Below are 57,671 nucleotides of genomic sequence, written 5' to 3' on the forward strand. Positions count from 1 at the left end.
TGCTGGTATTACGAGTCGAATCCCTTGTGATGAAGTTATTGATGCGATGTTTAAAATTGGCCAACAAATGCCTAGATCTTTACGAGAAACTGCTGAAGGAGGGTTGGCGGCAACTCCAACCGGTAGAAGTTTAGAGGCTAAAATTTTTGGGGTACCGCGTGTAAAACGTGATTAACTCTTTGGAACTGCCTACTACTGTATTAAAAGGAGTAGGTGAAGAAACTGCTGAAAACTTAAAGGCTATGGGTATTAACGATATTGGTGATTTATTACAATATCTCCCCTTTCGATATGAGGACGTCAGACTTCGGGATTTAGCGGATGTTTCTCATGATGAAAAAATCACTGTGGAAGGAAAGGTCCACAGTGAGCCGTCTGTCATGTATTATGGGAAGAAAAAAAATAGAATCACTATCCATCTGTTAGTTGATCGATATTTGATTAAAGTGACTTTTTTTAATAGAGCTTATTTAAAAGGACAATTATCTCCACAAGATGTGGTTACCGTTACAGGGAAATGGGATAAGCACAGGCAAACAATTACCGGGCAGGATATAAAAATAGGTCCTCAATCACAAACAGTAGATTACGAACCGGTATATCCTGTGAAATCACCAATTACTGTTAAGGCTCTTCGTAGATACATTGTTCAAGCTTATAGTGAATATGGTGGAGAAATAGAAGAAACTTTACCTTCTCAAATTCTGAAACAATATAAATTACCCGCAAAAAAAGAAGCTCTTCGAATCATGCATATTCCTCATTCGCCGGATGAGGTGAAGAATGCTAGGCGTAGGTTTGTTTATGAGGAATTTCTTTATTTTCAATTGAAGATGCAAGCCTTTCGCAAACTTGAAAGGGAGCAATCTAAAGGAGTATCACTACATTATAAATTGCGTGAAATAAAGGATTTTATTTCATCTCTGCCATTCCAACTAACAAATGCCCAGAAAAGGGTTGTGAATGAAATATGCTCAGATTTGAAATCCCCCATAAGAATGAATCGACTTCTTCAAGGAGATGTAGGATCTGGAAAAACAGCGGTGGCGGCCATTTCTCTATATGCATGTGTAACCGCAGGATATCAAGGTGCACTAATGGTGCCGACAGAAATTCTTGCTGAACAACATTTTCAATCACTATCAGGATTATTATCACGAACCAATGTTAATATTGAACTACTTACAAGCTCAGTAAAGGGGAAGAAACGACAGGAGCTATTAGAAAGACTTAAACTAGGTGAGATTCATATATTAATTGGAACGCATGCATTGATCCAAGATGATGTGAATTTCCATAAACTAGGTCTTGTCATCACGGATGAGCAGCATCGTTTTGGTGTCGAACAAAGAAGGATTCTCCGTGAGAAAGGGGAAAGTCCAGATGTCCTTTTTATGACAGCTACTCCGATTCCGAGGACACTTGCTATTACAGTGTTTGGAGAAATGGATGTGTCTATTATTGATGAAATGCCATCAGGACGAAAAGCCATTGAAACGCATTGGGCGAAACACAACATGGTAGATAGAATTTTGGATTTTGTTGAAAAGGAATTAAGTAAAGGCAGACAAGCTTATATTATCTGTCCCTTGATTGAAGAATCAGATAAACTTGACGTTCAAAATGCGATTGATGTTTATGATCTGCTATCCAATTATTTTCATGGGAAATTCAAAGTAGGTCTTATGCACGGTAGACTTCCAGCGACTGAAAAAGAAGAAATTATGAGAGATTTTAGTGAAAATAATATACAACTACTCGTTTCCACAACAGTTGTGGAGGTTGGTGTAAATGTTCCGAATGCAACTGTAATGATCGTATATGATGCTGAAAGGTTTGGTCTATCACAACTCCATCAGCTAAGAGGTAGAGTAGGTCGCGGTAGTGAACAATCGTATTGTATATTACTGGCCGATCCAAAAACAGATGTCGGAAAAGAACGGATGCGCATTATGACTGAGACAAATGATGGATTTGTTCTTAGTGAAAGGGACTTGGAGCTTCGAGGGCCAGGTGACTTTTTCGGTAAAAAACAAAGTGGTCTACCGGAATTTAAAGTTGCAGATATGGTACATGATTATCGTGCGCTTGAGACAGCAAGAAATGATGCAATAAAATTAATTGAACAAAAAGAGTTTTGGACGGAAAAAGAATTCGAACATATGCGCAAATATCTTCAAGATTCCGGTGCATTTTCTGGAGAAAAACTAGACTGAAATATTCATAAGGAGTGGCGTTATTGTTGCGCTAAACTCCTTATTTTTATATACTACTGTTAATACCTAGTCTTAATATCGTGAATGGTGATGAAAAATATGAGAGTATCAAAAAAAGATCGCCAAAGAATGTTGAGCCAAACAATTAATGAAAATCCTTTTATTACAGACGATGAATTAGCAGAAAAATTTTCAGTCAGCGTTCAAACAATTCGGCTGGACCGTATGGAATTGGCGATACCTGAATTAAGAGAAAGAATTAAAAATGTAGCAGAAAAGCATGTTGCGGATGAGGTTAAGGCATTGCCTATAGATGAAGTTATTGGAGAAATCATCGATATTCAGCTTGACCAAACCGCCATATCCATCTTTGATGTACAGCAAGAACATGTCTTCAAACGAAATTCAATCGCTAGGGGGCATCATTTATTTGCACAAGCTAATTCTTTAGCTGTAGCTGTCATTGATGATGAACTTGCCCTTACAGTAAAAGTAAATATTCATTTTACTAGACCTGTAAAAGCAGGTGAAAGAGTAGTCGCAAAAGCAAAGGTACGTAAGCAAGGATGGCCATCTGATAGGACGATAGTGGACGTGATGAGTTACGTTGGAAATGAATTAGTTTTTAAAGGGGAATTTGAAATGTTTCGATCAAGTCTTAAAGAAGGTGGGCCAAAATGAAAATAGCAATAGATGCAATGGGAGGCGACCGTGCCCCTGAGGAAATCATTCAGGGTGTCAATAGGGCTTCCCAAGATTTTTCTGATACCGAATTCTTGTTATATGGTGATGAAGCACAAATAAAAAAATATTTAACCGCTCATAAGAATGTTCAAATTATCCACACAGCAGAAAAAATTGAAGCTACCGATGAACCTGTTAAAGCAATTCGTCGAAAAAAAGATGCTTCTATGGTAATGATGGCACAAGCCGTTAAAAATGGTGAAGCTGACGCATGCATTTCGGCGGGCAATACGGGGGCGCTAATGGCGGCAGGCTTATTTGTCGTGGGAAGGATTAAAGGGATTGATAGACCTGCTCTAGCCCCTACATTACCTACCCTAGATGGAAAAGGCTTTGTTATGCTTGACTTAGGTGCTAATGCTGATGCAAAACCTGAACATTTACTACAATATGCGATTATGGGAAATATATATGCAGAAAAAGTAAGAGGGATTAAAGCACCAAGAGTTGCTTTATTAAATATTGGATCGGAAGAAAACAAAGGTAATGATTTGACTAAAAAAGCATTTGAATTACTAAAATCTGCCAATTTGAATTTTATTGGAAATATTGAATCCCGCGACTTATTGGAAGGACATGCAGATGTTGTTGTAACAGATGGTTTTACAGGGAATGTAGTTTTGAAGTCAATCGAAGGGACGGCATCGTCTGTTTTTTCCATGCTTAAAAATGTAATGACTGGAAGCTTAAAAAATAAACTTGCTGCAAGCCTTCTAATGTCCGATTTAAAAGGCTTGAAAAAAATGATGGACTATACAGAATACGGCGGAGCATGTTTATTTGGCTTAGAGGCACCTGTTATTAAAGCACACGGTTCGTCTAATGCAAATGCAATCTATCATGCTATTCGTCAAACCCGTGAAATGGTAAGACATAAAATATCTGAAACGATTAAGGAAGCTGTAGACGAAGGGAGATCATAAGTATGGGGAAAATAGCATTTGTTTTTCCAGGGCAAGGCTCGCAAACTGTAGGAATGGGGCAAGCCGCTGTTAATGAAAATAAAAAATCAAAAGAAATATTCGAGATAGCTGATAATCGATTAGGAAGGGAGCTTTCTTCGATTATTTTTAACGGGCCACAAGATTTACTCACGAAGACGGTGAATGCACAGCCAGCTCTTTTAACAACAAGTATTGCATTATTGGAATATTTAAAAGAAGAAGGCATTACTCCGGACTATACAGCAGGACATAGCCTTGGGGAATACTCAGCTTTGGTAGCGAGTGGTGCAATTAATTTTTCGGATGCCGTTTATGCCGTTTCAAAACGTGGTGAATTTATGGAAGAAGCGGTTCCAAATGGTGAGGGGACGATGGCGGCAGTATTGGGATTAGATCGAGGCATTCTAAAGGAAATCACAGATACGGTTACAAAAGAAGGACATTCAGTTCAGTTGGCAAATTTAAATTGCCCTGGTCAAATTGTCATTTCCGGATCAGTGTCCGGAGTGGAAAAAGCCGGCGAACTTGCGAAGGAAAATGGAGCAAAAAGAGTTTTACCTTTAAATGTTAGCGGTCCTTTCCATTCAGAGTTAATGAAACCAGCTGCAGAGAAATTTACATCCATTCTAAATGAAATAAATATTATAGATGCTCAAGTTCCTGTAATTACAAATGTTACGGCTAATTCTATTAATAACAAAGAAGATATAAAGGAAAAGTTAATCGAGCAGCTTTATTCCCCAGTATTATGGGAAGATTCAGTCGAGAAAATGATTGAGCTAGGAGTCGATACTTTTATTGAAATTGGTCCGGGGAAAGTTTTATCTGGACTCATTAAAAAAGTAAATAAAAATGTACGTGTTTTTTCAGTACAAGATCCTGATAGTTGTGAAGCTACATTAAATGCGTTGAGAGGTGAAGGCGAATGAAGTTAGAAGGTAAAACAGCAATTGTAACAGGTGCTTCAAGAGGAATTGGTAGAGCAATTGCAATAGCGTTCGCGAAAGAAGGCGCTGATGTCGTTGTCAATTATGCTGGTAGCGAGGAAAAAGCGAAGGAAACGGTAAATGAAATTATTGAAATGGGTAGAAAAGCCTTCGCATTTCAATGTAATATTTCGAATGGTGAATCTGTCCAAGAAATGGTTAAAGAAACGATCCAACAATTTGGGAAATTAGACATTCTTGTAAACAATGCTGGCATTACCCGTGATAACTTACTGATGCGAATGAAGGAAGATGAATGGGATGATGTTATTAATACAAACTTAAAGGGAGTATTCCTTTGTACGAAAGCTGTTACAAGACAAATGATGAAGCAAAGATCTGGAAGAATTATTAACGTATCATCGATTGTCGGAGTAAGCGGAAACCCTGGACAAGCTAATTATGTAGCTGCAAAAGCAGGTGTTATCGGATTAACAAAAACAAGCGCTATGGAATTAGCTCCGAGAGGCATAACTGTAAATGCAATAGCCCCAGGTTTCATTACGACTGATATGACGGACCAACTTCCGGACGATGTAAAAGAAACGATGCTTAAACAAATTCCACTTGGGCAATTTGGTGAAGCGGAAGATATTGCAAATCTTGCGATCTATCTTGCATCAGATGACTCAAAATATATGACAGGTCAAACGCTTCATGTTAACGGTGGAATGTTTATGTAATAAAGATTCACTTTACAAGAAAATTTCTTTTAGGCTTGTTTATCTTTAATGGGATATCCTATATAATGTTTTGAGGGGAGGTGAATCAAATGGCAGATACACTTGAACGCGTAACAAAGATTATTGTTGACCGTTTAGGCGTCGAAGAATCTAAAGTAACGCTTGAAGCTTCTTTTAAAGATGACTTAGGAGCGGATTCCCTAGATGTTGTAGAACTTGTCATGGAATTTGAAGATGAATTTGATATGGAAATTTCCGATGATGATGCAGAAAAGATCGCAACAGTAGGCGACGCTGTCAATTACATAGAAAGTAATAAATAGTCGCTTGAGTAAGTGATGTCCCGCCTGAAAGCAGACGGGACATTTCTACTTTAAATAAGGCTTTTTTCTTAAATTTTGTTGTTTTCAATTTTCAAATGAGTTTTTAATGATTAGAGAAAAGATGTCCGGAACATGATACTAATGGTATTAAATTGTTATTAAAAAACAATCTTCCATAATCAAAACAACAATTTTTGCGAAAAAAGCTTTAAATAAAGGCTTTGTTAAAAAGCATTGTTGATTTTCATATTATGTTTATTGGAGTGTAAATCGACATACAAGGTTAACAGAGTCTAAATAAAAGATGTAGCAAGGTGGATAGCAGATGCGGAAATCATATCGTGAAAAAAATACAATGAATAAAATAATTCGTAGCTTTAAAGAGTTTCAAGAAAAACTTGATCTCCATTTCAATGATGAAAATCTATTAATGCAAGCATTTACACATTCGTCTTATGTGAATGAGCATCGTAAAAAACCATATGAAGATAATGAAAGACTAGAATTTTTAGGCGATGCCGTATTGGAACTATCGGTTTCACAATTTTTGTTTAGAAAATATCCAATGATGAGTGAAGGGGAATTAACTAAGCTGAGAGCGGCAATCGTTTGTGAACCCGCCTTGGTAGGTTTCGCGAATGAACTCAATTTTGGTGAATTCGTTTTACTTGGAAAAGGCGAAGAAATGACGGGGGGACGATCGCGTCCTGCTCTGCTCGCCGATGCATTTGAAGCGTTTATTGGAGCATTATTTCTTGACCAAGGATTGGAAACAGTTATTTCATTTTTAGAAAAGGTTATTTTTCCAAAAGTTGATTTAGGTGCTTTTTCTCATGTGATGGATTTTAAGAGCCAATTACAAGAATATGTCCAAAGAGATGGTTCAGGTGCTTTGGAGTATACGATCCTTCAAGAAGATGGACCTGCCCATAATCGGATATTTGTATCACAAGTATCCTTAAATAATGAAGTGCTTGGAGAGGGAGCCGGCCGTTCCAAAAAGGAAGCTGAACAGCATGCCGCCCAAATGGCTTTAGGGAAGCTGGAAGAGTTTGGATCGAGTGATGTATTTTAATGAAGAATTTGTAAAAGATCATTGCTACGTTTATCATCTTGTGGATTGTAGCGGAATTCAACAGTTCTGTTTGCACTATTATCATTCATAAGAATGTATATTTCCAAAGGTTATAAATGTCTATTTAAAGCTTTAATGTCTAGCTCCAGCGCGTATCGACTAATACATCCGTTTGATAAATCAACATCGATTTGTCCTATCGGACGTATCGTGTTGCCTTATCACGAGGCTGAGACTGAAAAGGAAATTCGACAGACCCACATCCTGTGGGTCTGTACTGTACGTCGATAATCAAGGCGCTTGCGCTTTTTTTTTACAGGGAGTGATATTTTTGTACCTTAAACAACTAGACATAATTGGATTTAAATCCTTTGCAGAAAAAGTGACGATTGAATTTGTTCCAGGAGTAACGGCGGTAGTAGGACCTAACGGAAGTGGAAAAAGTAATATAACAGATTCCATTCGCTGGGTACTAGGTGAGCAATCGGCAAAATCATTACGCGGGGGAAAGATGGAGGATATTATTTTTGCGGGTAGCGATTCCAGAAAACCTCTTAATTTTGCTGAAGTGGCGTTGACTTTAAATAATGAGGATGAGGCATTACCGATAGATTATAATGAGGTTTGTGTAGCTCGACGGGTTTTCAGGACAGGCGAGAGTGAGTATCTATTAAATGGGCAAAGCTGCAGACTAAAAGATATCATCGATCTATTTATGGATTCAGGCCTTGGAAAAGAAGCGTTTTCAATCATAAGCCAAGGGAAGGTTGAAGAAATCTTAAATAGTAAACCCGAAGAAAGAAGGACTATTTTCGAGGAAGCGGCTGGCGTTTTAAAATATAAGACGAGGAAAAAGAAAGCAGAAGGTAAACTACAAGAAACTAGCGATAACCTAAATCGTGTCAACGACATTCTTCATGAACTTGAAAGTCAAATTGAGCCTTTAAAAATACAGGCATCAATCGCTAAAGATTATCTTGAAAAGAAAAAAGAGCTTGAAAATCATGAGGTGGCATTAACAGTACATGAAATTGGAGTTTTGCATGAAAACTGGGAGACCTCAAAACAAGAATTACATAAATTGACAGCAAGAGAAGCGGAACTATCCAAAAAAATTCAAATGAATGAAGAGAAGTTGGAAAACGAAAGAAATAAGCTTGCTTTATATGATGATACAATTGCAAACTTTCAGTCTGAGTTGCTGACAGCGACTAAAGATTTAGAGAAGCTCGAAGGACGACGTGAAGTATTAAAAGAACGAAAACGAAACGCGACTCATAACACTGAGCAGCTGAAAAAAAATATTGATGATGCAAATATAAAAGTGTCTCAAATTACGGAAAAACGTAATGCAACTAAAAATGAAGTAAGCCTAAAAGAAGCAGAAGTTCAGAAATTACAAAAAGAACTTGAAGAGAACAGAAAACAGCTGAGCCAATTAGATGATACGATTGAAGATACGATTGAATCACTAAAAAGCGATTATATTGAAGTACTTAATGAACAGGCTTCTGCCAAAAATGAAATGCAATATTTAGACCAGCAGCTAAATCAACAGATTGCGCGAAGTAATCGTTTAGATGGGGAAAATAAGAAGTTCATTGAGGAAAGAAGTAATATCGCAGAACAACAAAAAGCAAAGATGGAAGAAATGCAATTACTTGAAAAAGAAATTGCAACTCAATTAATTCAATATAATGAAACAAAGAAAAATATTGATTCATTGTCTGAGCATTTAGAAAAACAAACATCCATGCTGAATCAAGCAAATCAGTTTATTCAAAAGGCTCAATCGCGTAAAGAAGCACTTGAAGAAATGGAAGATGATTATACGGGATTTTTTCAAGGTGTTAAAGAAGTATTAAAAGCGAGGGACAATATTCTGCAAGGGATAGAAGGCGCAGTTCTTGAATTAATTCAAGTTCCGAAAGAATATGCTAAAGCAATTGAAATTGCACTCGGCGGCTCAATGCAAAACATCGTCGTTAAAACCGAAAAGGATGCAAGAGAAGCTATACAATTTCTAAAAAGGAAACAATATGGAAGAGCTACTTTTTTACCTTTAAATACGATAAAGGAAAAGAGTATTCAGCCTAGCCAAGAAATGATGATTGCTTCACACCCATCCTTTATCGGCATAGCCTCCAACCTTGTAAAATTTAAGAGTGATTATGCGCCAGCTGTTAATAGTCTTCTTGGAAATATTATTATTGCTAGAGATTTAGCTGGTGCGAATCAGTTAGCAAAAATACTCCAGCATCGTTATAGAATTGTTAGCTTGGATGGGGATGTTGTCAATCCTGGTGGCTCAATGACGGGTGGGGCGTCTAAACAATCGACAGGTTCCTTGCTAGGAAGAAAAAGCGAGTTAGAAGATATAAAAGTAAAGCTGGAAGATATGAAAGAAAAAACTGCTATTCTCCAAGATTCGTGGGAGAAAGCGCGAAATAATTTAACTATTGAAGAAAAGATGCTTGAATCCATTCGTTCAAAAGGTGAAGAGCTTCGCATAAAACAAAATGAAGTAGAATCGACCCTTGCTCAAATAAATATAAATAAAAAGAATATAGATGATCGCCTAGCTGTTTATGATCTTGAAACATCCGAACTAAAAGCGGAGAAAAACAAAATCGATGACAGAATTAAGGCGCTTTCTGAAATAATTTCAACTTGTGAGGGAAAAATCCAGTCTTTAAATGAGCGGATTGAACAATTAACAGTACAACGAAATGATGAAAGAATATCAAAAGATTCATTAGCAAAAGAGATTACAGAATTATCCTCGTTGCTTGCTGTTGCTAGGGAACAATTATCATCTACACGAAATACTTTCCATTCTCTTAACAATGAATTAACGGAATTGACAACACATAAAAATGCTTTAATCGAAGATCTTCAATGGCTTGAAAGTGAAATGACAGGACACTCATCCAATGAAGACGAGCTTGTGGAAGAAGCGCTAAAGAAAAAAGTGGAAAAAGAGGAAATTGAACATAAATTATCCATCCAACGAGAGGAAAGACTTCATCTACAAATTTCAATAGAACAAAGGGAAGCGGAACTTAAAGAGTTGAAAAGAGTTTATAACGGGATTACGGTTATGCTAAAAAATGAAGAAGTAAAAAGCAACCGTTTAGATGTTGAACTTGATAATCTTCTAAATAAATTAAGAGAAGAATATACGTTATCGTATGAAGGTGCAAAGGAAAAATACACTTTAACGTTGCCAGTTGAAGAAACGAGAACGAAAGTAAAACTGATAAAAATTGAAATTGCCGAGTTAGGTTCTGTGAATATGGGCGCTATCGAAGAATATGAAAGAGTTTATGAACGTTATCATTTCCTGAAAGAGCAACAGACGGACTTGTCTGATGCTAAAGATCATTTATTCCAGGTCATGGATGAAATGGATAGTGAAATGGAAAAAAAATTCAGCATGACATTCTTTGATATTCAAAGTGAATTCGAAGGTGTATTTAAAGCATTATTCGGTGGTGGGAGAGCGGAATTAACGCTCACAAATCCTGATGATATGTTAAATACCGGTGTTGATATCGTCGCACAGCCTCCAGGAAAAAAATTACAAAATCTTAGCCTCCTCTCTGGAGGGGAACGTTCCCTGACAGCAATCGCACTATTATTTTCAATATTAAAAATTCGTCCTGTCCCATTTTGCGTGCTCGATGAGGTAGAGGCTGCATTGGACGAAGCGAATGTTCAGAGATTTAGTCATTACCTTACAGAATTTAGTAAGGAAACGCAGTTTATTGTAATCACACATAGGCAAGGAACAATGCAGGGAGCAGATGTTTTATATGGAGTGACGATGCAAGAATCTGGTGTATCGAAAATTGTTTCCGTCAAATTGGAAAAAACGAACGAAATGGTGCAAATATAACGAATCGAGGTCGTGTTAAGTGAGTTTTTTTAAGAAATTGAAAGAGAAATTTACTTCTTCTACTGATCAAGTCTCTACAAAATTTAAAGAGGGGCTAGCGAAAACAAGAAATCAGTTCTCTGGAAAAATAAATGATCTTGTTTCACGTTATCGCAAGGTCGATGAAGATTTTTTTGAGGAGCTTGAAGAAATTTTAATTCAAGCAGACGTTGGATTTGAAACTGTAATGGAAATAGTGGAACAACTAAAAATTGAGGTTAAGAAAAGAAATATTAAAGATCCTGTGGAAGTTCAATCGGTCATCTCAGAAAAATTAGTCGAAATATATGAATCTGGAAACGAATATTCAAATCAATTGAATATTCAAGATGAAGGGTTAACTGTTATTTTAGTTGTTGGAGTAAATGGTGTTGGAAAAACAACGACGATTGGAAAGCTCGCACATAAGCTTATAGAAGATGGAAAAAAAGTAATGCTTGCTGCAGGTGATACTTTTCGTGCTGGTGCAATTGACCAATTGGAGGTATGGGGTGAACGTGTAGGAGCAGATGTCATCAAGCAAGCTGAAGGCTCTGACCCTGCAGCAGTTATGTATGATGCTTTACAAGCTGCAAAATCTCGTAATGTTGATGTGCTTATTTGTGACACAGCTGGAAGATTACAAAATAAAGTAAACTTAATGAAAGAATTAGAAAAGGTAAAACGCGTTATTGAGCGAGAAGTTCCAGAAGCTCCTCATGAAGTGTTATTAGTTTTGGATGCAACAACTGGCCAAAACGCTTTAATACAAGCTAAAACCTTTCAAGAAGCTGTTCGTGTTAGTGGGATTGTGTTATCCAAGCTAGACGGTACGGCAAAGGGCGGAATAGTAATTGCCATCCGCAACGAACTAAACATTCCTGTAAAGTTTGTTGGACTTGGGGAGAAAATGGATGACCTTCAAGAATTTGACGCAGAAAAATATGTGTACGGACTTTTTTCTGATGCAATAGAATCATCCGAGAATCTTGATTAATAATGAGTTCGCGTTTTATATCTCAAGGATGTTGACTTTTTTATAATAGAAATGTATGATTTGGGTGTAAAGGATTTTAACTTAACAAGGGGGATTTGTATGACAATGCTAGAGAAAACAACACGCATTAATTATTTGTTTGATTTTTATCAAGCGCTGTTGACTCCTAAGCAACGTAGTTATATGTCCCTATATTATCTCGATGACCTTTCACTTGGTGAAATTGCGGATGAATATGAGGTAAGCCGCCAAGCGGTATACGATAATATTAAACGCACGGAAGCCATGCTTGAGGAATATGAAGAAAAATTGCAGTTGTTCCAAAAATTTCTGGAGCGCAGCAATATTATCGAGCAAATGGAAAAAAGTTTGTCTCTTGGAAAGTTGGACACTTCCAAGATAGAACATTCATTAGTACTGCTTAAGGAATTGGATTAGGGGGCGGCAAAATGGCATTTGAAGGATTAGCCGACCGGTTGCAAGCGACAATGCAAAAAATCCGGGGTAAAGGAAAAATAACGGAAGCTGACGTGAAGGCAATGATGCGTGAAGTTCGCCTTGCATTGCTAGAAGCGGATGTTAATTTCAAGGTCGTTAAGCAATTTATTTCAAAAGTAAGTGAAAGAGCAGTCGGTCAGGAGGTAATGAAAAGCCTCACTCCCGGCCAACAAGTCATCAAAGTTGTAAAGGAAGAACTTACAGAACTGATGGGCGGCGAACAAAGCAAAATTGCGGTTGCTAGTAGACCGCCGACTGTCATCATGATGTCTGGACTGCAAGGGGCAGGTAAAACAACGACAACTGGAAAGCTGGCCAATTTATTGAGGAAGAAATACAATAGAAAGCCATTACTCGTTGCCGCTGATATTTATCGACCTGCTGCAATTAAACAATTGGAGACACTTGGAAAACAATTAGATCTCCCTGTTTTTTCTTTGGGTGACAAAGTAAGCCCTGTGGAAATTGCTCAAAAGGCTATAGAGAAAGCTAAAGAAGATCATCATGATTATGTTCTTATTGATACTGCAGGAAGACTGCATATTGATGAAGAACTAATGAATGAACTGAAAGAAATTAAAGAAGTCGCAAAGCCTGATGAAATTTTCCTCGTAGTTGATGCTATGACAGGGCAAGACGCAGTAAATGTTGCACAAAGTTTTAACGAGTTACTTGACATTACCGGAGTTGTTCTCACGAAGCTTGACGGAGATACACGTGGTGGTGCGGCATTATCCATTCGTTCTGTTGCCGAAAAACCGATTAAGTTTGTAGGTATGGGCGAAAAAATGGATGCTTTGGAGCCTTTCCATCCAGAGCGGATGGCCTCAAGGATACTTGGAATGGGTGACGTGCTTACCTTAATTGAAAAGGCTCAAGCTTCAGTAGATGAAGAAAAAGCGAAAGAATTGGAGCAAAAGTTCCGTACTGCTTCATTTACGTTGGATGATTTCCTCGATCAATTAGGTCAGGTTAGAAATATGGGACCTCTCGACGAGTTATTAAAAATGATGCCTGGGGCCAATAAAATTAAAGGTATGAATAATCTTCAAGTAGATGAGAAACAAATTAGTCATGTCGAAGCAATCATTCGTTCTATGACGACAACAGAAAAAGAACAGCCAGAAATTATTAATGCAGGTAGACGTCGACGTATTGCAAAAGGAAGCGGCACAACTGTTCAAGAAGTTAATCGTCTTCTAAAGCAATTTGACGAAATGAAAAAAATGATGAAACAAATGACTGGCATGCAGCAAAAAGGGAAGAAGCGCGGAGGCTTTAAATTACCTTTTATGTAAATTATTTTAATGTGTTAAGAAAAAATACTTTACAAACAAATAAAACATCTGATATTATACTATCTTGTGTGAAACTATTCGGAGGTGCTATTAAAATGGCAGTAAAAATTCGTTTAAAACGTATGGGAGCAAAAAAATCTCCTTTCTATCGTATTGTTGTAGCTGACGCTCGTTCTCCACGTGATGGACGTATCATTGAAGAAATTGGAACATATAATCCAGTCTCTCAACCAGCTCAAGTTGCAATTAATGAAGAAACAGCTCTTAAATGGCTTCAAGATGGTGCAAAACCATCTGACACTGTTCGCAACTTATTTTCTAAGCAAGGCATCATGGAAAAATTCCATAACGTAAAGAATAGTAAGTAATTGTGATAGTCATGAATAATCTAATTTTGTCGATTGTAAAGCCGATTGTTGATTATCCCGATGAGGTTCGGGTACGTGAAGTAGTAGAAGATCAACGTATTACGTATCACCTTTCCGTGCATGAACATGACATTGGAAAAGTGATTGGGAGACATGGTAGAGTTGCAAAAGCAATTAGAACAGTAGTCTATGCCGCAGCAGGATTAAAACAACATAAGAAGGTTTACATGGAAATCGACGAATAGGGAGGCATAATACCTCCCTTTTTTGTTTATTATTACGTAGCTTTGTTAAAAGTTTATTATTGGTAGCGGTGGCGGGAGATTCCTGCAGGAAAAACGGGTTACTAAGGATCCACAGGGGCAAACACTCGAGGTCATAAAACAACATCGCTAGGGAAGTTAAAGAACAACTCCTGAGCTAGAGAACGTTTACTTGTCGCTCCTGAACAAATTCTACCGCTTTTCTAACCTCGTCATGATTCCTCTATCTCAGTCAATGCATAAATAATTCATACGTTACTAGAAAGTCGTTTCCATTATTACTGTGGCCATGGAAAATACGTATCCGGAGCGAAAATCAACCGATAAGTTTAACATAGCAATTTACATATACAAGTCTAGCGGAGGATGATATTATGAGAATTCTCCAAACCGTTTCTGTTAAACAGGTTTTAACAGAAATGAGTAAGTATAAACTACTAAAAAAATATAAAAATAATAAACAACAGCTGAAAAAGGAATGCGACCAGCTTCTTTTTGAGATGAAAAAATTAGAGAGAACACGTAAGTTTACTCAAACTGGATTGAAAACCCAGTTTGACAAAGAAATTGCAATGCGCAAGGAAAAAGTTAAGCTGATAGACTTTCAAATCGAACAGCTTGATTTGCTACCAATTGGAAGTGAACTTCACGATCAAGATATACAAGCGATTATTGATATTAAAGTTGGAGATAATTGGGAAGAAATAACAAAAGGGAAAACGATTGTTATAACAGATGGGATCATCACGGAAATACGGGAGAGGTGAAAGTATGAATTGGTTTAATGTGGGAAAAATTGTAAACACTCACGGTATTAAAGGGGAAGTAAGGGTAATTTCGAAAACGGATTTTCCAGAAGAAAGATACGCCCCAGGGAGCCTACTTTATCTTTTTTTACCAAAGAAAAAAGAGCCTATCGAATTAATTGTAAACACCCATCGTAAACATAAAAATTTTGATTTACTTACATTTGAAAACTATTCAAATATAAATGATGTCGAACTTTGGAGAGAAGGCATTTTAAAGGTTACTGAGGAACAACTAAATGATTTGCCTGAGGGTGAATACTATTTTTACGAAATTATTGGATGTACTGTCATTACAGAAGACGAAGAAGAAATTGGCATAGTGAAAGAAATTCTCTCACCAGGAGCAAACGATGTATGGGTTGTTAAAAGAAAAGATGGCAAGGAATTTCTGATTCCTTACATAGAAGATGTGGTTATAGATATTTCGGTAGAGGATAAGAGAATTATTATTAATCCAATTGAAGGGTTACTAGAGTAATGAAAATAGATGTATTAACTTTATTTCCAGAAATGTTTTCAGGGGTCTTCGGTTCATCCATTTTGAAAAAAGCAGTAGAAAAAGAGGCGGCCTCTTATAATGTTGTAAATTTTCGAGAGTTTTCAAATGATAAGCATAAAACTGTCGATGACTATCCATATGGCGGGGGAGCCGGAATGGTTTTAAAGCCTCAGCCAATCTTCGATGCAGTTGATCATTTAAAAAAGGATAGTAAAGCGAATCCTCGCATCATTTTGCTTTGTCCTCAAGGGGAAACATATACTCAGAAAAAAGCGGAAGAATTGGCAAAAGAGGATCATTTAATTTTTATTTGTGGTCATTATGAAGGATACGATGAACGGATAAGAGAAAATCTAGTCTCAGATGAAATATCGATTGGTGATTATGTTTTGACTGGCGGCGAACTTGGTGCGATGGTTGTAATAGATTCAGTCGTTCGCTTGCTGCCCGGTGTGCTTGGAAATGAGGATTCACCTATTTATGATTCTTTTTCATCAGGATTATTAGAACATCCCCATTATACTCGTCCAGCTGATTTCAGAGGGATGAAAGTCCCGGAAGTCCTTTTATCCGGGAACCATCAGAAAATAAATGAGTGGCGTGAAAATGAGTCACTCAAAAGAACAAAAAGTAGACGTCCTGATTTACTAGAAGAATACCTCCGAGAAAAAAATAAAAAAGTTGATCATCTAGACTAAGATTTCTTAAAAGTTACAATTGCAATCAATATATGTGTATGTTAATATAGTTTTTGTGGCTAAGGCTGATAAGCCTTGTTAAGCCTGTAACAACGGTGTTCCGCTGCATGTTTCCCGTTTGCAAGAGCGTCGGTTGGAAGGAGATGAATACGATGCACAAAATTATTGAAGAAATTACTAAAGATCAACTTCGCAATGATCTTCCGGCATTTCGCCCTGGTGATACTGTTCGTGTCCATGTTAAAGTTGTTGAGGGTACACGTGAAAGAATTCAGTTATTCGAAGGGTTAGTGATTAAACGCCGTGGTGGCGGTATCAGTGAAACTTTCACTGTCCGTAAAATATCTTATGGTGTAGGGGTTGAGCGTACATTCCCTGTTCACACTCCAAGAATTGCGAAGCTAGAATTAGTGCGTCGCGGTAAAGTTCGCCGTGCGAAGCTTTACTATCTACGTAAATTACGTGGAAAAGCAGCTCGTATCAAAGAAATTCGATAAAAAGATTGTTTTATTCTATGGTCATCATGACTGGAATGTAACAATGGCAAAAAAGGAAAAGGAGCTTGTAATCAAGCTCCTTTTATTCATATTTGATAACCGTATAAGAAAATATACTTATTATGATAAATATCAAATGATTAATGTTTATTTTTCATATACAATAGTGTATACATAAGTAAAAGCTATTAATGATTTGACTTTATTGGATGGTGAAACGATGACTAAAGAAAAAAATGAACTATGGGAATGGACGAAAGCACTCCTTATTGCGATTGGACTGGCAGCTATCATTAGGTATTTTCTATTTGCTCCGATTGTTGTTGATGGTTACTCTATGATGCCTACTCTTCATAATGGGGATCGAATGATTGTTAATAAACTTGGAAAACCACAGAGGTTTGATATCATCGTTTTCCATGCACCGGAACAAAAAGATTATATAAAGCGTGTAATAGGATTACCGGGCGATACAGTTGAATATCGTGATGATACGCTCTATATTAATGGTAAACCTTATGCAGAGCCGTATTTGGATGCTTACAAAAGTCAAATAGTTGAAGGACCGTTAACGGAAGATTTTACATTAGAAGAAACTCCCGTTGGTCAAAAGACAGTACCTGAAGGCGAACTATTTGTGATGGGTGACAATCGCAGATCAAGTAAAGATAGTAGACATATTGGCTCTATCCCGCTAGAAAAAGTTATAGGAGATACAAATATAGTTTATTGGCCTTTTAAAGATATTAGATATGTTAAATAGATGGTTGGAGGAATAGATTCATGACAATACAATGGTTCCCTGGGCATATGGCAAAAGCTCGCAGGGAAGTGACAGAAAAACTTAAATTAGTCGATATAATATTTGAACTAGTTGATGCAAGAATCCCTGAATCATCCTCTAATCCTATGCTGCAAGAGATTATTCAACATAAACCAAGACTAATTTTATTAAATAAAGCGGATATGGCAGATCGCACATTAACGAATCAATGGATTAACTTTTATGCAGAAAATGGCCAAATGGCTTTGTCTATCAATTCACAAGCCGGGACAGGTGTAAAAGAAATTGTGAAAGCTGCTGAAAAAATTTTACAAGAAAAAATAGAACGTCAAAGGGCAAAAGGAATAAGACCTAGGGCAATCAGAGCAATGATTGTTGGCATTCCTAATGTGGGAAAATCAACTTTGATCAATCGACTAGCAAAACGTAATATAGCAAAAACAGGGAATACACCCGGTGTCACAAGGGCTCAGCAGTGGATAAAAGTTGGTAAAGAACTCGAACTCCTTGATACTCCAGGGATTTTATGGCCGAAATTTGAAGATCCCGAAACGGGGTATAAGCTAGCTTTGACAGGAGCAATTAAGGATACATTGCTTAATATGCAAGATATTGCCGTTTTTGGTCTTACATATTTGCAAGAGTGTTATCCTGAAAGACTGTTAGAACGTTATCAATTAACTGAGTTCCCGGAAGAAATATCCGTATTATTTGATAAGATTGGTCAGCTAAGAGGATGTCTTACTTCGGGTGGAGAGGTAGATTATGACAAAACAGCTGAAATCGTCATAAGAGATCTTAGAATGCAAAAATTTGGCAATCTAACCTTTGATATCCCGGAAAGAAAGCCTGAATAAGATCCCGTAATGGGGTCTTACATTTTTTTTATGGAGATAGAAAATGATAAAAACATCAATCCAAGAAATAAGAAAACTAATTGAAAATGTTCAAGATGAGAATGATCCGTTATTGGAAGAACTATCAGTAGATTCAAGAAAAGGAGTAAAAGATTTACTGGATAAATGGCATCAAAAGAGAAAGCAGGAAAAAGCTGATCGTGAACATTATAAATTAATGGAAGCTTATGAAGTAAAGGCAAGGTCAGAAGGTTTTACATTCATTGCTGGTATTGATGAAGTTGGCCGTGGTCCTCTTGCCGGTCCTGTTGTATCAGCCGCTGTAATCCTTGAAGAAACCTCATATATTCAAGGGTTGAATGATTCCAAAAAATTAACAGAGAAAAAACGTGAAGAATTGTTCAAAGAAATAATGGCTATTGCAGTTTCGGTTGGAATTGGTATTGTTTCGGCGGATGAAATCGATAAAGTTAATATTTATGAGGCTACTAAAAAATCCATGTTGGCAGCTGTACAAAATTTAAGTATCCAACCAGATTATTTATTATTAGATGCAATGAAAATAAATAGTATTTATCCTGAAACATCAATCGTTAAAGGAGATGCCAAAAGTGTATCGATTGCTGCAGCCTCTATTGTTGCGAAGGTAACAAGAGACCGAATGATGAAGGAATATCATAATCAGTATCCTCAATATGGTTTTCATTTACATATGGGCTACGGTACAAAGCTTCATCTTGACGCATTAAACGAACATGGACCATGTCCAATACATAGAAATACATTTGCTCCAATAAAAAAACTGTTTGAATAGAGGTGGCACAATAATGGTCATGCAAGCAGTCATGAGAGCTTTGTTTCAAAATCAAGATTCTCTTCCTCAAAGCTCTTTCCAATTTAGGGAAGGGCAGATTTTTTATGGCGTTATTCAAAAACTATTTCCAAATCAGCACGCAGAAATCCGAATGGGTGTCCATAAACTAATCGCAAAATTAGAAGTTCCGTTATCAGTTGGGAAAGGTTATTGGCTTCAAGTAACCTCTAATGAGGGTGCTCCTAAGTTAAAACTTCTTAATCCTTCTAACCAAATTAGTATAACTGAGAAAGAATCAACAGCTAATCTATTACAGCAATTAGGGCTTCCAAACGATAAAAATAACCAATCATTAGTTAGACTTTTAATAAACGAACATTTATTTTTAACAAAAGAGGAACTTGTTCGTGCTGCTCAACTTATTAAGCAATCACATAATCCAGAAGATGGACTTCAAATTATTAAATTCATGTCTCAAAGAAATTTGCCATTTAATGAAAGCATTTTTCATTCACTCATAGCATCGGGAAAAAATGAATCGACGGCACATTTATTAAAATCCTTACAAGCTTCATTAACAGTTGAAGAGAGTCACCTTAATTCAGCAGGAAAAGAAATCTTAAGATTGCTAAAATCTTGGGAAACAGAAAATGTAGAACAATTACCATATACACGGCAAGATGCATTAAGGACTATGAAACAATGGCTGCAAAGAACAGGGATTTTTTATGAAAATACGTTACTAAGTCGTGAGATTCAATATGAATCGTTGAAAGAAACTATTAAACCGTTATTAGTAGCATTTCAACAAGAATCTCAAACCATCCAAAGCGAAGCCAAAACAATTGCCGAGCAACTATTATTTAGAATGAATGGTTTTCAATTACAATCATCGGAAAATGGACCAATTCATCATCTTTTATTTGAAATTCCCATTAATCTAGGGCGTTATCAATCTGAGCTCGTCATGCAATGGTCTGGGAAAAAGACGGATGAAGGTAAAATTAGCTCAGATTTTTGTCGGATTATTTTTTATCTAAATTTGGAGTATTTGAAGGAAACAATGGTTGATATGCAGGTGCAAAATCGTATTGTAACAGTAAGCATCTTGAATGACAGTAATGAACTACAAAAACTCTCGAAGGAAATGTTGCCCGCGGTAGCATCTGGATTGAAGGAATTGGGGTATCAATTGTCTTCATTGAATTTTAAAGTACCTGATGATCTTAAGAAACGAGATTCCAAGAGTAATATTTATCATTCAAAACAATCCTACATGGGAGTGGATATTAGAATATGAGTAATCGAAGGGATCTACCAATAAACGAAGCTGTAGCTCTACACTATATGAGTGATGTACACGAAGCTCCAATTGTACTAGCTAAGGGAAAAGGGGTCATCGCGGACAATATATTAGCTATAGGGAGAGAGCTCGATATTCCTGTTCAACAAGATCCAACTCTTGTAGAGTTATTAGGTCAATTAAATATTAACGAAACAATCCCTGAGGATTTGTATAATGCGGTTGCTGAAATTTTTGCATTTATATATTGGTTGGATAAACGAAAAGGAAACGTCCATCAATAATATTGGACATCCGATAAGCGTTTTAATACAATATATAAGGCAATCTATTTTTAGACATTGTGATTGGAGGATGCAAAATGAATATCCATGAATATCAAGGTAAGGAAATCCTCAGAAAATATGGGGTTTCTGTACCTAATGGAAAAGTTGCTTTCACGGTTGAAGAAGCTGTTGAAGCAGCAAAAGAGCTTGGTTCCGCTGTAAGTGTTGTAAAAGCGCAAATTCATGCTGGTGGCCGAGGTAAAGCTGGCGGTGTAAAAGTAGCTAAAAACTTAGATGAAGTACGTACATATGCCAAAGAAATACTAGGGAAAACTCTAGTTACTCATCAAACAGGACCGGCTGGGAAAGAAGTTAAACGCCTGTTGATTGAAGAAGGCTGTGATATTAAGAAGGAGTATTATGTTGGTTTAGTTGTGGACCGTGCTACGGATCGTGTCGTCTTAATGGCTTCAGAAGAAGGCGGTACTGAGATTGAAGAAGTAGCAGCAAATACACCTGAAAAAATCTTTTATGAAGTAGTGGATCCAATTGTAGGATTAACAGGATTCCAAGCGCGTAGAATCGCATTTAATATTAATATTCCAAAAGAGCTTGTCGGCAAGGCTGCTAAATTTATGATTAGTCTATACCGTGCCTTTGTAGACAATGATTGCTCCATTGCAGAAATCAATCCATTAGTTGTTACTGGTGATGGTAACGTTATGGCTCTTGATGCAAAATTGAATTTTGATTCTAATGCTCTCTACAGACATAAAGATATTCTTGAATATCGTGACCTTGATGAAGAAGATGAAAAAGAAATCGAGGCATCTAAATATGATTTAAGCTATATTTCACTTGATGGAAATATCGGTTGTATGGTAAATGGTGCTGGCCTTGCAATGGCTACTATGGACATCATTAAATATTACGGCGGGGATCCCGCTAACTTCCTTGATGTTGGGGGCGGTGCGACAGCTGAGAAAGTAACGGAAGCATTTAAAATTATCCTTTCGGATGAGAATGTTAAAGGTATTTTTGTAAATATCTTTGGTGGGATTATGAAATGTGACGTTATTGCAACTGGTGTTGTTGAAGCAGCTAAACAAGTAGGACTTGAAGTACCACTTGTTGTAAGACTAGAAGGAACGAATGTTGATTTAGGTAAGAAAATATTGAATGAATCCGGATTAAACATCATTGCTGCTGAATCAATGGCAGACGGTGCCCAAAAGATTGTTGGATTAGTCGGTTAATAACAATTTGTGACTACACTGTCTGCACCGAGAAAACTGAAAGGTAGGGAAAATAATGAGTGTTTTTGTCAATAAAGATACGAAAGTAATCGTGCAAGGAATCACAGGATCTACTGCACTTTTCCATACGAAACAAATGCTTGAATATGGCACGAAAATAGTCGGCGGCGTAACACCTGGTAAAGGTGGAACAGAAGTTGAAGGAGTTCCTGTTTTTAACACTGTAGAAGAAGCAGTAAAAGCTACGGGAGCTAATGCATCCGTTATTTATGTTCCGGCACCATTTGCTGCAGATGCGATTTTAGAAGCAGTAGACGCTGAACTGGATCTTGTCATTTGTATTACAGAACATATTCCTGTTCTTGACATGGTAAATGTAAAACGTTATATGGAAGGTAAGAAAACACGTCTTGTCGGACCGAACTGTCCTGGAGTCATCACATCGGATGAATGTAAAATCGGAATTATGCCAGGGTATATTCATACAAAAGGCCATGTAGGAGTAGTATCTCGTTCTGGTACTTTAACATATGAGGCTGTTCATCAGTTAACTCAAGCTGGAGTAGGTCAATCTACTGCAGTCGGAATCGGGGGAGACCCTGTTAACGGAACAAACTTTATCGATGTGTTAAAAGCATTTAATGAAGATCCTGAAACTGAAGCTGTCATCATGATCGGTGAAATCGGCGGTACAGCTGAAGAAGAAGCTGCAATATGGGTTAAAGCTAACATGACTAAGCCAGTTGTTGGCTTTATTGGTGGACGTACTGCACCTCCTGGGAAACGTATGGGACATGCCGGTGCCATCATTTCCGGTGGTAAAGGTACAGCTGATGAAAAAATCCGCGTTATGAATGAGTGCGGCATTGAAGTTGCAGATACACCATCAGTTATCGGAGAAACACTTATTAAAGTGTTAAAAGATAAAGGTCTGTACGAAAAGTGTAAAACACACTAAAATATAATCATTTCACCAAAATAGCCTCTCATTAAGAGGGGCTATTTTGTAAATCTTATTAAAGGAGTTTGGTTGATATTTTTAACAAAAAGCTGTTCCACCTCGTTCATTCCAGTTTTTTAACGAATTCATCCATTAGAAAGCTTCTAAAACATAATCCCCAATTGAAAAATCTTTACAAGATGCCCCTAACACAACTTAAACAAATTTTTCAATTCGATTCCAGTTCAATGGAAAAATTCACTAAAGAATTCTTATCCATCGATGTGCATAAACTTATTAAACTATATAACTCTAAAAACATATTTTATATTACTTATAATGATCCTGAATATCCAAGGCAATTAAAAGAAATTCATGACCCTCCCCTTATCTTATTTTATATGGGAGACAAATCCTTATTATCCAAGCCCTCCATTGCTGTTGTTGGGGCTCGAGCAGCTAGTCAATATGCACTTAAGGGACTTGATTTTATTTTGCCTCAATTAATAAAGAATAATATAGTTATAGTAAGTGGGTTAGCAAAAGGAACAGATACGTATGCGCACGAAAAAACGATCAACTTTGGAGGAAAGACGATTGCAGTTCTTGGTGGAGGATTTTTTCATTTATATCCTTCAGAAAATAAAGCGCTTGCAGGAAAAATAGTCAAAAACCATTTGCTTTTATCTGAATATCCTCCAATAATTAAGCCAGAAAGATGGCATTTTCCGATGAGGAATCGCATTATAAGTGGACTTGCAAAAGGAACAGTAGTAATTCAGGCAAAAAAGAGAAGCGGTTCGTTAATAACGGCAGATATGGCATTAGAAGCCGGCAGGGAAGTTTTCGCATTGCCTGGACCAATCAACGATTCACTTTCTGAAGGAACGAATCATCTCATACAACAGGGTGCTAAATTAGTTACTTCCGGAAGTGATATTTTAGAAGAAATAATTTTAGACTAAACATAAGCCTTTTCGTTTTGAGCCTTGTAAAATCAATTGTTAATTAAATTACTACGGTGATTGCAGCGGAAACCAACATAAAAGTTCAACGGACCAAAAATAAAAAGCTTGCATTTACTTATATTGTAAGTTAGATTTTTCATAACTATTTTTGTATAAAACATAAAGATCATTTACTCGCTACGATATTCTTCATTGACAAAATGTTCTTTCCCATATAGTATTTACTCTGATTTATAGGGAGGATTGTGTATGTCGGATTACTTAGTAATTGTGGAATCGCCTGCAAAGGCTAAAACAATAGAACGTTATCTAGGAAAAAAATATAAAGTAAAAGCGTCCATGGGGCATGTAAGAGATCTTCCGAGAAGCCAAATGGGTGTAAATGTAGAGGAAAATTATGAACCAAAATATATTACGATTAGAGGAAAAGGACCTGTTCTAAAAGATTTAAAAACTGCAGCGAAAAAAGCAAAAAAAGTATTCCTCGCTGCTGACCCCGACCGCGAAGGTGAGGCAATTGCATGGCACTTAGCGCATAGCTTGGATGTAGATGTTACATCAGATTGTCGTGTAGTATTTAATGAAATAACTAAAGATGCCATTAAAGAGTCTTTTAAGCATCCTCGTCCAATTAATATGGACTTAGTTGATGCCCAACAAGCTAGAAGAGTGTTAGATAGACTTGTTGGCTATAATATTAGTCCACTTTTTTGGAAAAAAGTAAAAAAGGGACTTAGTGCGGGACGAGTACAATCTGTCGCGGTACGTTTAATCATTGACAGAGAAAATGAAATTAAGAAATTTATTCCTGAGGAATATTGGTCTATAGAAGGAGAGTTTAAAAAGAATAAAGAACTTTTTCAAGCTATGTTTTATGGATTAAACGATAAAAAAACAAAGCTTAGCAATAAAGATGATGTTGATTCCATCATGAACAAATTAAATGGCGATACCTTTCAAGTAGAATCAGTCGAAAAGAAGGAGAGAAAGAGAAATCCTGCTTTGCCATTTACTACTTCTTCATTACAGCAGGAAGCTGCAAGAAAATTGAACTTCAGGGCAAAAAAGACGATGATGCTAGCGCAGCAATTATACGAAGGAATAGCTATTGGCAAGGAAGGCACCGTCGGACTTATCACTTATATGAGAACTGATTCTACAAGAGTCTCCGAAGTGGCTCAGAAAGAAACAGCCGAATTTATTGAGGCTAAGTTTGGCAAAGACTATATAAAATATACCAATCAAAAGGATAAAAAACAGACGAATGCTCAAGATGCCCACGAAGCAATTAGACCTACCAGTACTTTAAGGAATCCGGATTCCGTTAAAGCATACTTAAGCAGAGATCAATATCGTTTGTATAAGTTAATATGGGATCGATTTGTGGCGAGTCAAATGGCACCTGCCGTTATGGATACAATGGCTGTAACTTTAAAAAATGGTGAAGTTTATTTTCGCGCAAATGGATCAAAAATAAAATTTCCTGGCTTCATGAAAGTTTATGTAGAGGGAACGGACGATCAACAAGAAGAGAAAGAAAACATGCTCCCGCAATTGGCTGTAGGTGACAAGGTTAATGCTGAAAAGCTAGTTCCCAAACAGCATTTTACACAACCTCCTCCAAGGTATACAGAGGCAAGACTAGTAAAAACACTTGAAGAACTTGGAATAGGCAGACCATCTACGTATGCTCCGACACTAGATACCATTCAAAAACGTGGATATGTTGCACTTGATAATAAACGATTTGTCCCTACTGAACTGGGAGAAATTGTTCATGAAATAATGATGGAATTTTTCCCTGAAGTAATCGATGTAGAATTTACTGCAAAGATGGAAAATGAGTTAGATGAAATTGAAGAAGGCAAAATTAAGTGGGTTTCAATCATTGATGAATTTTATCAAGGATTTGAGAAAAATTTAAAAAAAGCTGAACTCGAAATGCAAGAAGTGGAAATAAAAGATGAATATGCGGGCGAGGATTGCGAAAACTGCGGAAATCCTATGGTTATAAAAATGGGGCGTTTTGGAAAATTTATGGCGTGCAGTAATTTTCCGGATTGCCGCAATACGAAGCCAATCGTTAAACAAATTGGTGTCCAATGTCCAAAATGTAAAGAAGGACATATTATTGAAAGAAAAAGTAAAAAGAAAAGAATATTTTACGGATGTGATCGTTACCCATCCTGTGATTTTGTCTCATGGGATAAACCACTCGAACGGCCATGTCCAAAATGCAACGGCGTTTTAGTCGAGAAAAAACTTAAAAAAGGGATTCAAGTCCAATGTACAGAGTGTGATTATAAAGAGAAACAAGTTCAATAATTAAATAAGTCCCTAATATTAAGCAGGTGAAGAAAAATCATTCGTTTTTCTCCACCTGCTTTTGGATTTTTAGGATCATTTGCTGAAATTAGCTGGCGGATGCTTCGCTACATTCATAATATTGTGGGCCAAAGCCACAATTCCATTTTAAAAAATATGCCATGCTGGAGCCCAATGCTAATAATTTGCACCCATTGATTGGAGCGGGAGGCGGGAAGACATTGCGTGATTACAGGTTAGGGAGACCCCGAAGGCGACTTCTGTGACGAGGCTCCCCGGCACGCCCTGCGGAAAGCAAAGCGCCTGAAGCCCAAAGCCCTTTTTAATTTTTCGGCTTAAAAATGTTATTTAATCGATGAATAGTGTAAAATGCAATAAGAATATATAACTTAAAATTCATAAGATATAAATGCTGTCTATATCATATCTAATCATAATTTCAAAAAAATGTGGTAAATGGTAAATGTTAGTAGTGACAATTCAAAACTTTGTGAAAAATTTGTAACATTCATTGCATTGACCGTTAAATTGTGTTAATATTTAGTAGCCTTTGAGAGGTGAAGCGATGAATAAGTTTTCAGATGAATCAGTTTACTCTTTTATTGAATATTTGCAAATTGAACGCAATTATTCGGAGTACACAATTGACTTTTATAAAAAGGACATCGAGCAATTTTCTTTGTTCATGAATGCACAAGGAATACGATCGTTTTCTGATGTTGAATATTTTGATGCCCGACTTTATGTTACTGAACTTTACCATCAAAAACTAGCGCGGGCTAGTGCATCTAGAAAAATTTCATGTCTTCGAAGTTTTTATAAGTTTCTTTTAAGGGAAGGATTAGTAAAAGAGAATCCTTTTTCGCTCATTATCCAACCAAAATCCGGAATAAAGATTCCAAGTTTTTTCTATGAAAAAGAAATGGATTTACTTTTTGAAGCTTGTATGGAATCCACGCCTTTAAGTATAAGAAATCTTGCATTAATAGAATTGTTGTATGCCACAGGTACAAGGGTTAGTGAATGTGCCAAGATTCAACTGAAGGATATTGATTTTGATTTTTCGACCATTCTTGTCAAAGGAAAAGGCCGGAAAGAACGTTATGTTCCTTTTGGGAGTTTTGCAAATGAGGCATTACAAAAATACATACAACATGGGGCAAGAAAAGAATTATTAAATGGTCTGGAAGATCACCAATTTTTATTTGTTAATTCGCGAGGTGGTCCTCTTACAGAACGTGGGATTCGCCATATTTTGAAAACGGTGATTGAATCTGCATCATTGACTGGAAAAATTCATCCGCATATGATTAGGCATTCCTTTGCAACTCATTTGCTTAACAATGGTGCAGATATGAGAACTGTCCAAGAATTGTTAGGCCACGCCCATTTATCGTCCACTCAAGTGTATACTCATGTAACAAAAGAACATTTGCGAAAAACGTATATGAACCATCATCCTAGGGCATGAGCATAAAAGCAGGGAGGAAAAGGATAATGAACCAATTTCATGCTACAACTATATTTGCCGTCCAGCATAACGGAAAATGTGCCATGGCCGGTGATGGTCAGGTCACATTTGGAAATGCTGTCGTCATGAAGCATACGGCAAGAAAGGTTCGAAAACTTTTTAATGGTAAAGTTTTGGCGGGCTTTGCCGGTTCCGTAGCTGATGCTTTCACTTTATTTGAAAAATTCGAAGGTAAGCTTCAAGAATACAATGGAAATCTTCAGCGGGCCGCAGTGGAATTGGCTAAAGAATGGAGAAGCGATAAAGTATTACGAAAGCTTGAAGCTATGCTGATTGTTATGGATAATGATACTCTTTTGCTTGTATCTGGTACTGGGGAAGTCATTGAGCCAGACGATGGAATTCTAGCCATTGGATCTGGAGGTCATTATGCATTGGCGGCTGGAAGAGCACTTAAAAACTATGGAGCCGATCATTTGTCTGCAAAGGAAATGGCACAAGCAGCTTTAGAAATTGCAGCAGATATTTGTGTGTATACGAATAGAAATATTATTGTTGAAGAACTTTGACCAAAACTGAAAACATCGCTTTAAAAGGAGGGTTCTGTTTGGCGGCTGAAAAAAAAGGGTTTAATATGACCCCAAGAGAAATCGTTGAAAAGCTTGACCAATACATCATTGGTCAAAAGGAAGCGAAAAGGGCCGTTGCGGTTGCACTTCGAAACAGGTATCGAAGAGGATTATTAAGTCCTGAGATGAGAGATGAAATTATTCCAAAAAACATTCTTATGATTGGTCCTACTGGAGTGGGTAAAACGGAAATTGCTAGACGAATAGCAAGACTTGTCGGTGCACCATTCGTAAAAGTAGAAGCTACAAAGTTCACTGAAGTAGGATATGTTGGACGTGATGTAGAGTCGATGGTCCGTGACCTAATGGAAACCTCAATAAGAATTGTGAAAGAAGAAAAAATGGAAGAGGTTAAGGAGCAGGCTGAAAAGCAAGCCAACCAACGCCTTGTTGAACTACTTGTTCCAGCTAAGAAAAAATCAGAAGGATTTAAAAATCCATTTGAGATGATATTCGGAGGCGGGCAGCAGGAATCAGATGATGATTCGGAAAAACAAGAGGAAATGAACATACGTGACCGAAGAAAAATCATCGCTCAGAAACTAGCTAACGGTGAGCTTGAGAACGAAATCGTGCGAGTGGAAGTGGAAGAACAGCAGCCATCCATGTTTGATATGCTGCAAGGTTCAGGAATGGAACAAATGGGAATGAATATGCAAGATGCACTTAGTAACCTCATCCCTAAGAAAAAGAAAAACCGAAACCTACCCGTAAAAGATGCGCGTATTGTTTTAACAAACGATGAAGCACAGAAATTAATTGATATGGATGAGGTTTCTCAAACAGCTATTAGTAGAGCAGAGCAAACAGGGATTATTTTTATCGATGAAATTGACAAAATTGCTAGTAAAGGAAACTCTGGATCTAATGTGGATGTATCGAGAGAAGGAGTACAACGGGATATTCTCCCGATCGTGGAAGGATCAACCGTTGTAACGAAGTATGGTCCTGTTAAAACGGATTTCATCTTGTTCATCGGCGCGGGAGCATTTCATATTTCAAAGCCGTCTGATTTAATTCCTGAGCTGCAAGGTCGTTTTCCGATACGAGTAGAACTTGGAAAGCTCTCTGTTGAAGATTTTGTCAGCATCCTTACAGAGCCTGATAACGCGCTACTCAAGCAATATATTGCGTTGTTAGAAACTGAAGGTATACAAATCGAATTTTCTGACGATGCTATTTACAGGCTTGCTGAAATTGCATTTAATGTTAATCAGGAAACAGATAACATTGGTGCAAGGCGCCTCCATACAATTATGGAGAAGCTGCTTGAAGATTTATCTTTTGAAGCTCCTGAAGTAGCAATGGGAACCATCAAAATCACGAAAAATTATGTGGATGAAAAATTGGCGATTATTTCCAAGGATAAGGATTTAAGCCAATTTATCTTATAAACGTTTTTCACTATATTTGTATGGGAATGGTACGATAGGAAGTCTCTCTATTTACGTTCGTTACAATGACCTTAGATATAAATGGAATAATCACTTTTTAGGAGGAGAACCAATGGAATTATTAACTAGAACTAGAACTATTAATGCAATGTTACAAAAAGCGGCAGGAAAGCCTGTAAACTTTAAAGAAATGTCGGAAACGTTGAGCTCTGTTATTCAGGCAAACGTATTCGTGTTAAGCCGTAGAGGAAAATTGTTAGGCTATGCCATCAATCAAGCAATTGAGAACGAAAGAATGAAAAAAATGCTTGAGGATAGACAATTCCCTGAAGAATATACAAAAAGCTTATTCAACATTACAGAAACATCGTCCAATCTAACTGTTGAAAGTGAATACACTGCGTTTCCAATCGAAAATAAGGATCTTTTTAGTAACGGCTTAACAACCATCGTACCGATTAACGGTGGAGGAGAGCGCCTTGGAACATTGATTCTTGCTCGTTTGGAAGAGGAATTTCAAGATGATGATTTAATCTTAGCTGAATATGGTGCTACTGTTGTAGGAATGGAAATATTGAGAGAAAAATCTGAAGAAATCGAAGAAGAAGCTAGAAGTAAAGCAGTCGTCCAAATGGCAATCAGTTCATTGTCATACAGTGAGCTTGAAGCAATCGAACATATTTTTGAAGAGCTAAATGGTAATGAAGGTTTACTTGTTGCATCAAAGATTGCTGACAGAGTAGGAATTACTCGTTCTGTCATCGTAAATGCATTAAGAAAACTTGAAAGTGCCGGAGTAATTGAATCTCGTTCCCTAGGAATGAAAGGAACATATATTAAAGTGTTGAATTCTAAATTCCTTAAAGAACTCGAAAAAATTAAATCAAATTAATTTATTACAAAAAAGTTACTAGATAATAAAATCTAGTAGCTTTTTTTTTGAGACTAAAGAACCATTTTGTCTAGTTTTGCCGTATTTTGGCATAAAAATGTAGTGCAATGTATAGACGGAATATGACAAAAACATTACAATGTATTTGTGGTAATTGTAGCCAAATAGATAAAAAAATAGAAAAGTGGTGTCGAAATTGGAATTATTTTCTGGTAGTTTTAATACTCTTGAAAAAGCCTTAGGTTATTCGTCACTTAAACATAAAACAATAGCGCAAAACATTGCAAATGTGGATGTCCCAAACTATAAAGCGAAAGCTGTTAGTTTTAATGAAGTATTAGCGGAGGCCACACGACCAATAGAAGCAAACCGAAGTGATTCTCGCCACTTTCGATTCAACATAGGGAAGGATCAACTTCAAATTTACACGAAAAAAAATACGGAATATAACCATAATGGTAATAATGTAGATGTTGATAGTGAGATGTCAGACATGGCTGCAAATCAAATTTATTACCAAGCATTAATCGAAAGATTGAATGGTAAATTTTCTACTCTTCAAAATGTAATAAAAGGAGGAAGATAACGTGTCTATGTTTCAAAGTATGGGAATAACATCCTCCGCCCTCACAGCGCAAAGATTAAGGATGGATGTAATATCTTCAAATATGGCAAATACCGATACGACACGTGGAAAAATCGTGGATGGAGAGTGGCAGCCTTATACGCGAAAAATGGTTGTCATGCAGCCAAAAGAATCATCGTTTTCATCTGTTTTTAACCACGTGCTCAATGGCGCAGGAAATAACAAATTGAATGGTGTGAAAGTTTCAAACATTATAGAAGATGATGCACCATATCGTCTTGTATACGATCCTGAACACCCAGATGCTGATGAGGAAGGCTATGTGCAAATGCCAAATGTAGATCCTCTGAAGGAAATGGTGGACTTAATGAGTGCAACTCGTTCATATGAAGCGAATGTAACTGTTTTTAATGCATCCAAATCCATGTATATAAAAGCTCTAGAGTTAGGAAAGTAAATTTAGGAGGCATCTATATATAATGCCAATCAATAGTATAAACTTATCAAATGCTCAATTTAATACCGTAAAAAGTAATGTTAATAATGAATATTCGTTACAAAATAATACAAGTTTTAAAGACGTGTTAAAAAATGCAATAAATGAGGTTAATAATGCTCAAGTGGAATCAGATCTTGCTACAGAAAAATTAGCAAGAGGAGAAAATATTGAATTACATGAAGTAATGATCACTGCTCAAAAAGCATCGATCACAATGCAAGCTGCACTAGAAATTCGTAATAAAGCTGTTGAAGCGTATCAAGAAATGATGAGAATGCAAGTTTAATTTTGGGCTAATGAAGAATGCCTTTTTAGATTTGCTTTATCGTAAGGGGCTTATAAATGAAAGAGACAATGAACAAGAGAATAGCTAGTTTAAAAGAATACTGGACAAACCGAACAGGCAATCAGAAATTCATCATACTTGGTTCGATTATTACTGCCCTTATTTTAGTGGCTGGCATCTTCTATTTTGCCTCTAAGACTACATTAGTCCCGTTATATACGAACTTATCTCCTTCAGAGACTGGCTCAATCAAGGAAAGTCTCGATGCAAAAGGAATAAAATCGGAAATCGCAGATGGTGGAAAGACGATTAAGGTACCAGAAGAACAAGTTGATACTTTGTTAGTAGAGTTAGCAGCCGAGGGGATTCCTAAATCAGGTAATATAGATTATTCCTTTTTCGGCGCAAATGCCGGTTTTGGTATGACAGACAACGAGTTTAATGTACTTAAACTAGAGGCTACTCAAACTGAACTAGCTGAATTAATCAAAAGTATTGATGGAATCGAGCAAGCAAAAGTGATGATAAATTTGCCTGAAAAAGGAATATTTTTAAGTGATTCAAAAGATCAAGCTTCTGCCTCAATCATATTACATACGAAGCCTGGTCATGAATTCAACGAGAAACAAATTAAATCACTCTATCATCTCGTATCAAAAAGCATACCGAACTTACCTGAAGAAAATATTGTGATTCGGAATCAATTCCTTGAATATTTTGATCTGAATAATGAACAGTACGCTGATAGTGGATACACACAGCAAATGAAAATAAAAAGTCAAATAGAAAGAGACATTCAGCGCCAAGTTCAAAATATGCTAGGAACATTGATGGGCTTTGATAAAGTCGTAACATCAGTTACCGCTGATATTGACTTTACACAGGAAAATCGTGAAGAAAACTTGGTTACTCCTGTTGATGAAGAAAATATGCGAGGAATCGCAATTAGTGCTCACCGTATTACGGAAACTTTTACCGGTAAAGCCGATCAATCTGGAGGTATTCCGCAAGCTGGAGATACACCTGACGCTGGAACTAGTTATCTAGCAGGAAGTGACTCCAATGGCGACTATGAAAAAACAGAGGAAACAATTAATAACGAAATTAATAGAATCCGTAAAGAAATAGTGGAAAGTCCTTACAAAATCAGAGATCTTGGGGTTCAAGTAATGGTAGAGCCACCGAATCCAGAAGACATCAATTCGTTTCCAGAAGATCGGAAACAGGATATCCGTGAATTACTATCTACCATTGTAAGGACGTCAATAGATAAGGATACCGGAACGGATTTATCAGATGATGCTATACAAAATAAAGTAGTTGTATCAGTACAACCGTTCAATGGTAAGGTTGACATTCAAGAATTGCCTAGCCAAAAATTACCATGGTGGATTTACGTAATAGGTGGAGTGTTATTAATCATAATCGGAATTCTTCTATTCTTTATGCTACGAGCTAGAAGAAACAACGATGAAGAAGACGAGGATTATGAAGATATGATTGAAGAACCTATTGAAATTCCTGATATACCTGAAGAAGTATTGACAGAAGCTGGAATGCGCAAGAAGCAACTAGAAAAATTAGCAAAGGAAAAACCAGACGAGTTTGCAAAATTATTGCGCACATGGTTAGCAGAGGATTAGGAGGAGTTACCATTGTCTAAAAAAGGATTAACTGGAAAGCAAAAGGCAGCCATTCTCTTAATTTCGCTTGGACCTGATGTGGCGTCATCTGTGTATAAGCATTTGACAGAAGAAGAAATGGAAAAGTTAACATTAGAAATTTCAAGTGTGAGAAAAGTTGACTCTTCTGCAAAAGAAGAAATAATGGATGAGTTTCATAACATTGCTATAGCTCAGGATTATATCACGCAAGGTGGAATTGGTTACGCTAAGACAGTGTTGGAAAAGGCACTTGGCGCTGAACAAGCTATGACCATTATCAATAGGCTCACTTCTTCATTACAGGTACGCCCATTTGATTTTGCAAGGAAAGCTGATGCTGGTCAGATTTTAAACTTTATTCAAAATGAACATCCACAAACAATCGCACTCATTTTATCTTATTTAGATCCTGAGAAAGCTGGTCAAATATTATCAGAACTTCCTCAAGATAAGCAAACAGATATTGCCAAAAGAATTGCGGTAATGGATCGTACCTCACCTGAAGTGATCAGTGAGATTGAGAGCATCCTTGAACGTAAATTATCTGCAACTGTTACACAAGATTATACTCAAACAGGTGGAATTGAAGCCGTCGTCGATGTTTTAAATGGGGTCGATCGAGCAACAGAAAAAACAATTTTAGATGCACTGGAAATTGAAGATCCTGTTTTAGCAGAAGAAATTAAAAAGAGAATGTTTGTATTTGAAGATATTGTTACGCTTGATAATCGATCTATTCAACGGATTATTCGTGAATGTGAAAATGAAGATTTATTACTTGCACTTAAGATATCCAGTGATGAAGTAAAAGATGTTATCTACCGAAATATGTCAACACGTATGGTTGAAACGATTAAAGAAGAAATGGAATATATGGGTCCTGTCAGATTGAGAGATGTCGAAGAGGCACAAACAAAAATAGTTGGCATTATACGTAGGTTAGAGGAATTAGGCGAAATCATCGTTGCACGTGGTGGAGGGGACGATATCATTGTCTAGGATTATTAAATATAATTCAGCGCCACTAAGTCAAAATGATTCAAAAGTAATAAAAGTAAGAAGCATCCAATTACCTCTTCAAGAACATGAAGAGGTTGCAAGTGACATTTTTTTGGAGGAAAAGGAAGAAATCCTTCAAAATGCGGAAAATGAAGCCAATAAAATTGTAGAGAATGCCAGAGCTGAGGCGAATCAAATACTTAAGCAAATTGAAATGCGCCGTTCAGAATGGGAGCTAGAAGAAAAACAGCTAATAGATGAAGCGTATGAAAAGGGTCTACAAATAGGATTAGAGGAAGGTAGACGAAATGGATACGTTGAGTATGAAAATCTCATTGGAAAAGCTAAAGAGGTTGTAAATTCGTCTAAAGAAGCATTTAAAACCTATCTTGAAAGCTCTGAAGGTACAATCGTAGATATTGCATTAACATCAGCTGAGCGGATTATTCATACAAGTCTAGAAGACCAAAAAGAGAGATTTATTCCTCTCGTTAAAAGGGCACTTAAAGAAGCGAAGGATTTTAAAGAAGTGCAGATACATGTTCATCCTTTGCAATATGAGCTTTTAACTTCTGAAAAAAACGAATTGGACGCTATATTTCCACCTGGTACACAATGCTTTATTTATCCTGATGAAGATCTGGGTGAATACTCATGCTTTATAGAATCAGAAAATGGAAGAATTGATGCTAGTGTATCAAGTCAGCTTGTTGAATTAAAAAAGAACTTGATGGAACTACTAAAGGGCGATGATTAATGGAAGCAAAAGATCTAATTCCATATATTAAGAACCTTCCGACATTTCAACGATTTGGTCGGGTTAGTAAAGTTGTTGGATTAATGATTGAATCGCAAGGTCCAGAAAGTTCCATTGGCGATGTCTGTTTGATTCATGTAGGCGGAAAAGCTCAAAAAAGAAAGATTATGGCAGAGGTAGTGGGCTTTAAAGAACAGCATATCATATTGATGCCATATACAAATATACAAGAAATTGCACCAGGAAGCCTTGTTGAAGCAACGTCAAAACCTTTACAAATCAAGGTTGGCCCTGAATTAATTGGTCGAGTGGTCGATTCATTAGGCAATCCGATGGATGGATTTCAAATGCCTATCAGTATGAAATCAATCCCGACTGATCGGACTCCCCCAAATCCATTAAGTCGACCACCTGTCTCTGAAAAGCTAGAAGTAGGAGTTAAGTCAATTGATAGTTTACTTACTGTAGGCAAAGGCCAAAGAATGGGGATATTCGCAGGAAGTGGTGTAGGAAAAAGTACGCTGCTTGGTATGATTGCAAGGAATACGACCGCTGATATTAATGTTATCGCATTGATTGGAGAACGAGGTAGGGAAGTAAGAGAGTTTATCGACCGCGATCTTGGTCCTGAAGGATTGAAAAAAACAATTATTGTAGCAGCTACATCAGATATGCCAGCTCTTATGAGAATAAAAGGTGCATTCACAGCAACTGCAATAGCCGAATATTTCCGTGATAAAGGAAATGACGTTATGTTCATGATGGATTCCGTCACTAGGGTTGCAATGGGGCAGAGAGAGGTTGGACTTGCTGTAGGCGAGCCTCCTGCGACAAAAGGATACACTCCATCCGTATTTTCTATATTACCTCGCCTTTTGGAACGTACTGGAACAAATGAACATGGATCCATTACAGCCTTCTACACTGTTTTAGTAGATGGAGATGATATGAATGAACCGATTGCTGATGCAGTAAGAGGGATTTTGGATGGACATATTGTATTAGATCGTTCATTAGCTAATAAAGGACAATATCCTGCAATCAATGTTTTGAAAAGTGTTAGTCGACTGATGAATCATCTTTCTACTAAAGAGCACCGATTAACTGCTGAAAGAATACGGGACTTATTAAGCATTTATTCCAACTCGGAGGACTTAATCAATATTGGTGCTTATAAGCGTGGTGCATCAAAAGAAATAGATGAGGCCATTTTGGCTTATCCACATATTATTTCATTTCTTAAACAGGAAACAGATGAACATTTTACAATTCAACAGAGTATTGACTCTATGATTGACCTGATGAATATAGGTGAATTGACATGAAATACGAGTACAAATTCCAAAAAATATTAAAGTTAAAAGAACGAGAAAAAGATGAAGCTTTTTCCTTATACCAGGATTCAGTCAAGAAATTTGAAGTAGTAGCAGAACAATTATTTGATCTATTAAAGAAAAAAGAAAATCTTGAACAATACCAACTACGTGAGCTTACCAGCGGCCTATCGATTCATAAAATTCGACATTACCAACAATTTATTAGTAATTTAGAAAAAACAATCAGTCATGTTCAAAGACTTGTAATGAATGCACGTAATACGATGAATTGGTATGAAGAAAAGCTTAAAGAGAGCAATATCGAAGTGAAAAAATATGAAAAGCTAAAAGAAAAAACCTATCAATATTACATGCAAATGCTTGATAAAACAGAAAATATGCACCTTGATGAATACTCTTCCGTTCAATATTTTCATCGAGGCAGAAATTAGGTGAGAAAGTGGAAAAAACCTTGAAAAATAAAAGTATTGAAAAAGATCCGAGCTCGTTTCATCGGTTTATCTTTTGGGTTTTAATTCCGCTTCTATTTGCACTCTTTTTAGGTCTACTCATTACTTCAATAGCCGGAGTAAATGTGTTCCAAAAAGCGAAAGAATGGAGTGACAAGGTTCCAATTCTTGCAAATATGTTTGATGAAAAAGATAAGGCTAATGTACTTGAATATGAAGAAAAAATTATTAATCTAGACGCAGAAATCCAAAATAAAAGTGCGCAAATTGATCAGCTTAAATCACAACTCGAAAAGAATGAAAGTGAAAAAGAACGCTTTTTACTTGAAAAACAAAGTCTTGAACAAACAATTGAAGAATTAAGGCAAATGAAGGACGAAAATAAACGAGCTTTTAAAGAAATCGTTTCAACTTATGAGGCGATGACTCCAAAAAGCGCTGCTCCCATAATTTTAGAAATGAATGATGATGAAGCTGTCAAAATTTTATCTAACATCGGTACCGAAACATTAGCAAAGATATTAGAAAAAATGCCACCTGACAAAGCTGCAAAATATTTAGAAAAGCTTTCTGCAAAAACAGAGTGAATCCACCATTTTTGAAAGGGGGTGAACAGTGTGAAAGTTGGCGGATTTGAATCGGGTATGATACAAGCACCATTTGTTGAAACTAGTACGATGACTTCAAATAATACTAGTTTTCAAATGATTTTAGGTGCAACGTTAGCTAATAGTGATCAAATCTTAGTCGAGGCAATTCCAAATCAGGAGCTCGGTTCTATTAATGAACTAATTGATATTTTAATAGGCAACGTTGAAACGCAATTCAACGAACAAGAAAAGGATGAGATCGTAACTAAAAGCCAAGAAACCATTCATGAATTGTTTGATTGGCTCAAAGAGACCGTTGATCCGATTCATTTACCGGAATCAATAAAAGTTGATGAGCAACTTCCTGAGGAATTTTTAGCGGCATCTGTTTTATTAGTTCAAGTTATAAATGAAGTAAATAAGGAAACATTGAAAAGTTTACCTTTAGACAAAATAACACCATATGTTAAAGCAGTTAAAGAATTTCTAATAGTCTCTAAGGAGAATGTTTCCAGTCTTTCAGAAATGAAACAGCTTGAGGAATTAGAGGCATCCATTGAGACGTTACTTGCACGATTCCAAGAGCTGACAAAGGAAAGTAAATTTCATAGTATACGAAAATCATTAGAACATGCATTTTTTAAAGGGAATGAAATAAGTGATGTGCAACTTCAACGTAATAGCTCAAATGTTTTGCAGTCCTTATTAGGAAAATCTCCACATGATCAATTGTTGAACAAGCACATTGTCAATTCAGATTTAGTTATTAATGCGAATCCAACAATACCGACAGAATCATTTATTTTACATGTAAGTGAACCCTTGAAAGAAGAAACTGCGATGCGCGGATTGATCAAGGAATTTTCAAATATTTTAGGTAGGTCTAGTCTCACACAAGGATTTAATACAACTAAATTATTAATTAGGTTGCATCCTGAAGAATTAGGAACATTAAGAGTTGAGCTGATGCAGAAGGATGGGCAATTAACTGCCAGGATCCTAACCTCTACTAATAAAGCAAAAGAATTGCTAGATTTTCAACTAAATAATTTAAGACAAGCTTTTACACAACAAAATATATCAGTGGAACGAATAGAAGTTACGTACAGCCAAGATAATCTCGGGCGTTACACGAATCAGGATAGTCGAGGAAGTCAGCAACAGCAAAAAGAACAAAATCAAGATCAGAAACAATCTCAATCGGAAAATAATGATAATTTTAGAGATGCTTTAAGTAATGTATTATTCGAAACGGAGGTGTAATAGAAAAGATGCCTATTTCAATTGATTCAGATTTGTTGTATTCCTCTGTTCAAAAAAGGGAAGTAAAAACGGGAAATGATATTTTAGGTAAAGATGATTTTCTGAAACTGTTAATGGTACAGCTGCAAAATCAAGACCCAACGAATCCCATGCAAGATAGAGAATTTATTGCACAAATGGCAACTTTTTCATCTTTGGAACAAATGACTAATATGAACAAATCCATTGAAACATTAGTTCAATACGAATCACAGTCGAGTTTAATTTCCCTAAGTCAATTTGTTGGTAAAGAAGTGACATGGCATAAAGTCATTGATGAATCAAGTACTACTGAACCAACTATTATGAAGGGGACAGGAATTGTAAGATCAGTTCAATTTGTAGGAGATACTGTTAAGTTCACATTAGAGGATGGAACAGAATTAACTCCAGCTAATATTTCAGAAGTGAATAATGCTGCCGCTGAAACACCACTTATTTATGCAACCTCCATGATAGGAAAAAATATTACGTGGATGGAAGATGAAGAGGAACACACTGGTATTGTTAAGTCAGTGTCAATGAAAAATAATATAGTGTTTCTTCAAACAGAGGATGGGCAATCTATTAAAACAAACGACGTAATAAAAATTAGTTAGAAAAGGAAGTAAAGCGGATGGAGAATCATATTATTCACAAGCTTCCTGTACAACCAATTGCCATACAATCCAATACAAAATCTAGCAACATTGCAAAATCAAGTAATCAATCATTTTCTCAAATACTGGAGCAGGTAACTTCAAAACAGACAAGACTTACAATTAGTAAGCATGCTGGAATAAGAATGAGTCAGAGAAATATTACGATTGAACCTCAAGTCTGGGATCAAATTGAGATAAAAGTAAATGAAGCTAAGAAACAAGGGGTTAAAGATTCACTCGTCTTGTTAAAAAATGCTGCACTAATCATTAGCGCCAAAAACAATACGGTCGTAACGGTTATGGATAGGCAAGAAACGGGAAGTCAAATATTTACGAATATAGATGGAACTATCATATTGGATTAAATTGATAAAAAAAAAAGATACAGCTGGACCTATAATAGGAAGCTGCAAGCCGTGGACTGACTGAAGCGGTTTAAAGAAAGGAGATCAATAATTATGATTCGTTCAATGTATTCTGGAATAAGTGGAATGAAAAACTTCCAAACAAAACTGGATGTTATAGGTAATAACATTGCGAACGTCAACACTTATGGTTTCAAAAAAGGTCGCGTTACGTTTAAGGATATGGTAAATCAGACGATATCGGGTGCAAGTGCTCCTACACAAGGCAGAGGGGGAACTAATCCGAAACAAGTAGGATTGGGCTCTCAGCTAGCATCAATCGATACAATCGATACACAGGGAAGCTTGCAAACAACTGGAAGAGTCCTCGACCTCGCGATTCAAGGAGATGGTTATTTGACAGTAGCTGAAGGCACTCCGAGTGGTGACACTTTCTTTGCAACGTCGACTTACTATAGTAGGGCAGGCAATCTCTATCTAAATAATGAGGGATACCTCGTCACAGGTACAGGGCATTATGTTCTAGCTACTAATCCAGAGAATAATAGTTTACAGCCGATTCGCATAAATGGCGGTAAAATACAAGAAATAGAAAGCTTCAGTATTTCTGAAAATGGAAAAATCAGTTTTATAAAATCTTCCAATCAAACGTCAATTGATAAAGCTCGAGAATTGATCGGGAATTTAGCAGGTGCTGCAAAAAACCTTGTGGAAAATCCGACTTCGAAGAAGCATCTTGATTCATTAGTGAAATTAACAGATGAACTGGACGAAATGGTACAAGCAGCAGAGAAAGAGGCTCAATTACTTAAGGTAGAAGCAGATAATTTAGTCGCAAAAGCTGCTGGTGGTGACCCAAGAGCAATAGCAGCAGCTGCAGATGCAAAGAATAAAGCCGATGCCGCAGCACTAGAAGTAGCTAATATTAAAACCTTTACAGCTACACTTAAAACATCAGTGAATGATGTAAATACAAAATTTACTACGTATCAAGGCGATAAAACTGATGCCAATAAAACGGCTATTGAAAACGCAGCAACAACTGCATTAACAGAAGCCAATAACACATCAGCACAAATTACAGTTGCTTCTGATGGAATAGCAGATGCTATGGACGCTATCGATTATATTCATGCGACTGAGCTTGGGTTAACAAAAGATGGAGACTTATATACAACCAATTTTTCGATAACTGTTGCTCGTTTTTCCAATAGTGGTGGACTGCAAAAAGTAGGAGAAAATATGTATACTCAAACTGCTGCTTCAGGTGTCGCTACATACACGATTCCTGGAAATGACGGATCAGGAACTCTCGTTTCTGGTTCATTAGAAATGTCAAACGTAGACCTTTCAGAGGAATTTACAGAAATGATTGTTGCCCAGCGTGGTTTCCAAGCAAATACGAGAATTATTACAACATCCGATGAAATTTTGCAGGAACTCGTTAATTTAAAACGATAATGTAAGGGGGGAGCGGGGTCGGGTACTTCCAGTTATCCGACTCTGACCATTCATTGATCACAATTACACGATTAAATGGTAAGGCTTTTCGACTTAACGCATTATATATCGAAAAAATAGAGTCGTTCCCAGATACTACTATTACACTCACAAATGGACGCAAATATGTAGCAGCAGAATCAGAGGAGTTAATATATAAACGTATCGTGGAATTCTATCAGTCCATTAATCTCCTCGGCCGCAAAGAATTGGAGGATTTGAAAAATGAGTAAAAGATTATTTCCAACCATGATGGTTCTTTTAACGGCAATTTTGCTACTTGCTACATTAGCCTTAATCATTATTATGAACCTCGGTGATAAAGATAAGAAAAAAGAACTAACGATAGACGAAGTTATTAAAGTATCTGTCGATGTTCCAGAGATTATGACAAATTTAAAAACTGGCGATTACGTCAAAATTTCTTTTAAGGTTCAAACTGATGGAAAAAAAGCAAGGGAAGAATTTAAGAAAAGAGATTTTCAAACTAAAAATTTAATAATTTCCGAGCTTTCCGAAATGCAACCGTCTGATTTGGATGGGAAAGAAGGCAAACAACAACTGGAAGAAACTATAAAAGAGAAAATAAACGGCTTAATGAAAAGCGGGAAAGTAGTTAGAGTGTATATCACCTCCTATGTCATTTCTTAACATTACTTAGAATTCTAATTTGAAACGGAGGTGCAGCTATGCCGGAAGATGTGTTATCGCAAAGCGAGATTGATGCTTTGCTATCCGCTATATCAACGGGTGAAATGTCAGCGGATGATTTTAAAAGAGATGAAGATGCTAAAAAGGTTAAAATATATGACTTTAAACGAGCTTTAAGATTCTCTAAGGATCAAGTCAGAAGTTTGACGAGAATTTATGAGAATTTTGCCCGTTTGTTGACAACATATTTTTCCGCTCAACTTAGGACTTACGTAAATATAACCGTGGCAACAGCGGATCAAATACCATATGAAGAATACGTACGTTCCGTACCTAATATGACGATTTTGAATGTCATAGAGGTTCCTCCTCTTGAAGGTAGAATGATCATGGAAATACATCCAAGTATTGCGTATGCTATGATTGACCGAGTCCTTGGGGGGAAAGGAACTTCCATTAATAAAATCGAAAATTTAACTGAGATAGAAACACGGCTAATGACCAATTTATTTGAACATACGTTGGAGCATTTGCAGGAAGCTTGGTCAAGTATTGCAGAAATTGATCCAATTTTAAGCGAAATGGAAGTAAATCCGCAATTTTTACAAGTTGCCACTCCTAATGAAACAGTTGTTGTCATTTCCATGAATGCTAGTGTAGGAGAAACGAGTGGGATGATTAATATTTGCATTCCGCATGTATTATTGGAGCCAATCATTCCGAAGCTTTCGGCACATTATTGGATGGAAACAAATACGAAGGTTAGAAAGCCGGAAGAGGTTGCAATTCTTCAAGAAAAAATAAAAGAAGCTCAGATTGAGTTAGCCGTAGAACTAGGATTAACTACTATTACAATTGATGACTTCCTTTCACTAAGTGTTGGAGATGTGATTGAATTAAATAGTCGTATTGATGATCCTCTAACGATAAAAGTTGGAAAAAAACCAAAATTCATCGGACAGCCTGGTAAACGGAATAAAAAAATGGCAGTACAAATTATTGATAATATAGAGGAGGGCGAAGGAAGCAATGAATGGTGAAATGCTCTCACAAGATGAGATTGATGCGTTATTACGTGGAGAACCTGTGACTGATGAATCAAATAGTCAAGACATTTTGGATGTATCAGATTATTTAAACGACATGCAGCAAGATGCTATTGGGGAGCTCGGAAATATTTCATTTGGCAGCTCAGCAACTGCATTATCTACACTACTTAATCAAAAGGTAGAAATCACGACTCCATCTGTTTCCATTATTGATAATGCAAAACTGGAGGAAGAATTTCCACATCCGTACGTAGCAATTCAAGTTAAATATACAGCAGGTTTTTCCGGAGTAAATATACTTGTTATTAAACAAAGCGATGCAGCCATTATTGCAGATTTAATGCTTGGTGGAGATGGAACATCCCCTGCTAACATGTTAGATGAAATTCATTTAAGTGCGGTTCAAGAAGCGATGAATCAAATGATGGGTTCAGCCGCAACGTCAATGTCATCTATTTTTGAAAAGAAGGTTGATATTTCACCGCCTTCAATTGAGCTACTAAATGTTTCTGAAGGAGAAGGAACTGATACAATTCCACAACAAAACCTTTTAGTAAAAGTATCTTTTCGTCTCACAATAGGCAATTTAATAGATTCTGATATTATGCAAGTTCTTCCGCTTGAATTTGCAAAAAAACTTGTAGCGGATTTATTTTCTAAAAATAGTACTCCTCAGACAGAGACTAAACCTACATCTGTTCCAAATGAAGATAAGGTTCAAGAATCAAAGATAGTAGAGGAAACAAACCAATCTCAACGTAATATAAGCTATGATCAACCTAAGAATGAAAATCTTGGTTCTAATAGCGGGACTCAAAAAAGTCAAACGAATGTCCAATCAGCATCCTTTTTAGATTTTAATCAATCTAACGTCGCTGCTCCAGAGACAAAAAATCTTGATATGCTTCTTGATATTCCATTGCAAGTTACGGTAGAGCTTGGCAAGACAAAGAAATCCGTTAAGGAAATTCTCGAACTCGGTGCGGGATCCATTATTGAATTGGATAAACTGGCAGGCGAGCCCGTAGAAATCTTGGTTAATAGTCGACTCATAGCTAAAGGTGAAGTAGTCGTAATTGATGAAAATTTTGGAGTACGAGTAACTGACATTGTCAGCCAATCTGATAGATTAAGAAAGTTGAACTAACATTGAGGAGGAAATACAGTGGCTAATAGAATTTTAATTGTGGATGACGCCGCATTTATGAGAATGATGATTAAGGATATTTTAGTGAAAAATGGTTTTGAAGTTGTCGGAGAAGCAGTTGACGGCGCTCAAGCTGTTGAAAAATACAATGAGCTAAAACCAGATTTAGTTACTATGGATATTACAATGCCAGAAATGGATGGAATTACGGCTTTAAAAGAAATAAAAGCTACCGATCCTTCTGCAAAAATCATAATGTGTTCTGCGATGGGGCAACAAGCAATGGTAATAGATGCAATTCAAGCAGGTGCGAAGGATTTTATCGTTAAGCCGTTCCAAGCGGATAGAGTAATAGAAGCTATCCAAAAAACACTAGGATAATTCATGAAAATGTCTTCCTTCATTAAACAAGTGTTAATTGGTTTTTCCATCATGTTTTTACTTCTTAGCCAAGCGGATCGAACAATTGTTTTTGCCGAAACCAATCCGCTTGGAGGAACTGTTGATAAGTGCTACCCATATAAATGTGATGAAAAAAAAGATAAAATCCAAGAAATAAATCAACCTGAAAAAACTGAAAATCAAAATTCATTTGGGGTAGGCATTACAGAATTCCTCAAGATGATTTTCGCACTTATTTTTGTTATAGCCATTTTGTATTTTTTATTAAAGTTTATTAATAAAAGAAGCCAGTCATATCAACAAAATCGACTTGTTCAAAACTTAGGCGGAACGCCATTAGGCGGCAATCGTTCGATACAAATTGTTAAAGTCGGTAATCGATTGTTAATTCTTGGAGTTGGAGAAGATGTACAGCTTTTAAAGGAAATAGCGGATGAAGAGGAATATGAGAACTATATAAGGCAATATGAGGAACAGTTAGATCAAAGCCTCCAGCCAGTAGATATCATAACAAAATGGATAAAACGAACAAATAAATCTACAAAAGAAACGAATGAAAATGTAAATCAGCCTTTTCATATCCATTTGAAAAGACAACTTGACGAAATTAAAAAGGAGCGTAAACAGACTATGAAGAAGCTTGATCATAAGGAGTCAAATATAGATGAATGAGTTTATGGAGTTTTTTAATAATAGCTCATCAGATACTGTGTCTACTTCAGTCAAGCTATTACTACTACTTACTGTTTTATCACTCGCTCCAAGTATATTAATTTTGATGACGTCATTTACAAGAATTATTATCGTTCTTTCTTTTGTTCGAACATCTCTTGCTACACAGCAAATGCCACCGAATCAAGTGTTGGTTGGACTAGCTTTATTTTTAACTTTTTTTATCATGTCTCCTACTTTTAGTCAGGTGAATGAACAAGCCCTAACCCCTCTTTTTAATAATGAAATTAATTTAGAAGAGGCATATGAAAAAGCAGCAATACCATTTAGAGAGTTTATGAGTAAGCATACACGGCAAAAGGATTTAGAATTATTTCTTTCATATACACATGCAGAAAGGCCTGCGACTATTCAAGATATACCATTAACTGTTCTTGTACCAGCGTATGCATTAAGCGAACTGAAAACTGCTTTTCAAATTGGATTTATGATTTTTATTCCTTTTTTAGTTATTGATATGGTCGTCGCTAGTATTTTAATGTCGATGGGAATGATGATGCTTCCGCCAGTCATGATCTCACTCCCGTTTAAAATATTGCTGTTTGTCCTAGTTGATGGATGGTATTTAGTCGTAAAATCGTTACTGCAAAGCTTTGGATAAAAACAAAAAAGCCTGTTTACCGACATACAAACTTCGGATCTTTGACTACTCGTAAGGAAAGGGATAAGAAGTTTGCTAGTCGAAGGTGCTAATGCTGAGAATAGATACTATTATCAGTAAAGTTGTAGATTAATGGAGTGATCATATGAGTGCTGAGGCTGTCATCTCACTCGCGGAAAAAGGGGTTTATACGATCCTCATTGTAGCAGGTCCAATACTCGTTGTCGCTTTGGCTGTGGGACTAGCAGTTAGTATTTTTCAGGCGACAACTCAAATTCAAGAACAAACATTGGCTTTCATACCGAAAATTGTAGCTGTTTTATTAGGTATTGTCGTATTAGGACCGTGGATGTTAAGTAGGCTCCTATCATATGCCACAGAAATTTTTCAAAATTTAACTCGGTTTGTAGGTTGATTGAATGGAAGCCTTGCTGCCAAATTTTTCAGTGTTTTTGCTTGTTTTTACGAGAGTTGCGACTTTTTTTGTTACGATGCCACTGTTTTCATATAGAACCTTACCTGCTGCATATAGAATCGGCTTTGCCTTTTTTTTATCTTTGTTGATGTATTACACGCTAGATATACAGTCAATCGACATTACAGGGGAATACTTCCTGTTAATTATAAAAGAAGCAGGGATTGGGCTTTTTATCGGTTTTACAGCGTATATGATTCTTTCAGCAATACAAATTGCCGGTGGATTCATTGATTTCCAAATGGGCTTTGCCATAGCTAATGTCATTGATCCGCAAACAGGAACGCAAAGTCCGCTTATTGGACAATATTTATATATGTTTTCATTGCTATTTTTACTTTCTATAAATGGGCACCATCTTATCTTAGATGGAATTTTCTACAGTTATCAATTTATACCTATTGATCAGGTTTTTATCCCATTTGGAGATAGTTCACTTGCTGAATATATCATTAAATCATTTAGCATGATGTTTACAATTGCATTTCAAATGGCCATCCCAGTTGTCGCTTCTCTTTTTCTTGTCGACGTTGCATTGGGAATTGTAGCAAGAACTGTTCCGCAACTGAATATTTTTGTTGTTGGTTTTCCAATCAAAATTGCCGTTAGTTTTATTATATTATTTGTTGTTTTAGGCGTTATGTTTGGAGTTATTCAAAATTTATTTGAAACGATTGCTTTTGTAATGAGAAATGTAATGAGGCTTATTGGAGGAGCACAATGAAACAATTAAATCTGGATCTCCAATTTTTTGCAGGAGAAAAAACAGAAAAAGCTACTCCTAAAAAGAGACTGGATTCTCGAAGAAAAGGACAAACAGCAAAAAGTCAGGATGTTAATACTGCTATTGGATTATTAGCTGTTTTTTTATTCCTCCTATTCTTTTCATCTAATATGGGAAAAATCGCAGTCAATACATTTCGCCATTCCTTTACCGAGTTTTTATTAATGGAAGTTACTGAGGACAATATCCAACTAATTTTATTGGATCTGTTGAAAGAAATAGTGTTTTTAATTGGTCCAGTAATGTTGATTGCTCTTGTTGCAGGTATTGCCTCCAACTTAATGCAGGTCGGATTTATGGTGACTGGTGAGCCATTACAGCCTAAATTAGAAAAACTCGATCCGATTAAAGGGATGAAGCGAATCTTCTCGATTAGGGCAATCGTTGAATTATTAAAATCAATTTTAAAAATTGGCTTTGTAGGGGCAATTACCTTTTTTGTCTTATGGAGTCGGATAGATGAAGTTCTCATTCTTTCACATAAATCTATTGCTTCTGCCTTAAAAACAGTGGGCAGTCTTACGATACAAATGGGAATTGCTGCATCTATTGCACTTTTATTTTTGTCTTTATTTGATTATTTGTACCAGAAGTATGATTTTGAAAAAAATATTCGAATGTCTAAGCAAGACATAAAAGATGAATTTAAAAATACTGAAGGGGATCCATTAATAAAGTCAAAGGTAAAACAAAAGCAGCGTGAAATGGCAATGTCGCGCATGATGCAGGAAGTTCCGAAGGCGGATGTCATTATTACTAACCCGACACATTATGCCATCGCTTTACAATACGATGATGAAAAAGATGATGCTCCTGTCGTTATTGCAAAAGGAATTGACTTCATGGCACAAAAAATTAAGCAAATTGCTGGTGAACATAATATTATTATGGTTGAAAATCGACCATTGGCCCGCGCCTTGTATGATCAAATGGATATTGGGCAAAAAGTTCCTGAAGAGTTCTTCAAAGCAGTTGCAGAAATACTTGCCTATGTATATAGAATTAATAATAAAATTTAGACTTTTTTACTGTAGGTTTTGTTAACCTTGGATGTTGATTATAGCCGAATGCGTAAGACTCTTGCGGGAAAAACGGTTAATGAGAGACTCCACAGGCACAACAAGCCTCGAGGACGCTCCCGAGCCGCCCGCGGAAAGAGAGCGTATGGTGCGGAAATCAATACGGTGTTATTACAACATTGGCACTGGGATTTCTGCTATATTATTTAGGTTTTACTAGGAGAGATTGTTGTGAAAGTGAAAGATCTTGCAGTTCTATCAAGTGTAATATTGATTGTCGCCATGTTGGTAATTCCTTTTCCCCCATGGTTATTAAGCTTGTTAATCATAATAAATATTTCACTTGCGCTTCTTGTATTATTAACGTCCATGAATATGCAAGAGCCTCTTCAATTTTCAATATTCCCTTCATTACTGTTATTATTGACACTTTTTAGATTGGGCCTGAATGTTTCAACGACAAGATCGATCCTTTCGAAAGGTGATGCTGGCGGTGTTGTTGAAACGTTCGGGACTTTTGTTGTCGGTGGGAATGTGTTAGTCGGTTTAGTCGTGTTCTTCATACTGGTCATTATCCAATTTGTCGTTATTACTAAGGGGGCCGAACGTGTATCAGAAGTTGCTGCCCGTTTCACCTTAGATGCGATGCCTGGGAAGCAGATGAGTATCGATGCAGATTTAAATGCAGGAATCATTTCGGAACATGAAGCGCGATCACGTAGAGAAAAGGTTTCACGAGAGTCAGATTTTTATGGAGCGATGGATGGAGCAAGTAAATTCGTAAAAGGGGATGCAATTGCGGGGATTATCATCGTCATTATCAACCTTTTATTTGGAATCATTATTGGGATGCTCCAGCAAGGTCTTCCGATTGGAGAAGCGGCAATTAAATATTCAATGCTTACGGTCGGGGATGGAATAGTAAGTCAAATTCCAGCGCTTCTCATTTCAACGGCCACCGGGATCGTAGTTACTCGGGCAGCTTCTGAAGGAAACCTTGGATCTGATATTGTTGGACAGCTATTTGCTTTTCCTAAAATGCTCTATGTTGCGGCAGGTACTATTTTTCTTTTAGGATTAGCGACACCAATTAATGATATTTTAACAATACCTATTGCAGCATCGCTCGCTATTGGTGGTTTAGTTCTTTCTAGAGTCCCTAATAAGCAAGAAGCTGAATTGTTAGATCAGCTTGAAGATACCGAAACGGATGAATTAAAAAGTCCTGAAAGTGTGATCAATCTACTAAATGTAGATGCAATCGAATTCGAATTTGGATATGGGCTAATTCCACTTGCAGATGTAAATCAAGGTGGAGATTTACTTGATCGGATCGTTATGATAAGAAGACAGTTGGCACTAGAGTTAGGTATTGTTATCCCTGTTGTAAGGATTAGGGATAACATACAGCTTGAACCAAATGCGTATCGGTTGAAAATTAAAGGAAGTGAAATGGCTAGAGGTGAGCTGTTGTTGGATCATTACCTAGCCATGAGTCCAGGTGGAGAAGATACACTGGATGGCATTGATACGATTGAACCTTCATTCGGACTACCGGCAAAATGGATAACGGAGGAAGTGAAGGAGCAAGCAGAAATATTAGGATATACAGTTGTAGATCCTCCGTCGGTCGTTTCCACTCATATTACCGAAGTATTAAAAGCAAATGCACATGAACTTTTAGGAAGACAAGAAACGAAGCAACTTATTGATCATCTCAAGGAATCATTTCCAATTCTCATAGAAGAAGTTACGCCTAACCCGCTTACCATTGGGGAAGTTCAAAAGGTTTTGGCAAAACTTCTGAAGGAGAATGTATCGATACGAAATTTGCCAATCATTTTTGAAACATTGGCTGACTACGGGAAAATGAGCACAGATACAGATTTGCTTGCTGAATACGTAAGACAAGGCTTAGCTAGGCAAATTACGAATCAATATGCAGATGAGAATTCAACGTTAAAAGTAATTACCGTTTCAGGTAAAGTGGAAAAGTTAATTGCAGACAGTGTACAGCAAACTGAGCATGGGAATTATTTATCAATGGATCCGGACGATTCCCAATCAATTCTTGAAGCAACAGCCGGACAAATTGAACAACAGTCATTAATGCATCAATCACCTATTTTGCTTTGTTCACCTGCTGTTCGTATGTATGTAAGACAATTAACAGAAAGATATTTTCCACATGTTCCTGTTCTTTCATATAACGAACTTGAAGCTAATGTCGAGGTTCAAAGCACTGGGATGGTGAGTGTTGAATGAATATAAAGAAAATAATAGCTCCGACTATGACGGAAGCAATGAAAAAAGTTAAAGCTGAGTTAGGCGAAAATGCTGTCATATTGAATTCAAAGGTCATCTTTCGCGGTGGTTTCCTTGGTTTATTTCGTAAGAAAAGTATTGAGGTTATTGCGGCATTGGACGAACAGCCAATCCACCATCCACATACGAGAAAAAACAATAACCGAAAAAAACCTAACAATGGTACAACTGAAGTTCAAACACATTCTTCTACTCAAAAGTTGAAGCATAATGAAACGGATATATTATCGAAAATTGCTGAGTTAAAGTCAGAGCTGAAAGCGATGAAGAATAGCAATCAAGTAAGCTACAATCAATATCCGGAAATCATCCAAAAATATTTGTTCAAACTTCAAGAACAAGATGTTAATGAAACATACGTATTAAAAATCGGAGATGCTTTACTTGAGAAATGGAGAAATTCTGAAAAGGAACCAAGTGATTCAGAACTTTTTCAGTGGTGTGAAACATTGCTTATTGATCATTTGGGCCATGTTAACTTTAATGGAATTTCGTATGAATCGAAATTTATTAATTTTGTTGGACCTACCGGTGTAGGGAAAACAACAACCATTGCTAAATTAGCAGCAGAAGCCGTCCTTGAACATAAGAAAAAGGTTGCTCTCATTACTACAGACACTTATAGAATTGCGGCTATAGACCAATTAAAAACGTATGCCCAATTACTAAATATCCCTGTAGAAATTGTTTATGAAGGACAAGACTTCCGTTCAGCTGTTAACAAATACAATGATTACGATGTCGTACTTATTGACACAGCTGGACGCAATTATCAAGAAAAACAGTATATACATGACTTGCAAGCGTTGTTTGGTGATGAAACAAATATTGCGACGTACTTAGTCTTGTCTGTTTCAATGAAAGAAAAAGATATAGAAAAAGTGGTAGTAAACTTTTTAGATATGAATTTCAATCAATTTATTTTTACTAAAGCTGACGAGACGAGAACTTTTGGAGTCATGTATAACTTAATTTGCAAATATAAAATTGGGGCAGCGTATATTACTACTGGTCAAGATGTACCAGATGATATTATTTCAGCATCTCCAAATGTTATTACCGAATATCTTCTCAGGGATGAGTTATCATGAAAGATCAAGCTGAAAAGTTACGACTGAAAATGACAAACCTTTCAAAAAGCCATGCTAAAACGATTGCGGTCGTTAGCGGTAAAGGGGGCGTCGGAAAATCAAATATTTCCATTAATATTGCAATGTTATTAAATAAAAAAGGTAATAGAGTTTTATTATTTGATTTCGATATAGGTATGGGAAATGTAAATATACTTCTGGGTAAACCTTCACGATTAACACTTTCAGAATTTTTACTTGAAGAAGTGACATTAAAGGATACTGTAAACGATACATTCGAAGGGGTTTCATATATAGCTGCTGGCAATGGCTTAAATGAAACTATTCAAATAAATGAAAGAATGTTGTCTAGACTTTTAGAAGGCTTAAGAGAGCTACAGCAACAATATGACTATATCATTTTTGATATGGGGGCTGGCGCAACTTCAGCTTCGTTAAAAGTATTACTAGCAGCAGATGATATTATCGTCATAACGACACCAGAGCCTACAGCGATTACCGATGCGTATTCGATGATGAAATTTATTTGTTTTGAAGGTGCAACAGGAAATTTTTTCTTAATTTGTAATCGAGCCGATAGTGAAAAACAAGGAAGAGAAACGTTAGAGCGATTGAAACAAACAGCTCTAAAGTTTTTGCATAAAGAGGTTGAACCACTAGGAGTTTTGCCTGAAGATAGCCACGTGAGGAAAGCTGTGATTAATCAAACGGCGTTTTCTATTTCATATCCTAGATCTGCCATTTCGGTAAAATTAGAAAACCTTGTTCATTCTTATTTAGAAGGAAATAACACTGATAGTAGCAACAAAGCAGTTGATTCATTTATCCATAGACTGCGACGGTTTTTCATTTAATTAGTTTTTAATATTTCTCACTTCTATAAGGAGTATTAATATGACATCACGCAAAGAGCTGCACAGAAAAAATATAATATGTATCGGAACATCAACAGGTGGTCCTCGCGCATTGCAAGCTGTTTTAACACAATTACCTAAAGACTTAGATGCATCGATTGTAATTGTTCAACATATGCCCCCGAAATTTACAAAATCTTTAGCGGATAGATTAAACACTATATGTGAAATTGATGTAAAAGAAGCTGAAGATGGCGAAGTGTTAAAAGAAGGAACAGCTTACATAGCTCCAGGTGGAAGGCATATGACGATAGCGCAAATTGCTGGAAAGGCAATAGTAAAAATTTTGGATAGTCCTACTGTGAATGGACATCGCCCTTCTGTTGATGTCTTGTTCAATTCTATTCATCAACTTACAAATTTTGATAAAATTGGCGTAATTATGACAGGAATGGGTGCTGATGGTGCAGCTGGTTTGATAGAATTAAAGAAAGATAGTAATGTTTACGCAATTGCTGAATCTGAGGAAACTTGTATTGTTTATGGGATGCCTGGTGCTGCTGTTGCGACTAAGAAAGTCGATGCTATTGTAAAGCTTGATGAGATAGCAGAAACGATCTTGACATATATGGAAAAGGGGACGTGAGTTTATGGATATGAATCAATATTTAGAAGTGTTTATTGATGAAAGTAAAGAGCATTTATTAACATTAAATCAAAACCTCCTTGAATTAGAAAAAGACCCACATAATCTTGAGATCGTAAATAATATTTTTAGAGCTGCCCATACGTTGAAAGGTATGTCAGCTACAATGGGTTATACTGATTTGGCTAATCTAACCCATATAATGGAAAATGTGCTAGATGGAATTAGAAATGAGAAAATAAATGTGACATCCCAATTATTAGATATCGTCTTTCTTGCGGTGGACGATTTGGAAGCAATGGTTGAATCCATTGCCTCTGGTGGGGATGGAACTCGCGATGTGAGTGTTGCCATTTCCAAGCTGGAACAAATTGAGAAAGGTAACGAAATAAATACAAAAGATAATGCCAAAGCGGAAATAGCAGCAGCCCTAGAATCTATTACATACCCAAAAATTAATTATGACCAATATGAAAAAACAGTAATCGAGCAATCAAAGGAACAAGGCTACGATTGCTATGAATTAACTATTTCTTTACGTCCTGATTGCTTATTAAAAACAGCTCGTGTGTTTATGGTATTTGAAGTATTGGAGAAATGCGGAGATGTTATAAAAACTTCCCCTTCCGTTGAGCAATTGGAGGAAGAACAATTTGATTCTGAATTTATTGTGACAATAATTACGAAAGAATCTGGGGAAGATCTTAAGAAGAAAATCATGAAAATTTCGGAAATTGATTCTATAGAGTCGAATTTAATCGATCCTGTTTCAATTAATGAGAATAACGAACAACATGTGGAAGCAAAGTCAGAAGAGAACATTAAGGAAAAAGAACAAACTTCCACAACTCCAACTTCTAAAAAGCAGGAAAAAGTAGAGAAGCAAACAAATAAAGCTGCCAATAAAACGATAAGAGTTAATATTGAACGTCTTGACATGTTAATGAACCTTTTTGAAGAGCTTGTCATCGATAGAGGTCGTTTAGAGCAAATTTCCCAGGATATTGAGAATGCAGATTTAGCTGAAACAGTGGAAAGAATGACCCGCATTTCAGGTGATTTACAAAGTATTATTTTAAATATGAGAATGGTTCCTGTTGACAATGTATTTAATCGATTTCCAAGAATGGTTAGACAGCTGGCTAAAGATTTGGACAAGTTGCTTGAATTGGAAATTATCGGTGCGGAAACAGAATTGGATCGTACGGTTATCGATGAAATAGGTGATCCTATAGTCCATTTATTGCGGAATGCTATTGATCATGGAATCGAAGGTCCTGACGTACGACGTGCAAATGGAAAACCTGAAACAGGGAAAATCCAATTAAAAGCTTATCATAGCGGAAATCATGTATTCATTGAGATTTTAGATGATGGTGCAGGTATTAATCGAAATAAAATTATTGAAAAAGCCATTTCAAAAGGAATTATCACGCAAGCAGAAGCTGTCGAATTAACAGATACTGAAGCATTTGAATTGATTATGGCACCTGGATTTTCAACAGCCGAAACGATATCAGATATTTCAGGACGTGGAGTCGGTTTAGATGTCGTAAAATCCAAAATTCAATCATTGGGTGGAATTGTATCAATTGATTCAATTGAAGGTAAGGGTTCAACTTTTTCCATCCAATTACCATTAACTTTATCAATTATTTCCGCGATGTTAATTGAAATCGGTCCAGAAAAATATGCAATACCTCTCTCATCTATCATTGAAACTGCGATTATTAAAAAATCAGATATTATGATTGCCCACAATCAACATGTGATTGATTTTAGAGGTAAAGTCGTTCCGTTAATATCGTTGAAGGATATTTTTGGACTTCAACAAGATAATGAACTAGAAGAGTTTATTTCTATTGTTATCGTACGAAAAGGCGAAAAAATGGCAGCCCTTATTGTGGACTCTTTCATAGGGCAACAAGAGATAGTACTTAAATCACTTGGTCACTATTTAACAGAAGTATTTGCCATATCAGGTGCTACTATTTTAGGTGATGGACAAGTAGCTCTTATTATAGACTGTAATGCTTTAATTAAATAATTGTAAGGAGTTGATAACAATGAATAATCCAACTGCAACCGATCGTAAGGTAATCGTTTTATTACTAAATGATAAAGAATATTCCATATCAGTTGAACATGTTACGGCAATAGAAAAAATGCTTCATATTACTAGGGTGCCAAACGTTCCTCCATTTATTAAAGGAGTGACTAATTTACGTGGTGTTATTATCCCGATCATTGATTTGAAAAGGCATTTTAATCTTGGAGATGCGGAATATACAGATCGTACAAGAATTATCATTGTTTCCTATAAGAATATGACTGTAGGAATGATTGTCGATGAAGCAAATGACGTTTTAGATATACCAGAGTCTGTCATTGAGCCATGCCCAGACGTAGCAGGTGCGGCGCCAGCTGAATTTATTAACGGAGTCGCAAACTTGGATAAGAGGCTGCTTTTATTATTAAATCTTGAAAATATCATCAATCCTCTATCATTTAGGGATGGACTTTATGGAGCTTAAAAAAATTATTACACCGTTTCATTTAGATGTTTTAAAGGAAATTGGGAATATTGGGGCTGGAAATGCAGCTACAGCCCTTTCCGTTTTAGTAGGGAAAAATATTGATATGAAAGTTCCATCAGTAAGGATTGTAACGTTCGATGAAATGCTGGAAATGGCTGGTGGACATGATAAAATTGTTACCGCAGTTTTTTTGAGGGTAGAAGGCGATGCATCAGGAAGTATGTTTTTTATTCTTCCTATAGAGCAAGCGACTAAATATGTTCAAATCTTAACAGGTGACCTGTCATTTTCCTTTAAAAAACCGCCTTATTCAGAGATTGGCCTGTCCGCAATGCAGGAAATGGGAAATATTTTGTCAGGCTCTTATTTATCATCATTATCCGATTTCACTGGATTGGACCTTTACCCGTCTGTTCCGTCTATTAGTATTGATATGGCTGACGCTATAATTAGTTATGGATTGCTTGAACTATCCCAAAGCCAAGATTATGCAATCGTGATCGATACTGCATTAGATGATGAAAATAAAAATACCGATGGTGTAAACGGTCATTTTTTCCTACTACCAGATCCAAACTCGTTTTCCGTCTTATTTAATACACTGGGAGTAGAATTGAATGATTGATACGGTTGTAAGAGTTGGAATTGCGGATATGAAGATAGTAAAGTCACCTGACAAAATTAGAACCTCAGGACTTGGATCATGTGTTGGGGTAGTAGTTTATGATAAACAGACCAATTTAGCTGGACTCGCACACATTATGTTGCCAGACTCTTCGCTTTCACGAGGGGAAAAAGCGATAAATAAGGCCAAATTTGCTGATACTGCTATAAAAGAATTAAAGCGTGAACTCATTTCTCAAGGTGCTAGTAATCTAAGACTTAAGGCAAAGATTGCTGGAGGAGCACAGATGTTTCATTTTTCTTCACAAAATGATCAAATGAGAGTTGGTCCACGTAATATCGAAGCCGTAAAAAAAGAGTTAAAATCATTGAACATTCAGCTCGTTGCAGAAGATACCGGGGGCCATAGTGGCAGGACGATCGAATTCGATACAGAAACATGTATGCTGCAAATAAAGACAGTTTATCAAGATATCATTGAAATCTGATCAGCATACTACAATGGCTTGTAACTGTTTGGAGGAGAAATTATGTCAAACTCACCACAGATGGAAGAAAAGAAATTTTGGGAGCTTTGGACTCATTCCCGTGATGCTGATGCAGGAGATATGCTTGTAGAAAAATATATGCCTTTAGTTTCTTATCATGTGCAACGCATTTCAGTCGGATTGCCTAGAAATGTGAGTAGAGAGGAACTAAAAAGCTTAGGGCTAATGGGGCTACTGGATGCATTAAATAAATATGATATTTCGAGGGATTTAAAGTTCGATACATATGCTTCTTTTCGAATAAGAGGTGCAATCATAGATGGGTTAAGAAAAGAAGATTGGCTTCCAAGAAGCACTAGAGATAAAGTAAAAAGAATCGAAGCCGTTACAAATACGCTTGAACAAACATTAATGCGCCACGTATCAATCGAAGAAATAGCATCTGAAAGTGGATTTTCTGTAGAAGAAGTTTATAGAACGTTAAATGAACATTTCTATGCAAGTGTCTTATCAATGGACGAGCAAATATATGATCAAGACGACGAAAGTCACAGCCAT

General features: G+C 36.6%; 63 protein-coding genes (2 of these 63 running past the window's edge). All 63 read left to right on the forward strand.

Features of this window, described 5'->3' with window-relative positions; genetic code table 11:
• On the forward strand, positions 1 to 175 hold the 3' end of the coding sequence (gene sdaAA / locus KHA93_RS04530; RefSeq protein ID WP_213109637.1) for an L-serine ammonia-lyase, iron-sulfur-dependent, subunit alpha. 713 nt of this gene lie to the left of the window's left edge; the window shows 175 of its 888 coding nt (coding positions 714-888); its start codon lies beyond the left edge, outside the window; its stop codon occupies positions 173 to 175.
• Positions 168 to 2,216: an ATP-dependent DNA helicase RecG gene (recG, locus tag KHA93_RS04535; protein WP_213109638.1), complete on the forward strand. Its 2,049-nt coding sequence runs from the start codon at positions 168 to 170 to the stop codon at positions 2,214 to 2,216. The genes sdaAA and recG overlap by 8 nt, the downstream gene beginning before the upstream one ends.
• A 99-nt stretch (positions 2,217 to 2,315) precedes the next feature.
• Positions 2,316 to 2,897, forward strand: a complete 582-nt coding sequence (gene fapR, locus KHA93_RS04540) for a transcription factor FapR (protein WP_213109639.1) — start codon at positions 2,316 to 2,318, stop codon at positions 2,895 to 2,897.
• Positions 2,894 to 3,883 carry a phosphate acyltransferase PlsX gene (gene plsX / locus KHA93_RS04545; RefSeq protein ID WP_213109640.1) on the forward strand — a complete coding sequence of 330 codons (990 nt, stop codon included), beginning with the start codon at positions 2,894 to 2,896 and terminating at the stop codon, positions 3,881 to 3,883. Before fapR ends, plsX begins: the two co-directional genes overlap by 4 nt.
• A gap of 2 nt (positions 3,884 to 3,885) precedes the next feature.
• A complete protein-coding gene (gene fabD / locus KHA93_RS04550; RefSeq protein WP_213109641.1) occupies positions 3,886 to 4,833 on the forward strand; it encodes an ACP S-malonyltransferase in 948 nt (315 codons plus the stop codon).
• The gene (gene fabG / locus KHA93_RS04555; protein WP_213109642.1) at positions 4,830 to 5,573 is read left to right on the forward strand and encodes a 3-oxoacyl-[acyl-carrier-protein] reductase; all 744 of its coding nucleotides are present in this window, start codon (positions 4,830 to 4,832) and stop codon (positions 5,571 to 5,573) included. The genes fabD and fabG overlap by 4 nt, the downstream gene beginning before the upstream one ends.
• Before the next feature lie 89 nt (positions 5,574 to 5,662).
• On the forward strand, positions 5,663 to 5,896 hold the full coding sequence (locus KHA93_RS04560) for an acyl carrier protein (RefSeq protein WP_213109643.1): 234 nt from the start codon (positions 5,663 to 5,665) through the stop codon (positions 5,894 to 5,896).
• A gap of 325 nt (positions 5,897 to 6,221) precedes the next feature.
• The gene (gene rnc / locus KHA93_RS04565) at positions 6,222 to 6,971 is read left to right on the forward strand and encodes a ribonuclease III (RefSeq protein WP_213109644.1); all 750 of its coding nucleotides are present in this window, start codon (positions 6,222 to 6,224) and stop codon (positions 6,969 to 6,971) included.
• A 331-nt stretch (positions 6,972 to 7,302) separates the two neighbouring features.
• Complete coding sequence (gene smc / locus KHA93_RS04570) at positions 7,303 to 10,869, forward strand: chromosome segregation protein SMC (protein ID WP_213109645.1); 3,567 nt, start codon at positions 7,303 to 7,305, stop codon at positions 10,867 to 10,869.
• A gap of 19 nt (positions 10,870 to 10,888) precedes the next feature.
• The gene (gene ftsY, locus KHA93_RS04575; RefSeq protein ID WP_213109646.1) at positions 10,889 to 11,884 is read left to right on the forward strand and encodes a signal recognition particle-docking protein FtsY; all 996 of its coding nucleotides are present in this window, start codon (positions 10,889 to 10,891) and stop codon (positions 11,882 to 11,884) included.
• A gap of 105 nt (positions 11,885 to 11,989) precedes the next feature.
• Positions 11,990 to 12,322, forward strand: a complete 333-nt coding sequence (locus KHA93_RS04580; RefSeq protein ID WP_432806342.1) for a putative DNA-binding protein — start codon at positions 11,990 to 11,992, stop codon at positions 12,320 to 12,322.
• Between the two features lie 11 nt (positions 12,323 to 12,333).
• Positions 12,334 to 13,680: a signal recognition particle protein gene (ffh, locus tag KHA93_RS04585; protein ID WP_213109648.1), complete on the forward strand. Its 1,347-nt coding sequence runs from the start codon at positions 12,334 to 12,336 to the stop codon at positions 13,678 to 13,680.
• A gap of 95 nt (positions 13,681 to 13,775) precedes the next feature.
• On the forward strand, positions 13,776 to 14,048 hold the full coding sequence (gene rpsP, locus KHA93_RS04590) for a 30S ribosomal protein S16 (RefSeq protein ID WP_213109649.1): 273 nt from the start codon (positions 13,776 to 13,778) through the stop codon (positions 14,046 to 14,048).
• A gap of 11 nt (positions 14,049 to 14,059) precedes the next feature.
• On the forward strand, positions 14,060 to 14,293 hold the full coding sequence (locus tag KHA93_RS04595; protein ID WP_213109650.1) for a KH domain-containing protein: 234 nt from the start codon (positions 14,060 to 14,062) through the stop codon (positions 14,291 to 14,293).
• 392 nt (positions 14,294 to 14,685) lie between these two features.
• Positions 14,686 to 15,078 (forward strand): YlqD family protein, encoded by a 393-nt coding sequence (locus tag KHA93_RS04600; protein WP_213109651.1) that lies wholly within the window; start codon positions 14,686 to 14,688, stop codon positions 15,076 to 15,078.
• A 4-nt stretch (positions 15,079 to 15,082) separates the two neighbouring features.
• Positions 15,083 to 15,598 (forward strand): ribosome maturation factor RimM, encoded by a 516-nt coding sequence (gene rimM / locus KHA93_RS04605; RefSeq protein WP_213109652.1) that lies wholly within the window; start codon positions 15,083 to 15,085, stop codon positions 15,596 to 15,598.
• Entirely contained in the window at positions 15,598 to 16,317 is a 720-nt protein-coding gene (trmD, locus tag KHA93_RS04610) for a tRNA (guanosine(37)-N1)-methyltransferase TrmD (protein WP_213109653.1), read from the forward strand. The genes rimM and trmD overlap by 1 nt, the downstream gene beginning before the upstream one ends.
• A gap of 152 nt (positions 16,318 to 16,469) precedes the next feature.
• Positions 16,470 to 16,814: a 50S ribosomal protein L19 gene (rplS, locus tag KHA93_RS04615; RefSeq protein WP_213112770.1), complete on the forward strand. Its 345-nt coding sequence runs from the start codon at positions 16,470 to 16,472 to the stop codon at positions 16,812 to 16,814.
• A gap of 220 nt (positions 16,815 to 17,034) precedes the next feature.
• Positions 17,035 to 17,577, forward strand: a complete 543-nt coding sequence (gene lepB / locus KHA93_RS04620; RefSeq protein ID WP_213109654.1) for a signal peptidase I — start codon at positions 17,035 to 17,037, stop codon at positions 17,575 to 17,577.
• A 20-nt stretch (positions 17,578 to 17,597) separates the two neighbouring features.
• On the forward strand, positions 17,598 to 18,455 hold the full coding sequence (gene ylqF, locus KHA93_RS04625) for a ribosome biogenesis GTPase YlqF (protein WP_213109655.1): 858 nt from the start codon (positions 17,598 to 17,600) through the stop codon (positions 18,453 to 18,455).
• 43 nt (positions 18,456 to 18,498) lie between these two features.
• Complete coding sequence (gene rnhB / locus KHA93_RS04630) at positions 18,499 to 19,269, forward strand: ribonuclease HII (protein WP_213109656.1); 771 nt, start codon at positions 18,499 to 18,501, stop codon at positions 19,267 to 19,269.
• Positions 19,270 to 19,282: 13 nt separating this feature from the next.
• On the forward strand, positions 19,283 to 20,569 hold the full coding sequence (locus tag KHA93_RS04635) for a hypothetical protein (protein WP_213109657.1): 1,287 nt from the start codon (positions 19,283 to 19,285) through the stop codon (positions 20,567 to 20,569).
• On the forward strand, positions 20,566 to 20,856 hold the full coding sequence (locus tag KHA93_RS04640; protein ID WP_213109658.1) for an EscU/YscU/HrcU family type III secretion system export apparatus switch protein: 291 nt from the start codon (positions 20,566 to 20,568) through the stop codon (positions 20,854 to 20,856). The genes KHA93_RS04635 and KHA93_RS04640 overlap by 4 nt, the downstream gene beginning before the upstream one ends.
• A gap of 77 nt (positions 20,857 to 20,933) precedes the next feature.
• Positions 20,934 to 22,094 (forward strand): ADP-forming succinate--CoA ligase subunit beta, encoded by a 1,161-nt coding sequence (gene sucC / locus KHA93_RS04645; protein ID WP_213109659.1) that lies wholly within the window; start codon positions 20,934 to 20,936, stop codon positions 22,092 to 22,094.
• Between the two features lie 55 nt (positions 22,095 to 22,149).
• Complete coding sequence (sucD, locus tag KHA93_RS04650) at positions 22,150 to 23,052, forward strand: succinate--CoA ligase subunit alpha (protein WP_213109660.1); 903 nt, start codon at positions 22,150 to 22,152, stop codon at positions 23,050 to 23,052.
• A 230-nt stretch (positions 23,053 to 23,282) separates the two neighbouring features.
• Positions 23,283 to 23,999, forward strand: a complete 717-nt coding sequence (dprA, locus tag KHA93_RS04655) for a DNA-processing protein DprA (protein WP_233711046.1) — start codon at positions 23,283 to 23,285, stop codon at positions 23,997 to 23,999.
• Positions 24,000 to 24,251: 252 nt separating this feature from the next.
• Positions 24,252 to 26,327 carry a type I DNA topoisomerase gene (gene topA, locus KHA93_RS04660; protein WP_213109662.1) on the forward strand — a complete coding sequence of 692 codons (2,076 nt, stop codon included), beginning with the start codon at positions 24,252 to 24,254 and terminating at the stop codon, positions 26,325 to 26,327.
• A 565-nt stretch (positions 26,328 to 26,892) separates the two neighbouring features.
• A complete protein-coding gene (gene xerC / locus KHA93_RS04665) occupies positions 26,893 to 27,798 on the forward strand; it encodes a tyrosine recombinase XerC (protein WP_213109663.1) in 906 nt (301 codons plus the stop codon).
• 26 nt (positions 27,799 to 27,824) lie between these two features.
• The gene (gene hslV, locus KHA93_RS04670) at positions 27,825 to 28,367 is read left to right on the forward strand and encodes an ATP-dependent protease subunit HslV (RefSeq protein ID WP_213109664.1); all 543 of its coding nucleotides are present in this window, start codon (positions 27,825 to 27,827) and stop codon (positions 28,365 to 28,367) included.
• Positions 28,368 to 28,432: 65 nt separating this feature from the next.
• Positions 28,433 to 29,821, forward strand: coding sequence for an ATP-dependent protease ATPase subunit HslU (gene hslU / locus KHA93_RS04675; RefSeq protein WP_213112771.1), 1,389 nt, complete (start codon positions 28,433 to 28,435; stop codon positions 29,819 to 29,821).
• Positions 29,822 to 29,933: 112 nt separating this feature from the next.
• Positions 29,934 to 30,713, forward strand: a complete 780-nt coding sequence (gene codY / locus KHA93_RS04680) for a GTP-sensing pleiotropic transcriptional regulator CodY (protein WP_213109665.1) — start codon at positions 29,934 to 29,936, stop codon at positions 30,711 to 30,713.
• Positions 30,714 to 30,909: 196 nt separating this feature from the next.
• On the forward strand, positions 30,910 to 31,299 hold the full coding sequence (flgB, locus tag KHA93_RS04685) for a flagellar basal body rod protein FlgB (RefSeq protein WP_213109666.1): 390 nt from the start codon (positions 30,910 to 30,912) through the stop codon (positions 31,297 to 31,299).
• 7 nt (positions 31,300 to 31,306) lie between these two features.
• The gene (flgC, locus tag KHA93_RS04690; protein WP_213112772.1) at positions 31,307 to 31,756 is read left to right on the forward strand and encodes a flagellar basal body rod protein FlgC; all 450 of its coding nucleotides are present in this window, start codon (positions 31,307 to 31,309) and stop codon (positions 31,754 to 31,756) included.
• Positions 31,757 to 31,778: 22 nt separating this feature from the next.
• Positions 31,779 to 32,084 carry a flagellar hook-basal body complex protein FliE gene (fliE, locus tag KHA93_RS04695; protein ID WP_213109667.1) on the forward strand — a complete coding sequence of 102 codons (306 nt, stop codon included), beginning with the start codon at positions 31,779 to 31,781 and terminating at the stop codon, positions 32,082 to 32,084.
• A gap of 56 nt (positions 32,085 to 32,140) precedes the next feature.
• Positions 32,141 to 33,727: a flagellar basal-body MS-ring/collar protein FliF gene (gene fliF, locus KHA93_RS04700; RefSeq protein WP_213109668.1), complete on the forward strand. Its 1,587-nt coding sequence runs from the start codon at positions 32,141 to 32,143 to the stop codon at positions 33,725 to 33,727.
• Between the two features lie 12 nt (positions 33,728 to 33,739).
• On the forward strand, positions 33,740 to 34,747 hold the full coding sequence (gene fliG / locus KHA93_RS04705; RefSeq protein WP_213109669.1) for a flagellar motor switch protein FliG: 1,008 nt from the start codon (positions 33,740 to 33,742) through the stop codon (positions 34,745 to 34,747).
• On the forward strand, positions 34,740 to 35,504 hold the full coding sequence (gene fliH, locus KHA93_RS04710) for a flagellar assembly protein FliH (protein ID WP_213109670.1): 765 nt from the start codon (positions 34,740 to 34,742) through the stop codon (positions 35,502 to 35,504). The genes fliG and fliH overlap by 8 nt, the downstream gene beginning before the upstream one ends.
• Positions 35,504 to 36,829, forward strand: coding sequence for a flagellar protein export ATPase FliI (fliI, locus tag KHA93_RS04715; RefSeq protein ID WP_213109671.1), 1,326 nt, complete (start codon positions 35,504 to 35,506; stop codon positions 36,827 to 36,829). Before fliH ends, fliI begins: the two co-directional genes overlap by 1 nt.
• Positions 36,826 to 37,272 carry a flagellar export protein FliJ gene (gene fliJ, locus KHA93_RS04720; protein WP_213109672.1) on the forward strand — a complete coding sequence of 149 codons (447 nt, stop codon included), beginning with the start codon at positions 36,826 to 36,828 and terminating at the stop codon, positions 37,270 to 37,272. The genes fliI and fliJ overlap by 4 nt, the downstream gene beginning before the upstream one ends.
• Positions 37,273 to 37,292: 20 nt before the next feature.
• Positions 37,293 to 37,877 carry a MotE family protein gene (locus KHA93_RS04725; protein WP_213109673.1) on the forward strand — a complete coding sequence of 195 codons (585 nt, stop codon included), beginning with the start codon at positions 37,293 to 37,295 and terminating at the stop codon, positions 37,875 to 37,877.
• Between the two features lie 30 nt (positions 37,878 to 37,907).
• Complete coding sequence (locus tag KHA93_RS23685) at positions 37,908 to 39,143, forward strand: flagellar hook-length control protein FliK (RefSeq protein ID WP_213109674.1); 1,236 nt, start codon at positions 37,908 to 37,910, stop codon at positions 39,141 to 39,143.
• A gap of 8 nt (positions 39,144 to 39,151) precedes the next feature.
• Positions 39,152 to 39,781, forward strand: coding sequence for a flagellar hook assembly protein FlgD (flgD, locus tag KHA93_RS04735; protein WP_213109675.1), 630 nt, complete (start codon positions 39,152 to 39,154; stop codon positions 39,779 to 39,781).
• Between the two features lie 17 nt (positions 39,782 to 39,798).
• Positions 39,799 to 40,188, forward strand: coding sequence for a TIGR02530 family flagellar biosynthesis protein (locus KHA93_RS04740; protein ID WP_213109676.1), 390 nt, complete (start codon positions 39,799 to 39,801; stop codon positions 40,186 to 40,188).
• A gap of 93 nt (positions 40,189 to 40,281) precedes the next feature.
• Positions 40,282 to 41,649, forward strand: a complete 1,368-nt coding sequence (locus tag KHA93_RS04745; protein WP_213109677.1) for a flagellar hook-basal body complex protein — start codon at positions 40,282 to 40,284, stop codon at positions 41,647 to 41,649.
• A 53-nt stretch (positions 41,650 to 41,702) separates the two neighbouring features.
• Positions 41,703 to 41,921, forward strand: coding sequence for a flagellar FlbD family protein (locus KHA93_RS04750; RefSeq protein ID WP_213109678.1), 219 nt, complete (start codon positions 41,703 to 41,705; stop codon positions 41,919 to 41,921).
• On the forward strand, positions 41,914 to 42,339 hold the full coding sequence (fliL, locus tag KHA93_RS04755; protein WP_213109679.1) for a flagellar basal body-associated protein FliL: 426 nt from the start codon (positions 41,914 to 41,916) through the stop codon (positions 42,337 to 42,339). Before KHA93_RS04750 ends, fliL begins: the two co-directional genes overlap by 8 nt.
• Before the next feature lie 38 nt (positions 42,340 to 42,377).
• Entirely contained in the window at positions 42,378 to 43,379 is a 1,002-nt protein-coding gene (gene fliM / locus KHA93_RS04760; RefSeq protein ID WP_213109680.1) for a flagellar motor switch protein FliM, read from the forward strand.
• Entirely contained in the window at positions 43,369 to 44,535 is a 1,167-nt protein-coding gene (fliY, locus tag KHA93_RS04765) for a flagellar motor switch phosphatase FliY (RefSeq protein WP_213109681.1), read from the forward strand. The genes fliM and fliY overlap by 11 nt, the downstream gene beginning before the upstream one ends.
• Positions 44,536 to 44,553: 18 nt before the next feature.
• Positions 44,554 to 44,916 carry a chemotaxis protein CheY gene (gene cheY / locus KHA93_RS04770; RefSeq protein ID WP_213109682.1) on the forward strand — a complete coding sequence of 121 codons (363 nt, stop codon included), beginning with the start codon at positions 44,554 to 44,556 and terminating at the stop codon, positions 44,914 to 44,916.
• 9 nt (positions 44,917 to 44,925) lie between these two features.
• Positions 44,926 to 45,609, forward strand: a complete 684-nt coding sequence (locus tag KHA93_RS04775) for a flagellar biosynthetic protein FliO (RefSeq protein WP_213109683.1) — start codon at positions 44,926 to 44,928, stop codon at positions 45,607 to 45,609.
• Positions 45,602 to 46,270 (forward strand): flagellar type III secretion system pore protein FliP, encoded by a 669-nt coding sequence (fliP, locus tag KHA93_RS04780; protein ID WP_213109684.1) that lies wholly within the window; start codon positions 45,602 to 45,604, stop codon positions 46,268 to 46,270. Before KHA93_RS04775 ends, fliP begins: the two co-directional genes overlap by 8 nt.
• 145 nt (positions 46,271 to 46,415) lie before the next feature.
• Positions 46,416 to 46,685 carry a flagellar biosynthesis protein FliQ gene (gene fliQ / locus KHA93_RS04785; RefSeq protein ID WP_213109685.1) on the forward strand — a complete coding sequence of 90 codons (270 nt, stop codon included), beginning with the start codon at positions 46,416 to 46,418 and terminating at the stop codon, positions 46,683 to 46,685.
• 4 nt (positions 46,686 to 46,689) lie between these two features.
• Positions 46,690 to 47,469 carry a flagellar biosynthetic protein FliR gene (gene fliR / locus KHA93_RS04790; RefSeq protein ID WP_213109686.1) on the forward strand — a complete coding sequence of 260 codons (780 nt, stop codon included), beginning with the start codon at positions 46,690 to 46,692 and terminating at the stop codon, positions 47,467 to 47,469.
• Entirely contained in the window at positions 47,466 to 48,548 is a 1,083-nt protein-coding gene (gene flhB / locus KHA93_RS04795) for a flagellar biosynthesis protein FlhB (protein ID WP_213109687.1), read from the forward strand. Before fliR ends, flhB begins: the two co-directional genes overlap by 4 nt.
• Positions 48,549 to 48,779: 231 nt before the next feature.
• The gene (gene flhA, locus KHA93_RS04800; protein ID WP_213109688.1) at positions 48,780 to 50,813 is read left to right on the forward strand and encodes a flagellar biosynthesis protein FlhA; all 2,034 of its coding nucleotides are present in this window, start codon (positions 48,780 to 48,782) and stop codon (positions 50,811 to 50,813) included.
• Positions 50,810 to 51,964, forward strand: a complete 1,155-nt coding sequence (flhF, locus tag KHA93_RS04805) for a flagellar biosynthesis GTPase FlhF (RefSeq protein WP_213109689.1) — start codon at positions 50,810 to 50,812, stop codon at positions 51,962 to 51,964. Before flhA ends, flhF begins: the two co-directional genes overlap by 4 nt.
• A complete protein-coding gene (locus KHA93_RS04810) occupies positions 51,961 to 52,818 on the forward strand; it encodes a MinD/ParA family protein (RefSeq protein ID WP_213109690.1) in 858 nt (285 codons plus the stop codon). The genes flhF and KHA93_RS04810 overlap by 4 nt, the downstream gene beginning before the upstream one ends.
• Before the next feature lie 40 nt (positions 52,819 to 52,858).
• A complete protein-coding gene (locus KHA93_RS04815; RefSeq protein WP_213109691.1) occupies positions 52,859 to 53,464 on the forward strand; it encodes a chemotaxis protein CheB in 606 nt (201 codons plus the stop codon).
• 4 nt (positions 53,465 to 53,468) lie between these two features.
• Positions 53,469 to 55,511 (forward strand): chemotaxis protein CheA, encoded by a 2,043-nt coding sequence (locus KHA93_RS04820; RefSeq protein ID WP_213109692.1) that lies wholly within the window; start codon positions 53,469 to 53,471, stop codon positions 55,509 to 55,511.
• Between the two features lie 19 nt (positions 55,512 to 55,530).
• Positions 55,531 to 55,998: a chemotaxis protein CheW gene (locus tag KHA93_RS04825; protein WP_213109693.1), complete on the forward strand. Its 468-nt coding sequence runs from the start codon at positions 55,531 to 55,533 to the stop codon at positions 55,996 to 55,998.
• Entirely contained in the window at positions 55,988 to 56,626 is a 639-nt protein-coding gene (locus tag KHA93_RS04830) for a chemotaxis protein CheC (RefSeq protein WP_432806303.1), read from the forward strand. Before KHA93_RS04825 ends, KHA93_RS04830 begins: the two co-directional genes overlap by 11 nt.
• Entirely contained in the window at positions 56,619 to 57,113 is a 495-nt protein-coding gene (locus tag KHA93_RS04835) for a chemotaxis protein CheD (protein ID WP_213109694.1), read from the forward strand. Before KHA93_RS04830 ends, KHA93_RS04835 begins: the two co-directional genes overlap by 8 nt.
• Before the next feature lie 42 nt (positions 57,114 to 57,155).
• Positions 57,156 to 57,671, forward strand: partial view of a FliA/WhiG family RNA polymerase sigma factor gene (locus KHA93_RS04840; RefSeq protein ID WP_267916983.1) — the 5' portion only. The gene runs 240 nt beyond the window's last position; the window shows 516 of its 756 coding nt (coding positions 1-516); its start codon is at positions 57,156 to 57,158; its stop codon lies beyond the right edge, outside the window.

It is taken from the genome of Lederbergia citrisecunda, assembly GCF_018343695.1.
In the GTDB taxonomy this organism is placed as follows: Bacteria; Bacillota; Bacilli; order Bacillales; family Bacillaceae_C; genus Lederbergia; species Lederbergia citrisecunda.

What these genes read in the sequence shown, in the direction of transcription:
- fapR (WP_213109639.1), top strand. Translation starts at nt 2,316, where the DNA reads ATGAGAGTATCAAAAAAAGATCGCCAAAGAATGTTGAGCCAAACAATT.
- plsX (WP_213109640.1), top strand. Translation starts at nt 2,894, where the DNA reads ATGAAAATAGCAATAGATGCAATGGGAGGCGACCGTGCCCCTGAGGAA.
- fabD (WP_213109641.1), top strand. Translation starts at nt 3,886, where the DNA reads ATGGGGAAAATAGCATTTGTTTTTCCAGGGCAAGGCTCGCAAACTGTA.
- fabG (WP_213109642.1), top strand. Translation starts at nt 4,830, where the DNA reads ATGAAGTTAGAAGGTAAAACAGCAATTGTAACAGGTGCTTCAAGAGGA.
- KHA93_RS04560 (WP_213109643.1), top strand. Translation starts at nt 5,663, where the DNA reads ATGGCAGATACACTTGAACGCGTAACAAAGATTATTGTTGACCGTTTA.
- rnc (WP_213109644.1), top strand. Translation starts at nt 6,222, where the DNA reads ATGCGGAAATCATATCGTGAAAAAAATACAATGAATAAAATAATTCGT.
- KHA93_RS04580 (WP_432806342.1), top strand. Translation starts at nt 11,990, where the DNA reads ATGCTAGAGAAAACAACACGCATTAATTATTTGTTTGATTTTTATCAA.
- ffh (WP_213109648.1), top strand. Translation starts at nt 12,334, where the DNA reads ATGGCATTTGAAGGATTAGCCGACCGGTTGCAAGCGACAATGCAAAAA.
- rpsP (WP_213109649.1), top strand. Translation starts at nt 13,776, where the DNA reads ATGGCAGTAAAAATTCGTTTAAAACGTATGGGAGCAAAAAAATCTCCT.
- KHA93_RS04595 (WP_213109650.1), top strand. Translation starts at nt 14,060, where the DNA reads ATGAATAATCTAATTTTGTCGATTGTAAAGCCGATTGTTGATTATCCC.
- KHA93_RS04600 (WP_213109651.1), top strand. Translation starts at nt 14,686, where the DNA reads ATGAGAATTCTCCAAACCGTTTCTGTTAAACAGGTTTTAACAGAAATG.
- rimM (WP_213109652.1), top strand. Translation starts at nt 15,083, where the DNA reads ATGAATTGGTTTAATGTGGGAAAAATTGTAAACACTCACGGTATTAAA.
- trmD (WP_213109653.1), top strand. Translation starts at nt 15,598, where the DNA reads ATGAAAATAGATGTATTAACTTTATTTCCAGAAATGTTTTCAGGGGTC.
- rplS (WP_213112770.1), top strand. Translation starts at nt 16,470, where the DNA reads ATGCACAAAATTATTGAAGAAATTACTAAAGATCAACTTCGCAATGAT.
- lepB (WP_213109654.1), top strand. Translation starts at nt 17,035, where the DNA reads ATGACTAAAGAAAAAAATGAACTATGGGAATGGACGAAAGCACTCCTT.
- ylqF (WP_213109655.1), top strand. Translation starts at nt 17,598, where the DNA reads ATGACAATACAATGGTTCCCTGGGCATATGGCAAAAGCTCGCAGGGAA.
- rnhB (WP_213109656.1), top strand. Translation starts at nt 18,499, where the DNA reads ATGATAAAAACATCAATCCAAGAAATAAGAAAACTAATTGAAAATGTT.
- KHA93_RS04635 (WP_213109657.1), top strand. Translation starts at nt 19,283, where the DNA reads ATGGTCATGCAAGCAGTCATGAGAGCTTTGTTTCAAAATCAAGATTCT.
- KHA93_RS04640 (WP_213109658.1), top strand. Translation starts at nt 20,566, where the DNA reads ATGAGTAATCGAAGGGATCTACCAATAAACGAAGCTGTAGCTCTACAC.
- sucC (WP_213109659.1), top strand. Translation starts at nt 20,934, where the DNA reads ATGAATATCCATGAATATCAAGGTAAGGAAATCCTCAGAAAATATGGG.
- sucD (WP_213109660.1), top strand. Translation starts at nt 22,150, where the DNA reads ATGAGTGTTTTTGTCAATAAAGATACGAAAGTAATCGTGCAAGGAATC.
- dprA (WP_233711046.1), top strand. Translation starts at nt 23,283, where the DNA reads ATGGAAAAATTCACTAAAGAATTCTTATCCATCGATGTGCATAAACTT.
- topA (WP_213109662.1), top strand. Translation starts at nt 24,252, where the DNA reads ATGTCGGATTACTTAGTAATTGTGGAATCGCCTGCAAAGGCTAAAACA.
- xerC (WP_213109663.1), top strand. Translation starts at nt 26,893, where the DNA reads ATGAATAAGTTTTCAGATGAATCAGTTTACTCTTTTATTGAATATTTG.
- hslV (WP_213109664.1), top strand. Translation starts at nt 27,825, where the DNA reads ATGAACCAATTTCATGCTACAACTATATTTGCCGTCCAGCATAACGGA.
- hslU (WP_213112771.1), top strand. Translation starts at nt 28,433, where the DNA reads ATGACCCCAAGAGAAATCGTTGAAAAGCTTGACCAATACATCATTGGT.
- codY (WP_213109665.1), top strand. Translation starts at nt 29,934, where the DNA reads ATGGAATTATTAACTAGAACTAGAACTATTAATGCAATGTTACAAAAA.
- flgC (WP_213112772.1), top strand. Translation starts at nt 31,307, where the DNA reads ATGTTTCAAAGTATGGGAATAACATCCTCCGCCCTCACAGCGCAAAGA.
- fliE (WP_213109667.1), top strand. Translation starts at nt 31,779, where the DNA reads ATGCCAATCAATAGTATAAACTTATCAAATGCTCAATTTAATACCGTA.
- fliF (WP_213109668.1), top strand. Translation starts at nt 32,141, where the DNA reads ATGAAAGAGACAATGAACAAGAGAATAGCTAGTTTAAAAGAATACTGG.
- fliI (WP_213109671.1), top strand. Translation starts at nt 35,504, where the DNA reads ATGGAAGCAAAAGATCTAATTCCATATATTAAGAACCTTCCGACATTT.
- fliJ (WP_213109672.1), top strand. Translation starts at nt 36,826, where the DNA reads ATGAAATACGAGTACAAATTCCAAAAAATATTAAAGTTAAAAGAACGA.
- flgD (WP_213109675.1), top strand. Translation starts at nt 39,152, where the DNA reads ATGCCTATTTCAATTGATTCAGATTTGTTGTATTCCTCTGTTCAAAAA.
- KHA93_RS04740 (WP_213109676.1), top strand. Translation starts at nt 39,799, where the DNA reads ATGGAGAATCATATTATTCACAAGCTTCCTGTACAACCAATTGCCATA.
- KHA93_RS04745 (WP_213109677.1), top strand. Translation starts at nt 40,282, where the DNA reads ATGATTCGTTCAATGTATTCTGGAATAAGTGGAATGAAAAACTTCCAA.
- fliL (WP_213109679.1), top strand. Translation starts at nt 41,914, where the DNA reads ATGAGTAAAAGATTATTTCCAACCATGATGGTTCTTTTAACGGCAATT.
- fliM (WP_213109680.1), top strand. Translation starts at nt 42,378, where the DNA reads ATGCCGGAAGATGTGTTATCGCAAAGCGAGATTGATGCTTTGCTATCC.
- fliY (WP_213109681.1), top strand. Translation starts at nt 43,369, where the DNA reads ATGAATGGTGAAATGCTCTCACAAGATGAGATTGATGCGTTATTACGT.
- KHA93_RS04775 (WP_213109683.1), top strand. Translation starts at nt 44,926, where the DNA reads ATGTCTTCCTTCATTAAACAAGTGTTAATTGGTTTTTCCATCATGTTT.
- fliP (WP_213109684.1), top strand. Translation starts at nt 45,602, where the DNA reads ATGAATGAGTTTATGGAGTTTTTTAATAATAGCTCATCAGATACTGTG.
- fliQ (WP_213109685.1), top strand. Translation starts at nt 46,416, where the DNA reads ATGAGTGCTGAGGCTGTCATCTCACTCGCGGAAAAAGGGGTTTATACG.
- fliR (WP_213109686.1), top strand. Translation starts at nt 46,690, where the DNA reads ATGGAAGCCTTGCTGCCAAATTTTTCAGTGTTTTTGCTTGTTTTTACG.
- flhB (WP_213109687.1), top strand. Translation starts at nt 47,466, where the DNA reads ATGAAACAATTAAATCTGGATCTCCAATTTTTTGCAGGAGAAAAAACA.
- flhF (WP_213109689.1), top strand. Translation starts at nt 50,810, where the DNA reads ATGAATATAAAGAAAATAATAGCTCCGACTATGACGGAAGCAATGAAA.
- KHA93_RS04810 (WP_213109690.1), top strand. Translation starts at nt 51,961, where the DNA reads ATGAAAGATCAAGCTGAAAAGTTACGACTGAAAATGACAAACCTTTCA.
- KHA93_RS04815 (WP_213109691.1), top strand. Translation starts at nt 52,859, where the DNA reads ATGACATCACGCAAAGAGCTGCACAGAAAAAATATAATATGTATCGGA.
- KHA93_RS04820 (WP_213109692.1), top strand. Translation starts at nt 53,469, where the DNA reads ATGGATATGAATCAATATTTAGAAGTGTTTATTGATGAAAGTAAAGAG.
- KHA93_RS04825 (WP_213109693.1), top strand. Translation starts at nt 55,531, where the DNA reads ATGAATAATCCAACTGCAACCGATCGTAAGGTAATCGTTTTATTACTA.
- KHA93_RS04830 (WP_432806303.1), top strand. Translation starts at nt 55,988, where the DNA reads ATGGAGCTTAAAAAAATTATTACACCGTTTCATTTAGATGTTTTAAAG.
- KHA93_RS04835 (WP_213109694.1), top strand. Translation starts at nt 56,619, where the DNA reads ATGATTGATACGGTTGTAAGAGTTGGAATTGCGGATATGAAGATAGTA.